Origin of the sequence: Athalassotoga sp. (assembly GCF_049965695.1) — a bacterium.
Lineage (GTDB): Bacteria > Thermotogota > Thermotogae > Mesoaciditogales > Mesoaciditogaceae > Athalassotoga.
The window spans coordinates 1-57,671 of sequence record NZ_JBMFWB010000001.1; the positions used below are offsets into that span (position 1 = coordinate 1).

56 protein-coding genes and 3 tRNA genes (1 of these 59 running past the window's edge) are annotated in these 57,671 nt (G+C 39.9%); 38 read left to right on the plus strand and 21 right to left on the minus strand.

The features are described 5' to 3' along the window. Positions 1-228: 228 nt before the first annotated feature. Both ACP5NR_RS00005 and ACP5NR_RS00010 read right to left on the minus strand, forming a co-directional pair. Positions 229-864 carry a hypothetical protein gene (locus ACP5NR_RS00005; protein WP_428005744.1) on the minus strand — a complete coding sequence of 212 codons (636 nt, stop codon included), beginning with the start codon at positions 862-864 and terminating at the stop codon, positions 229-231. Between the two features lie 9 nt (positions 865-873). Then, complete coding sequence (locus tag ACP5NR_RS00010) at positions 874-1,851, minus strand: hypothetical protein (RefSeq protein WP_428004799.1); 978 nt, start codon at positions 1,849-1,851, stop codon at positions 874-876. A 501-nt stretch (positions 1,852-2,352) separates the two neighbouring features. Between ACP5NR_RS00010 and ACP5NR_RS00015 the strand changes: the two genes are divergently transcribed. The 6 genes from ACP5NR_RS00015 (at position 2,353) to ACP5NR_RS00040 (ending at position 11,389) form a co-directional block, all read left to right on the plus strand. Next, positions 2,353-3,360, plus strand: coding sequence for a bifunctional 3-deoxy-7-phosphoheptulonate synthase/chorismate mutase (locus ACP5NR_RS00015; protein WP_428004798.1), 1,008 nt, complete (start codon positions 2,353-2,355; stop codon positions 3,358-3,360). Then, positions 3,357-4,613, plus strand: coding sequence for a 3-phosphoshikimate 1-carboxyvinyltransferase (gene aroA / locus ACP5NR_RS00020; RefSeq protein WP_428004797.1), 1,257 nt, complete (start codon positions 3,357-3,359; stop codon positions 4,611-4,613). The genes ACP5NR_RS00015 and aroA overlap by 4 nt, the downstream gene beginning before the upstream one ends. Next, a complete protein-coding gene (aroC, locus tag ACP5NR_RS00025) occupies positions 4,610-5,707 on the plus strand; it encodes a chorismate synthase (protein WP_428004796.1) in 1,098 nt (365 codons plus the stop codon). Before aroA ends, aroC begins: the two co-directional genes overlap by 4 nt. Beyond that, positions 5,697-7,133, plus strand: coding sequence for a shikimate kinase (locus tag ACP5NR_RS00030; protein WP_428004795.1), 1,437 nt, complete (start codon positions 5,697-5,699; stop codon positions 7,131-7,133). Before aroC ends, ACP5NR_RS00030 begins: the two co-directional genes overlap by 11 nt. A 69-nt stretch (positions 7,134-7,202) precedes the next feature. Beyond that, on the plus strand, positions 7,203-10,310 hold the full coding sequence (locus tag ACP5NR_RS00035) for a leucine-rich repeat domain-containing protein (protein WP_428004794.1): 3,108 nt from the start codon (positions 7,203-7,205) through the stop codon (positions 10,308-10,310). Between the two features lie 2 nt (positions 10,311-10,312). Beyond that, positions 10,313-11,389, plus strand: coding sequence for an acyltransferase (locus tag ACP5NR_RS00040; protein WP_428004793.1), 1,077 nt, complete (start codon positions 10,313-10,315; stop codon positions 11,387-11,389). Here ACP5NR_RS00040 and ACP5NR_RS00045 read toward each other — a convergent pair. Then, entirely contained in the window at positions 11,371-11,706 is a 336-nt protein-coding gene (locus ACP5NR_RS00045; protein WP_428004792.1) for a hypothetical protein, read from the minus strand. The two genes, ACP5NR_RS00040 and ACP5NR_RS00045, sit on opposite strands and share 19 nt — an antisense overlap. After that, a complete protein-coding gene (locus ACP5NR_RS00050) occupies positions 11,703-12,746 on the minus strand; it encodes a lysylphosphatidylglycerol synthase transmembrane domain-containing protein (RefSeq protein WP_428005745.1) in 1,044 nt (347 codons plus the stop codon). Before ACP5NR_RS00050 ends, ACP5NR_RS00045 begins: the two co-directional genes overlap by 4 nt. Positions 12,747-12,826: 80 nt before the next feature. On the opposite strand from ACP5NR_RS00050, the gene sat reads away from it, so the two are divergent. The 5 genes from sat to ACP5NR_RS00075 all read left to right on the plus strand — a co-directional run bounded on the left by sat (position 12,827) and on the right by ACP5NR_RS00075 (position 18,198). After that, positions 12,827-13,981 (plus strand): sulfate adenylyltransferase, encoded by a 1,155-nt coding sequence (sat, locus tag ACP5NR_RS00055; RefSeq protein WP_428004790.1) that lies wholly within the window; start codon positions 12,827-12,829, stop codon positions 13,979-13,981. Next, a complete protein-coding gene (locus ACP5NR_RS00060; protein WP_428004789.1) occupies positions 13,965-14,897 on the plus strand; it encodes a sulfotransferase family protein in 933 nt (310 codons plus the stop codon). Before sat ends, ACP5NR_RS00060 begins: the two co-directional genes overlap by 17 nt. Beyond that, positions 14,885-15,427, plus strand: coding sequence for an adenylyl-sulfate kinase (cysC, locus tag ACP5NR_RS00065; protein WP_428004788.1), 543 nt, complete (start codon positions 14,885-14,887; stop codon positions 15,425-15,427). The genes ACP5NR_RS00060 and cysC overlap by 13 nt, the downstream gene beginning before the upstream one ends. 160 nt (positions 15,428-15,587) lie before the next feature. Continuing rightward, positions 15,588-16,853: a Glu/Leu/Phe/Val family dehydrogenase gene (locus ACP5NR_RS00070; RefSeq protein ID WP_428004787.1), complete on the plus strand. Its 1,266-nt coding sequence runs from the start codon at positions 15,588-15,590 to the stop codon at positions 16,851-16,853. An 85-nt stretch (positions 16,854-16,938) separates the two neighbouring features. Continuing rightward, the gene (locus tag ACP5NR_RS00075) at positions 16,939-18,198 is read left to right on the plus strand and encodes an MFS transporter (RefSeq protein WP_428004786.1); all 1,260 of its coding nucleotides are present in this window, start codon (positions 16,939-16,941) and stop codon (positions 18,196-18,198) included. Positions 18,199-18,239: 41 nt separating this feature from the next. Here the strand turns inward: ACP5NR_RS00075 and ACP5NR_RS00080 are convergent, their stop codons facing one another. Further along, positions 18,240-18,749 carry a rubrerythrin family protein gene (locus tag ACP5NR_RS00080; RefSeq protein ID WP_428004785.1) on the minus strand — a complete coding sequence of 170 codons (510 nt, stop codon included), beginning with the start codon at positions 18,747-18,749 and terminating at the stop codon, positions 18,240-18,242. A 125-nt stretch (positions 18,750-18,874) separates the two neighbouring features. Between ACP5NR_RS00080 and ACP5NR_RS00085 the strand changes: the two genes are divergently transcribed. The 10 genes from ACP5NR_RS00085 to ACP5NR_RS00130 all read left to right on the plus strand — a co-directional run bounded on the left by ACP5NR_RS00085 (position 18,875) and on the right by ACP5NR_RS00130 (position 26,350). Next, positions 18,875-20,125 carry a PhoH family protein gene (locus tag ACP5NR_RS00085; protein ID WP_428004784.1) on the plus strand — a complete coding sequence of 417 codons (1,251 nt, stop codon included), beginning with the start codon at positions 18,875-18,877 and terminating at the stop codon, positions 20,123-20,125. 12 nt (positions 20,126-20,137) lie between these two features. Then, positions 20,138-21,154, plus strand: coding sequence for an NADPH dehydrogenase NamA (gene namA, locus ACP5NR_RS00090; RefSeq protein WP_428004783.1), 1,017 nt, complete (start codon positions 20,138-20,140; stop codon positions 21,152-21,154). Between the two features lie 46 nt (positions 21,155-21,200). Beyond that, entirely contained in the window at positions 21,201-21,446 is a 246-nt protein-coding gene (locus ACP5NR_RS00095) for an FmdB family zinc ribbon protein (RefSeq protein WP_428004782.1), read from the plus strand. A gap of 38 nt (positions 21,447-21,484) precedes the next feature. Next, a tRNA-Pro gene (locus tag ACP5NR_RS00100) sits at positions 21,485-21,561 on the plus strand. Positions 21,562-21,656: 95 nt separating this feature from the next. Then, positions 21,657-22,250, plus strand: coding sequence for a translation elongation factor Ts (gene tsf, locus ACP5NR_RS00105; RefSeq protein WP_428004781.1), 594 nt, complete (start codon positions 21,657-21,659; stop codon positions 22,248-22,250). 43 nt (positions 22,251-22,293) lie between these two features. After that, positions 22,294-23,004 carry a UMP kinase gene (gene pyrH / locus ACP5NR_RS00110; protein WP_428004780.1) on the plus strand — a complete coding sequence of 237 codons (711 nt, stop codon included), beginning with the start codon at positions 22,294-22,296 and terminating at the stop codon, positions 23,002-23,004. Positions 23,005-23,173: 169 nt separating this feature from the next. After that, on the plus strand, positions 23,174-23,734 hold the full coding sequence (frr, locus tag ACP5NR_RS00115) for a ribosome recycling factor (RefSeq protein ID WP_428004779.1): 561 nt from the start codon (positions 23,174-23,176) through the stop codon (positions 23,732-23,734). Further along, on the plus strand, positions 23,731-24,390 hold the full coding sequence (uppS, locus tag ACP5NR_RS00120) for a polyprenyl diphosphate synthase (RefSeq protein WP_428005746.1): 660 nt from the start codon (positions 23,731-23,733) through the stop codon (positions 24,388-24,390). Before frr ends, uppS begins: the two co-directional genes overlap by 4 nt. Beyond that, positions 24,387-25,226 (plus strand): phosphatidate cytidylyltransferase, encoded by an 840-nt coding sequence (locus ACP5NR_RS00125; RefSeq protein ID WP_428005747.1) that lies wholly within the window; start codon positions 24,387-24,389, stop codon positions 25,224-25,226. The genes uppS and ACP5NR_RS00125 overlap by 4 nt, the downstream gene beginning before the upstream one ends. After that, entirely contained in the window at positions 25,223-26,350 is a 1,128-nt protein-coding gene (locus tag ACP5NR_RS00130; RefSeq protein WP_428004776.1) for an MFS transporter, read from the plus strand. The genes ACP5NR_RS00125 and ACP5NR_RS00130 overlap by 4 nt, the downstream gene beginning before the upstream one ends. Positions 26,351-26,541: 191 nt before the next feature. Here ACP5NR_RS00130 and ACP5NR_RS00135 read toward each other — a convergent pair whose 3' ends face one another. From ACP5NR_RS00135 to ACP5NR_RS00150, 4 genes are all read right to left on the minus strand, one after another. After that, positions 26,542-27,570 carry a hypothetical protein gene (locus ACP5NR_RS00135; protein WP_428005748.1) on the minus strand — a complete coding sequence of 343 codons (1,029 nt, stop codon included), beginning with the start codon at positions 27,568-27,570 and terminating at the stop codon, positions 26,542-26,544. Continuing rightward, positions 27,542-27,985, minus strand: a complete 444-nt coding sequence (locus ACP5NR_RS00140) for a hypothetical protein (protein ID WP_428005749.1) — start codon at positions 27,983-27,985, stop codon at positions 27,542-27,544. Before ACP5NR_RS00140 ends, ACP5NR_RS00135 begins: the two co-directional genes overlap by 29 nt. Next, positions 27,982-29,031: a DUF933 domain-containing protein gene (locus ACP5NR_RS00145; RefSeq protein ID WP_428005750.1), complete on the minus strand. Its 1,050-nt coding sequence runs from the start codon at positions 29,029-29,031 to the stop codon at positions 27,982-27,984. The genes ACP5NR_RS00140 and ACP5NR_RS00145 overlap by 4 nt, the downstream gene beginning before the upstream one ends. Before the next feature lie 381 nt (positions 29,032-29,412). After that, the gene (locus tag ACP5NR_RS00150; RefSeq protein ID WP_428005751.1) at positions 29,413-29,661 is read right to left on the minus strand and encodes a S4 domain-containing protein; all 249 of its coding nucleotides are present in this window, start codon (positions 29,659-29,661) and stop codon (positions 29,413-29,415) included. Between the two features lie 310 nt (positions 29,662-29,971). Here ACP5NR_RS00150 and ACP5NR_RS00155 point away from each other — a divergent pair, with 310 nt between their 5' ends. The 16 genes from ACP5NR_RS00155 (at position 29,972) to ACP5NR_RS00230 (ending at position 50,649) form a co-directional block, all read left to right on the plus strand. After that, complete coding sequence (locus tag ACP5NR_RS00155; protein WP_428005752.1) at positions 29,972-31,243, plus strand: HD-GYP domain-containing protein; 1,272 nt, start codon at positions 29,972-29,974, stop codon at positions 31,241-31,243. Then, positions 31,240-31,770: a DUF5317 domain-containing protein gene (locus tag ACP5NR_RS00160; protein ID WP_428005753.1), complete on the plus strand. Its 531-nt coding sequence runs from the start codon at positions 31,240-31,242 to the stop codon at positions 31,768-31,770. The genes ACP5NR_RS00155 and ACP5NR_RS00160 overlap by 4 nt, the downstream gene beginning before the upstream one ends. Next, positions 31,757-32,146: a DUF134 domain-containing protein gene (locus ACP5NR_RS00165; protein WP_428005754.1), complete on the plus strand. Its 390-nt coding sequence runs from the start codon at positions 31,757-31,759 to the stop codon at positions 32,144-32,146. Before ACP5NR_RS00160 ends, ACP5NR_RS00165 begins: the two co-directional genes overlap by 14 nt. Positions 32,147-32,423: 277 nt before the next feature. Continuing rightward, entirely contained in the window at positions 32,424-34,319 is a 1,896-nt protein-coding gene (gene metG, locus ACP5NR_RS00170; protein WP_428005755.1) for a methionine--tRNA ligase, read from the plus strand. Positions 34,320-34,329: 10 nt separating this feature from the next. Next, positions 34,330-36,759, plus strand: coding sequence for a DNA gyrase subunit A (gene gyrA / locus ACP5NR_RS00175; RefSeq protein ID WP_428005756.1), 2,430 nt, complete (start codon positions 34,330-34,332; stop codon positions 36,757-36,759). After that, entirely contained in the window at positions 36,756-37,535 is a 780-nt protein-coding gene (truA, locus tag ACP5NR_RS00180) for a tRNA pseudouridine(38-40) synthase TruA (protein ID WP_428005757.1), read from the plus strand. The genes gyrA and truA overlap by 4 nt, the downstream gene beginning before the upstream one ends. Further along, entirely contained in the window at positions 37,516-38,286 is a 771-nt protein-coding gene (locus tag ACP5NR_RS00185) for a TlyA family RNA methyltransferase (RefSeq protein ID WP_428005211.1), read from the plus strand. The genes truA and ACP5NR_RS00185 overlap by 20 nt, the downstream gene beginning before the upstream one ends. 1 nt (position 38,287) lies before the next feature. Further along, positions 38,288-40,756: a preprotein translocase subunit SecA gene (gene secA / locus ACP5NR_RS00190; protein ID WP_428005210.1), complete on the plus strand. Its 2,469-nt coding sequence runs from the start codon at positions 38,288-38,290 to the stop codon at positions 40,754-40,756. Positions 40,757-40,765: 9 nt separating this feature from the next. Further along, the gene (gene prfB, locus ACP5NR_RS00195) at positions 40,766-41,878 is read left to right on the plus strand and encodes a peptide chain release factor 2 (RefSeq protein ID WP_428005209.1); all 1,113 of its coding nucleotides are present in this window, start codon (positions 40,766-40,768) and stop codon (positions 41,876-41,878) included. Beyond that, complete coding sequence (locus ACP5NR_RS00200; protein ID WP_428005208.1) at positions 41,868-42,749, plus strand: hypothetical protein; 882 nt, start codon at positions 41,868-41,870, stop codon at positions 42,747-42,749. The genes prfB and ACP5NR_RS00200 overlap by 11 nt, the downstream gene beginning before the upstream one ends. Beyond that, entirely contained in the window at positions 42,715-43,629 is a 915-nt protein-coding gene (locus tag ACP5NR_RS00205) for a hypothetical protein (protein ID WP_428005207.1), read from the plus strand. The genes ACP5NR_RS00200 and ACP5NR_RS00205 overlap by 35 nt, the downstream gene beginning before the upstream one ends. An 11-nt stretch (positions 43,630-43,640) precedes the next feature. Beyond that, positions 43,641-44,717: a YfbR-like 5'-deoxynucleotidase gene (locus ACP5NR_RS00210; RefSeq protein ID WP_428005206.1), complete on the plus strand. Its 1,077-nt coding sequence runs from the start codon at positions 43,641-43,643 to the stop codon at positions 44,715-44,717. 260 nt (positions 44,718-44,977) lie between these two features. Beyond that, positions 44,978-46,204 (plus strand): 2,3-bisphosphoglycerate-independent phosphoglycerate mutase, encoded by a 1,227-nt coding sequence (locus tag ACP5NR_RS00215; protein ID WP_428005205.1) that lies wholly within the window; start codon positions 44,978-44,980, stop codon positions 46,202-46,204. 167 nt (positions 46,205-46,371) lie between these two features. Further along, positions 46,372-48,201 (plus strand): PEGA domain-containing protein, encoded by a 1,830-nt coding sequence (locus tag ACP5NR_RS00220; protein WP_428005204.1) that lies wholly within the window; start codon positions 46,372-46,374, stop codon positions 48,199-48,201. 23 nt (positions 48,202-48,224) lie between these two features. After that, a complete protein-coding gene (locus ACP5NR_RS00225; protein WP_428005758.1) occupies positions 48,225-49,577 on the plus strand; it encodes an FAD-dependent oxidoreductase in 1,353 nt (450 codons plus the stop codon). A gap of 1 nt (position 49,578) precedes the next feature. After that, positions 49,579-50,649: a glucose-1-phosphate thymidylyltransferase gene (locus ACP5NR_RS00230; protein WP_428005202.1), complete on the plus strand. Its 1,071-nt coding sequence runs from the start codon at positions 49,579-49,581 to the stop codon at positions 50,647-50,649. Positions 50,650-50,677: 28 nt separating this feature from the next. On the opposite strand, the gene rpoD is transcribed toward ACP5NR_RS00230, so the two are convergent. The 10 genes from rpoD to ACP5NR_RS00280 all read right to left on the minus strand — a co-directional run bounded on the left by rpoD (position 50,678) and on the right by ACP5NR_RS00280 (position 56,489). Further along, a complete protein-coding gene (gene rpoD, locus ACP5NR_RS00235; RefSeq protein WP_428005201.1) occupies positions 50,678-51,847 on the minus strand; it encodes an RNA polymerase sigma factor RpoD in 1,170 nt (389 codons plus the stop codon). Next, a complete protein-coding gene (gene dnaG, locus ACP5NR_RS00240; RefSeq protein ID WP_428005200.1) occupies positions 51,840-53,537 on the minus strand; it encodes a DNA primase in 1,698 nt (565 codons plus the stop codon). Before dnaG ends, rpoD begins: the two co-directional genes overlap by 8 nt. An 8-nt stretch (positions 53,538-53,545) precedes the next feature. Continuing rightward, positions 53,546-53,950: a 30S ribosomal protein S9 gene (gene rpsI, locus ACP5NR_RS00245; protein ID WP_428005199.1), complete on the minus strand. Its 405-nt coding sequence runs from the start codon at positions 53,948-53,950 to the stop codon at positions 53,546-53,548. 17 nt (positions 53,951-53,967) lie between these two features. After that, on the minus strand, positions 53,968-54,408 hold the full coding sequence (rplM, locus tag ACP5NR_RS00250) for a 50S ribosomal protein L13 (RefSeq protein ID WP_428005198.1): 441 nt from the start codon (positions 54,406-54,408) through the stop codon (positions 53,968-53,970). Further along, a complete protein-coding gene (locus tag ACP5NR_RS00255) occupies positions 54,383-54,964 on the minus strand; it encodes an ECF transporter S component (protein ID WP_428005197.1) in 582 nt (193 codons plus the stop codon). The genes rplM and ACP5NR_RS00255 overlap by 26 nt, the downstream gene beginning before the upstream one ends. Beyond that, entirely contained in the window at positions 54,964-55,236 is a 273-nt protein-coding gene (rpmA, locus tag ACP5NR_RS00260; RefSeq protein ID WP_428005196.1) for a 50S ribosomal protein L27, read from the minus strand. The genes ACP5NR_RS00255 and rpmA overlap by 1 nt, the downstream gene beginning before the upstream one ends. Positions 55,237-55,238: 2 nt before the next feature. Beyond that, on the minus strand, positions 55,239-55,553 hold the full coding sequence (locus ACP5NR_RS00265) for a ribosomal-processing cysteine protease Prp (protein ID WP_428005195.1): 315 nt from the start codon (positions 55,551-55,553) through the stop codon (positions 55,239-55,241). Then, positions 55,550-55,864, minus strand: coding sequence for a 50S ribosomal protein L21 (gene rplU / locus ACP5NR_RS00270; RefSeq protein ID WP_428005194.1), 315 nt, complete (start codon positions 55,862-55,864; stop codon positions 55,550-55,552). The genes ACP5NR_RS00265 and rplU overlap by 4 nt, the downstream gene beginning before the upstream one ends. A gap of 366 nt (positions 55,865-56,230) precedes the next feature. Continuing rightward, a tRNA-Ser gene (locus ACP5NR_RS00275) sits at positions 56,231-56,319 on the minus strand. Between the two features lie 94 nt (positions 56,320-56,413). Continuing rightward, positions 56,414-56,489: transfer RNA gene (locus ACP5NR_RS00280), tRNA-Met, on the minus strand. A gap of 63 nt (positions 56,490-56,552) precedes the next feature. Between ACP5NR_RS00280 and ACP5NR_RS00285 the strand changes: the two genes are divergently transcribed. Beyond that, positions 56,553-56,738, plus strand: coding sequence for a hypothetical protein (locus tag ACP5NR_RS00285; protein WP_428005294.1), 186 nt, complete (start codon positions 56,553-56,555; stop codon positions 56,736-56,738). Between the two features lie 14 nt (positions 56,739-56,752). On the opposite strand, the gene ACP5NR_RS00290 is transcribed toward ACP5NR_RS00285, so the two are convergent. Further along, the gene (locus ACP5NR_RS00290) at positions 56,753-57,130 is read right to left on the minus strand and encodes a hypothetical protein (RefSeq protein ID WP_428005295.1); all 378 of its coding nucleotides are present in this window, start codon (positions 57,128-57,130) and stop codon (positions 56,753-56,755) included. Beyond that, positions 57,127-57,671 carry the 3' portion of a 16S rRNA (uracil(1498)-N(3))-methyltransferase gene (locus tag ACP5NR_RS00295; protein WP_428005296.1) on the minus strand. 133 nt of this gene lie beyond the right edge of the window, so only the last 545 of its 678 coding nucleotides appear in the window; its start codon lies beyond the right edge, outside the window; it ends in the stop codon at positions 57,127-57,129. The genes ACP5NR_RS00290 and ACP5NR_RS00295 overlap by 4 nt, the downstream gene beginning before the upstream one ends.

Here is a 57,671-nt window from a genome sequence, read left to right on the forward strand (position 1 = left end):
CATCTGCTATTGGCTATTAACCATGTGCCGCTTTTTAGTCTCTAATGTCTGATCCCCTAATCTCTGCTCTTACCATCTGCCATGCGCTGCTTTTTTCTGCTTACTGCTTACTCGTTACTCTTCACGATTTTCCCCTACGTTATTCGCTTATTCCTATCTGTACCGTGTACATTCTTTGATAATTGTATCCGGCGTAATTTCCGTAATTAAGTACGTAAGTGTATAAAGTCAAGCAAAAATTGATGTTGCGTTAAATAAAGATTCGTTATTGATGTTGTATATCTGAGGAAGTACATAACCGTACCTGTATGTTCCGCCGGCATTCAATTTCAAATCTCCGATGTTGAATGAAAGTGCTGCCGTTCCGAAAGCATATCCTCCCGCCGATGCATTCAGACTAAGTGACAGTGGTGCCAAGACCGATTGTCCCCATGCTTGACCAAAAGCACCACCTGCTATCGCGAAGTTTCCAAAGCCATATCCTATCAGTGCATCTGATCCGATTAGCAAAGAATTGCCGTTTTGAAGGTAATTTGAATAATTCTGGATTAAATACTCCACAAGAGACGCAGAATTTGTCGATTGCATCAAAGATTGAATCTGTCCCCAGTTAGATATCGTCTTTAAAATCGCATTTGAAAATCCTTCACTCATTCCGACATTTACATCCGGAAGTGCAAAGAAGAAACCTTTGATGTTTGCAATTCCTGCGGGATTGTAAAAGATGGCATTTTGATTGTTTGCAATTCCCGTAAAGGTTTCTCCCATCTCAAACGTTTGAGTTGATCTGTAAAAACTTACATCGAATGCAAAGATTGAAACTGAGAAAAGCACAATAAGAATTGCCATCACAATCTTTTTCATATCCATCACTCACAAACTTATGTGATTTTGAATATCTCCAAGATATTGTATCTGAGATATCGTCTGAGCATTTATAACGTACATGGCCATTTCAAGTTCAGTAATATAATTGCTTAATATATTACCAGATGGGAGTCCTGCATAAAGATTAGAAAGTGCTGTCGATAGGTCTGCGATGACTTCATTTGATTTTTGAATGTTGTTGTAAGTTTGAAGTTGAACGTTGTACATGATGCCGTTGTAATCTTCGGATGTCAATTGACTTTTGAATGTATTTGTCTGGTAATTCCACAAGTAAGTAAAGATCTGATCTTGCGGATCGAGCATTCCATTTCCGTTTGAATCGAAAAGAATTATTGGAATTTGCAAAGCGGCATATATTCCTTTGGATACAAGCCATGTTGAATTGGACGGATCAAGGCGGTTTAAAGTACTCGACAAGGCTTCAAGAAGTTGTATAAGTTGAAGATTGTGAGAAGACGACACAAGTAATTTTATCGCCGAAAATACAAGTGCATAATCAGCAGTCGATACCGAAGAAACAGAAACGTTCTGACTTTGCTGGTACAGCGAAATAAAACTGTTAGCAAGATTCACAGCGTTCAATCCCGTCATTCCGCTTATCGAATTAAACATTGCCTCTGCCGCATTTTTGAGCGCAACACTCGTCGATGTTGTTGTGTTCAAAAAATATGTTACGCTTGCAAGCGTAGTTCTTGCGGAAGTAGATGTATCGGACAGTGCCACAGCGTTGTAAAGGTTTGTCGATGGAATGGTGTTATTGCCGTTGCTTGTCGCACTTAAAACCTGCGCGGAATAGGAGAGTGCATCTTTAAAATTTCCGTTATTCGATTCATCGACCGCAAGTTGAGAAAGTGCCTCTGCATTTGTTGGCGTGTTTAATCCTTTAAATACATTCATTGCACAAGAACTCAAAATCAAAGATACCAACACAATGACACCCAGTAAAAAAATATACTTTTTCATACAACCACCTTGCCTTTCATCCTTAATTATACCAAACAAAATTCAAATTCCTAATCATCGCTCCGGCAGGTACCCTTAATGGTGGGTAGCGTGTGGCTCGTAGCATGTGGAAAAGAAAGAGATTAGGGATTAGACATTAGAGATGGTTCGTAACGCGTGACGCGTAATCAGTAACGAGTAAGCAGCCAAAGGCAAAAGGCGATTCCAGTTCTTCGACTGGGACGGCGGCGGAGAGCATGATGCCTCAAGGTGGCCTCCGCAGCAACGCGAGGACCAGACACCGAAGGGCGAATGCGAGAGCCGACATGTTGACTTGAATGATTTTTGTGGTAAAATATCTTTAAATGTGGTGATGAATGATGAGAAGATTCTTTTCTGAAAATTACTATTATTACGGCCGCGCCCGATTTGTCGTGTGCGATCCGTGATTTTTGGTGCATATAACAAATCGGGGACTCAAAAAAGAGTCCCCGATTTTTCATAAAAAAGGAGGCGAGTTCCATGATAGTCGTTATGAAGCAAAGATCATCCGAGGATGATTTGAAAAGGGTTGTCGATCTGGCGAAGAGTTTCGATTTTGAGACGAACATATCAAAGGGAGCGGAAAAAACGATCGTTGGAATAATAGGTGACAATGTCTACGAAAGAAGAGAAGCCTTCGAGGCTTTAAACTGCGTTGAAGAGGTTATACCAGTTCTAAAACCCTTTAAACTTGTTTCAAAAGAATTTCATCCGGAGAAAACGGTGATCGAAATTGGAACGGAAAAGATAGGAGAAAAATTTCAGTTCATCGCCGGCCCTTGTTCCGTTGAATCCAAAGATCAAATGGAAAGAGAAGCAGAATTTCTGTCTAATCTCGGGATCAAATTTTTAAGAGGCGGGGCTTTTAAACCAAGAACTTCTCCTTACGCTTTTCAAGGTCTCGGTATCGATGGCCTTAAAATACTAAAAGAGGTGGGAGAAAAATACGACATGCGTATCGTCAGCGAAATGATGGCTCCTGAAGATATTTCCATTTTCGAAGAATACGTCGATGTCATACAGGTTGGAACACGGAACATGCAAAATTACAGATTGCTTGAACAACTTGGTCACTCCACAAAACCCGTGATGTTAAAAAGAGGCTTTATGTCAACAGTTGAAGAATGGCTTTTGGCTGGAGAATATCTTTATTATCACGGTAACTCGCAGATAATACTTTGTGAAAGGGGAATAAGAACTTTTGAGAAGTACACAAGAAATACGCTTGACATATCGGCCGTGCCGCTTGTAAAGATTCTTTCACATCTTCCCATCATCGTAGATTTGAGTCATGCGACCGGCAGACGTGATCTTATTCCACCACTTGCAAAGGCAGTTGTGGCAGTCGGGGCTGATGGCGTTATGATCGAAGTGCATGAAAATCCGGAAAAAGCTTTATCGGATGGACAGCAAAGCCTTAACTTTGAAGAATTCGCATCGACTTACGACACATCGATGGACCTCGTAAAGATGATGGAGGAAATATGAAAATAGAAAATGCCAAAATTGTAAGAGGAGAGATAACGGTGCCTCCAGACAAATCCATAACGCACAGGATGATCTTTTTTGCCTCGCTCTCTGCTGGGAAATGCGAGATTGAAAACCCTCTCCTCGCTGACGATACGATGAAAACAATCGATCTCGTTAAAAGCACGGGGGTAAATGTATCTGTTGAAGGAAATCGGCTGAATGTCGAGATGAAAAACGTACGGGAACCCGCTTCTCCTATATTTTGCGGAAATTCAGGTACAACGACGAGAATAGGCCTTGGTTTCCTTTCAAGGCTGCCAATTTTTTCCGTGCTTTATGGGGATGAATCTCTTTCAAAAAGGCCAATGGATAGAGTGACAGAACCTCTTTCAAAACTCGGAGCGATTTTCGATGGGCGAAATTATGCTTCAAACCTTCCAATCTCGGTAAGAGGTGGGAAGATAGGCCATGCCGATTACATATCCAAGGTTTCAAGCGCACAGGTAAAGACGGCTTTTATAGTTGCTGCCCTTAACGGTGATGGTATTTCAACGTACAGAGAACCCTTTGAAAGTCGCGATCACACAGAAAATTTTTTGAAATCTCTCAATGCGATAGAAAAAACAGGAAACACGATAAAGATAAAACCATCGAAGATACCGCCTTTCAAATCAACTGTCGTCGGAGATTTTTCGTCTGCCGCTTTCTTCGTAACGCTTGGCGTTTGTCATCCAAACGCACGCGTAAAAATAAAAGGAGTCGGGCTCAACAAAACAAGAACGGGCTTCTTGAGCGTTTTGAAAAAAATGGGCGCACAGATCGATGTTTCAAACGTCACCCAGGATTTCGAACCTTACGGAGATCTTACGGTTGAAAGTTCTGTCCTTGAAGGCATCGAAATATCTCCCGAAGAAATTCCTCTGCTTATTGACGAAATTCCTCTCATCGGACTTGCCGGCGCTTTTGCGAAGGGAAAAACGATTGTCAGAGGTGCCGCCGAACTTAGAACAAAAGAATCTGACAGGATAAATGCAGTAGTTTCAATGCTCTCGAGTATGGGAGTCAACATCGAGGAATACCCTGACGGTTTCAAGATTGAAGGGGGCCAAAAACTGAGATCCTGCACCATCGATCCATCAGGAGATCATAGAATCGCCATGATGGCAGCAATAGCCGGTGTATGCGCCAACGGCGTTGAGATAAAAAATCCGGAGATTGTTTCCATAAGTTATCCATCTTTTTTTGAAGATTTGAAAAGGGTGATTTCATGAAAATCATCACATCCGGCGAATCTCATGGTCAGAATTTTTACGGTATAGTTGAAGGTTTCCCCTCTCACTTTAAACCCGATCTTGAAAGAATTAACAAAAGGTTAAAAACAAGGCAGTCAGTTTACGGACGTGGCGATAGAATGAAGATAGAAGATGACAAAGTCAACATAACGACAGGGCTATGGAACGGTGAAACAACCGGTGCACCGCTGACTTTTGTGATAGCAAATAAGTCTACAACTCCTCCGAACGAAAAAACGACTGTACCAAGACCGGGTCATGCCGATTTGGGCGGAATTCTAAAATTCGATCTTGACGATGTCAGAACAGTTACGGAAAGATCGAGTGCCAGAAGAACTGTTATGGATGTTGCAATCGGTGAATTTTCAAGAGAAGTGCTTGAAGATCTTGGAATAAGCATTTACGGTTTCACAAAAGCCATCGGGCCTGTTGAAATCAATTCAATGGCACACGAAGAACCGGAAGTCAACGATCATCCTTTGCTCTGTCCCGATTCAAATGCCGAATCAAAAATGATGGAAGAAATAAAAAAAGGATACGATCAAGGCTACACTCTCGGCGGTAAGGTAACTCTCGTCGCCAACGGACTGCCTGCAGGAATCGGAACTTTCACGGAGCGCGGAAAGAGATTGACATCTATAATAGCCAGTGGCCTTTTCGATATACCTTCGATTCGAGGCGTGCTATTCGGAGGCGCTGAAGAAATTTGGAAGATGAAAGGATACGATACGGTCGATCAAATTCACAGCGGTTTTGTCAGAGAAACAAACCATGCGGGGGGTATAGAGGGAGGAATGACAAATGGTGAACAGATGATCGTTAATCTTATTGCAAAGCCTATTTCCACGCAAAAGCGAGGCGTCAAAAGCGTTGATGTTTTTACAGGAATTGAAGTTGAAACGAATTACGTTAGATCCGACACCTGCGTCGTGGCAGCCATAGTTGTAGTTGCCACTGCTATGCTTTCAACGATCATACTTTCCGAATTGAACGAAGAATTCGGTGGTTTCACATTTCAAGAGTTCAAAGATAGATTAGACGTTTACAGGAGGCGTGTTAAACTTGGAAGATAAAATAGCGCTTATCGGTATGATGGGATGCGGAAAAAGTGTGGTTGGAAAGAAAATCGCTCAAATTTTAGGTTTTGAATACGTTGATCTGGATGAAAAATTTGAAAAAAGTTACGGATCAATCGAAAGATATTTTGAAAAATACGGTGAAGACAAATTCAGAACTTTGGAAAGCGACCTGCTTGAAAGATATTCAAAGACAGATCGAATCGTACTTTCCACAGGAGGCGGTATAATCGAAAGACCAAAAAACAGAGAAATACTCAAAACGATGCACACTTTCTATTTAGAAGCCGATCCGGAAGCGCTCTGGAATAGGGTTAAAAATTCCTCAAGGCCACTCGTAAAAATCGGTAAAAATGCCTTTCTTTCAAGATTCGAAAAAAGAAAACCACTTTACGAAATCTACGAAACGATCCATACCGGATCTCTTGAAATAGATCATGTAACTGCCATAATAGTCAGGAAATTCACGAAAAGCCGGCAAATCGATGAATTAGACTCTTACCAGAAAGTCATGATCTTTCATAACGTGGAAATTGAAAGATCCGACCTTTGCCTTGTATCTAAAACGGTAAAGAAAATATGGAACACAGAGGGAACCGAAGTTGATGATGGAGAAGAGTTTAAAAGTATAGCATCGGCACAAAAAATGTGGGAACTTTTTCTTGAGAAAGGTTTGTCAAGAAGTTCCAAAATTACCGCAATTGGCGGCGGAACTGTCACGGACGCAATCGGGTTTGTTGCCACCACTTACATGAGAGGAATGAATTTTGAACTTTATCCCACCACTTTGTTGGGAATGGTTGATGCCGCGATAGGTGGAAAGTTTGCGATAAATTTCAATGGCGTTAAAAATCTTGTCGGAACGTTTGGAAAACCGGATGTGTTCATAGACACGGTTTACGCTTTAAGTCTTGACGATGAAAGATTTAAAGAGGGAATAGTCGAATCTGCCAAAATCGGCGCTGTTTACGATGAAAAATTATTTCAATACATGGAAGACAATCTGGGCAAGATAATTGCCAAAAATCTCGATGTGGTAGATGAAGTTATCAAAACAGCCGTCAAAGACAAACTGGACGTGATTTTAAAAGATCCGCATGATCAAAATCTCAGGCATATCCTCAATTTTGGCCATACGATAGGTCATGCGATAGAAAGCGCATCGAACAATTCAATATCTCACGGTCATGCCGTTGCAATTGGGATGATCGTTGAATCTGAAAAATTTTCACCTCAGGTACACGAAAGGATAAAAAATTTGATCACATCTTTGGGCTTTAACCCTGAAAAAGATGAGGATTTAACGAGATGGATTCTTTCGGACAAGAAAAAGGTAGGAAATGCGGTGGTGATTCCGGTGATCGAGAAAATAGGTAATTCTCATCTTGAAAAAATAGGGATCGAAATTTTATCAGATCATTGATCTGAGATTTGACTATTCTGCTTAAAAATGGTAGAATAATTTGAATTCAACGACCGGGGAGGAATAAAATTGAAAAGGGTAACTTTATGGAGTATGGTGTTACTCGCGGTGCTTGTACTTGCTGTTATTTTGGCAAGTTGTTCTCTTTTTTTGGCACCTGCACCGAAAAATCTTAGTGCAACTGCATTGAGTCCAAATTCAATACAGTTGGTATGGAATGGTACGGCAAAATCATTTGTAGTTTACAGAAGTTCATCTTCAAATGGGACTTTTGCCGAATTGACAACAGTTCAAGCGACAAATTATGTAGATACAGGTTTAAAGCCTTCCACAACGTATTTTTACGAAGTAAAGGCGAAGAACCAATATGGGCTCTCTTCTCCATCAAACGTTGCTTCTGCAACTACCATGATGGCTGCACCGCAGAGTCCTGTTTTGAGCGTAACGTCTTTATCAACAAATACCATTTCTCTCTCCTGGTCAGAAAGTTCTCCGAATGTCAGTAAGTTCATAATTTACAGGGCTTTAGGAAGCAGTGCATTTGCACAATTAGCAACTTTGCCCGGAAATGTGCTAAATTACACAGATAGAAATTTAACACCTGAAACAACATATTCTTACAAAATGTTAGCATCAAATCAGGGAGGAAATTCATCTTTTTCAAATGTTGTTGTGCGTATGACAAACGGAATTCCTCCAAAGGCTCCAAGTGCTTTGAATGTAACTGCTTTTTCGACGAATACGATAAGTCTTTCCTGGGTTAATCCAACTAACGAAAGCGGTATCGAACTTTACCAGTCGACGGGAACCACTTTCAAATCAACGCCTACTTCAAAATTGTCACCGATGGCAACAACCTATGTTGCGACAGGTCTCATACCTTCAACGGTCTATTCCTTTAAATTGAGGGCTTTTAACAAATGGGGATATTCTGATTTTTCAAGCATAGTTTCCCAGATGACCAAGGCTTTCGGATCGTACTTCCCGTTAAGATCTGGTCAGGTTGATCGTGTTGAAATATCCGCGGGAGTGCCACTTGTTGATACTTTAGGAATCAATCCGGCACAAAAGGCTTTTGAAGATTTCTTCAATTCCATGTGGATGAATTTTTCTTCCTCCAAGACAACACCATCGTCTTCTTTTACTGTAAATGAAGATGTGATTTACGAGGCAACTCAAACAAGCAAAAATGCAACGATGATAAATTACGAAATAAAGATTCCTCAAGCGTACAAAGGAGAACCTCAAAAGATGGAAACACTCTCCTTTAGCGTTACAAAAGCAGGTTCTACGGTTTTCTACAAAGGTGTTCCGGTTATAGACAATGCCAACACTGGCAATGCCTCAGGCACGACATTTTTGAAATCACCTGAAGGTACAGCCTTTGAAAGAACATCTTCTTATCAATCTCTTTCAATCGGAAACAAAACTTACAGCGATGTCTTAGAGGTTGATCTTATACTCAACAATCTCAAAAGAGAATTTTACTTTGCGAGAAATGTTGGAGTCATAAAACTTGAAAACTATCTTTTAAATCAGCAAAAGATGTGGGAATTCATCTCCGGTTTAACCGTTGTTCAACCAAACATCGGTAAGTTCGAATACAATCCACTTCCGGCTATTCCTGTGGCTCCACAAATCACAGATCTTTCAACTTCAACCCAAATAACGATGACATGGTCTTCAACGCAGACAAATGTTAACTACGAACTTTACCTCGAAAAAATGGGTGACTGGATAAAGAAAATAGGATCTTCGACTGAAACTCATTTTAATTTTGAAAAATTGCCTACCGGCATTTACACATGGGTGATCGTCACGAAAAACGCGAGCGGCCTTTCTACCGCATCGAAAGGTGCAACCTTTACCGTTGACATGGGATCAAAAGTGACCTTTACAAATCGTAAACTTGAAGCCATTATAAGATCAATGCTGAATTTACCGGCCGGACCTATATACGCGTCTGAACTTTCTAAGATAACATCTATCCAAAATAACTGGCCATCTTCCGATATGATGCTTTCAAATTTGGATGGCATACAATATCTTACCAATCTCGCGACACTCGATCTGGTTGGAAATAACATAACCGATCTTTCACCTCTGAAAGGATTACATCTCAAATCCGTTAACCTAAGTTACAATCATATAAGCGATTTGACTCCTTTAGCAACGATGACAAGTCTTAAAATGCTTAATTTAAGTCATAACGACATAGTTGATATAAGTCCGCTTGCGAATCTTGTAAACCTTACGGTACTTGATCTCAGTTCAAACAAAATAACAAATATAGCCGCAATATCTAATCTTAAAAATTTGCAGTTCCTTGATTTGAGTTCAAATGCTATAAAGGACGTTACGCCCCTTGAAGGCATAGGACAATCTTTGCTAAGTCTCGATATAAGTTATAACCCGATTCCAGTTTCCCAACTTACCTTCATAAAAAATTGGACACAACTTCATAACCTTGGAATGAGTGGATTTAATTTTGACAATTCCGAGATAACATTCCTTTCGAAATTCACGAATCTCACTTCACTCGATCTTGGATTTAACAGAATAAGCAATATAACTCCCCTTGCGAGTTTAACAGGTTTACGTGAGTTGTTCCTTTACTCGAACATGATAAAAGATATATCTCCACTTGCAAATTTAAAGAATTTGGAATGGCTTAACGCAGGGGCAAATCTAATAAGCGATCTTTCACCGCTTTCAAATCTTATGAAACTGAGATTCCTTGATCTTGAACTTAACCAGATATCGGATATATCTCCGCTTACAAATCTTTCAAATTTAGAGATATTGAATTTGAATTTCAACAACATAACGCTCAAATACACGCCGTCCTTTGACAAAATGCTTCATCTTCTCTGGCTTATGCTTGATTCGAACAGCATATCTGATTTCAACATAGTCTCGACAGTACCGGATCTTTGGATATTGGATATTTCTTCGAACAACATATCGGATCTGTCTCCGATATCCAACATGAAAAATTTGCTCAGAATAGATCTTTCATCGAATAAAATTTCAGACATGAATGCCATCGTCAACGACATGTATTTGAAAATTGGTTCTATCGTCGATATCAAAGACAACGAAATGAATTTTGCCCAATCGACGATCACGAATGAAATAAATACACTTCAAAACAGAGGGATCAACGTTATTTATTGAAAATGGCCGATGATAAACTAACAGGCCAAACGGGCGAGTTCGACGTTCTACGAGGTTTTGCGATATGGATAGTTGTGTTTGCACACAACGCATTTTACCAGATACAATCTTTCAATTCTCCAAACCTTGAACTCGCCTTTACTTTTTTGAATTTTTTCATCGTTGCCATGCCGATTTTTTTCTTTATAACGGGATATTTTTCTGTAAGGGTCGCAAGAAGAAACCCAAAGCGATTTATTTTATCAAGGTTAAGACTTATAGGAATTCCTTATCTTGTATGGTCAACCTTTTACATCCTTATGCAATACTTTCTTGGCGGATTTATCAACTTCGATAAAAGTTTTTCTTTGAAAGACATTCTTGGATATTATCTGCTCGGAAATGCCGTTGAAGAATATTATTTCATATTCGCGATCATGATTTTTTACCTTATAACTCCTTTTTTGATCAAAACTCTCTTAAAATTCAAATTTATTCTCCCATCTCTTTTCATTTTGATGATGTTTTTTTCCGCGCTTTACTACGTCCCGAATTACTTCGGAATACACTGGATAAGCACCTTCTGGGCATACAGAAATCCTTTCACCTGGCTCTTCTTTTACGTATGGGGAATGTCAACATTTGATAAAGTCAACAACAATCATCCTTACTGGAGAAATGCTCTCCCCTCAAAAACAATTGTACTTTGCATCGTGCTTTACATTCTAAGTTTTATCGAATTCTATTTCATGCCTTACAAATACGAAGATGGGATTTCGCTCATGGCCCCGCTCGGTCTTGCTTTTTCCGCTGCTTTCATGCCAATACTCTTAAAATTCGCTTACTTCATCTCTAAAAAATTACCCGTGACATCCAAAATATTCGGTGATTTCGGAAGATACACACTCGGCATATATCTTATGAATGGATTCATAGAAGGTCTATTACTTGGACTTGGGTTTATCTTTTATCCGCCATTTAAAAACGAGAGCAGTTTGGCTGTAAACCTTTTGCTCTTTGCGATCGCACTTTCACTTTCCTTTTTCTTGGTTAAAATTGTCTGGAAATTAAGCAAAAAAGTTTACGCTTTGGTTTTCTGATCTTTTTTGGGTTTTGTGACGAAAATTGGGGCAAGAGATATGAAGAACCCTCCAAAAAGTTCCATGCCTTTTATCTGGGAGCATTCACGAAAATACAGGTAAGTGTTAAGCATCGCAAGGATACCAAGTACAAACAAGATGTAGGGAATAATTTTTTTGAATTTTAAAGATAAGACAAAAACAAACGATGCGCTGACGAATATCAAAAGCCCATACCAGTTAAAGGGAATAAACGGAGATCTCGGCAACAAAAGCAATGAAATGAATCCAAGCAAAATACCTCCCAAAACGGAAGAAACGTAAAAAAATTTCATCATTTTCTTGTACTCACCATCCCGTGAAAAAATATGATCAAAAATATAATGCCACTTAAAGCAAGTGGAACAAAATAACTCAAAATTCTCCACTCAAGCGTTACCGTGGCGAGAAATTTTGGCGGAACTATCGTTGAAAAAAAGAGGTAAAATCCACCTTCTGCCAATCCAGACGATCCGGGAGTAGGAGAAAAAAAGATTATCGTCGTTGCAATCGCTTGAAGCGATATAACTTCCAACATACCTTTCGGTATATTCTCAAAAATGCCAAAGGATTGAACCGCGGCAAAAGCCAAAAACAGGTGACCCAAGGCTGAAAGTAGGGCAAGGAAAAAAACAGGTATGATGAATTTCCAGTTCGTTGATATCATCTTCATGCTTTGAACGTAATTTTTGAACTCTTTCTCTGCTTTTTGTCTTAAATCTGGAATTTTAGGGCTTAATTTTTTGCTGAATCTCAAAAGGCCTATCGCCCATTTTGTTATGGTCAAAAGAGAAGACCTAACTTTAGAACTCACATTTATCAAAATGAGAATCAAAATCCCGCCTATTGAAAGTCCAAAGCCAAGAAAAGAAAGCACAAACGTGATTTCATTCCTTTCAACAACCTGAAGTGCGATTAAAAAACCCATAGCCGCAGCAACAACCATCGCACTTTGTTTTATTATATATCTCAATTCCGTTATAGAAACAGAACTTCCAAAATTTATTCCATTTCTTTTAAGGTATGCTATCTGAAAAACGCTACCTCCCGTTGACGCCGGCGAAAGTTTGTTGAAAAATATCCCTATGATCGACATGTTAAAGGATTTCAAAAAAGAAAAAGGCACACGTATCAGTTTTCTGATTAAAATATAAGTTATAAAGGTATCCGTTATCCATGAAAATAAAAGGCTTAATATGCCTAAAAATCCCCATGGGTTGGCCACGAAAAAGTTTATAACTTTTCCCCATTCAATTCCACCACTGAAGTTGCTCAGAAAATAAAAAGTTATGGCCGATACTATTCCAAGCAGTAAAAGGTATATGACAATACGCTTCAAATTTTTCCCCGCCATGATACAATATATTCGTACTTGTATTTTAGAACAAAAATTCTTTTTTTCAAAGGCGGAGGAATTAAATGATAGAACCACATGGAGGAAAACTCGTCAATCTTGTCGTTAGCGATAACGATGCCAAAGAGGTTTTGCAAAATTCGGAAAAATTAAAAAAGATACCAATTCCCGATTATAAACTCAGAGACATCGAGAATATCGCAACAGGTCTTTTCAGTCCATTAACTGGGTTCATGAAAGAAAAAGATTATCTTCGCGTTATAGATAAAATGCGCTTATCAAATGGGTTGATATGGACTATACCGATCACGCTTCCAATTGACGAATCAACCTTTAAAACCCTTAAAAACGGTGAAATGATCCTCTTAACCGATTTTAACGGCAACATATATGCTTCCATTAAAGTTGAAGACAAATTTGTACGTGACAAACAAAAAGAATCTTTTGCCGTTTTCGGAACAGACGATCTCAAACACCCGGGAGTCGCAAGATTGAAGGAAGAAAGCACTTTTCTTGTAGGAGGTCAAATAAACCTTTTTAAAAGGCTCGATTACGGAAATCTTGAAAGATACAGATTCGATCCGGTTGAAACGCGTAAACTTTTCGGTGAAATGGGCTGGAAAAGCATCGTAGCCTTTCAAACGAGAAATCCCATTCACAGATCTCATGAATATTTACAAAAAGTCGCGCTTGAGATATGCGACGGATTATTTTTAAATCCGCTTGTGGGTGAGACCAAATCGGATGATCTGCCATCAGAGGTAAGAATGAAAACTTACGAAGTCATGATAGATAAATATTTTCCAAAGTCAAGAGCCGTGCTTGGCATCTTCACCGCAAATATGAATTACGCCGGTCCGCGCGAGGCCGTTTTTCACGCCATATGTAGGAAAAATTACGGATGCACGCATTTCATAGTGGGTCGGGATCACGCAGGCGTTGGAAATTATTACGGAACTTATGATGCCCAAAAAATTTTCGATCTTTTTGATCCAAAAGAAATCGGAATAACTCCTTTGAAATTCGAAAATGCTTTTTACTGTACCAAATGCGAATCCATGGCAACATCAAAAACATGCCCTCATCCTGAGGAATTTCATATTTACCTGAGTGGTACAAAGATTCGAGAGACACTTTCCAAGGGAGAAATGCTTCCAAAAGAATTCACAAGACCCGAAATTTCAAAAATTCTAATGGATTACTATGAAAAAGACAAATGATCTAAGGCTTCCAAATTTTTTGATAGTTGGTGCGGCAAAAAGCGGAACAACGTCTTTGAGTTATTATCTCAAGCAACACAGGCAGATATACATTTCGCCTGTCAAAGAACCTAAATTTTTCACGGCCCAGTTTTTGAAATTTCCTCTTAAAGGCATAGGTGATGACGTAGTCGAAAAGCACATCGTAAAAACCTTTGAGGATTACAAAAAACTTTTCAAATGGGTAACGCCGGAAAGAAAAGCGATAGGCGAGGCGAGCGTTGATAACCTCTATTACCATGAAAATGCTATAAAACAGATAAAAAAATATTTGGGAGATCCCAAAATAATAATCATATTGAGAAACCCCATCTCAAGGGCTTTTTCCGCTTACACCCATCTTGTACGAGATGACAGGGAAAAACTTTCATTTGAAGAAGGACTTCAGGCAGAGTCAGAAAGAATGAATGACAACTGGGAATTCATGTGGTTTTACAAAGACGTAGGTCTTTATCATGCACAGGTAAAAGATTATCTTGAAAATTTTTCAAATGTAAAGATATACTTAACGGATGATTTGGAAGAAAAACCACTTGAGATCGTAAAAGACATTTTCAAATTTCTTGAAGTAGACGATGATTTTGTTCCGGACGTCAGCGTAAAATACAACGTTTCTGGCGTTCCAAGACGGAAAATATACGCAAAAATTTCAAAAAATTTGAACACACTCGGTAGTTTCCTTGAAAAAAGGGTTAATTATCTTTTTCCGAAAAAAGGTATAAAGATAATAGGTTTTTTTGAAAAAGTGCGCGCAAAAGAAGTGAAAAAGCCAAAGATGAAACGCGCAACGTACGATGCGCTTGCAGATTTTTATCGTGAAGATATATTAAAAACTCAAAACATCATAGGGAGGGATCTTTCAAATTGGCTCAAGTAAAATCAGGATTTGTCTTATGGTTTACGGGTCTGTCCGGATCTGGTAAAACGACACTTTCTTTGGAAGTCGAAAAGCGTCTTAAGAACATTGGAATACCATATGTTCAAAGACTTGACGGTGATATTGTAAGGAAGGAACTCACTAAAGATCTGGGATTTTCGAAAGCAGACAGAGACGAAAACATAAGACGCGTCGGATTTGTGGCAAAACTTTTAAGCGATAATGGAATTCCAACACTTTGTGCTTTTATATCGCCTTACAAAGATGTAAGAAACGAGGTACGTCAAAAATGTTCGAATTTCATAGAGATATTCGTATATTGTCCGCTAAAAACTTTGATAGAAAGAGATCCAAAGGGACTTTACAAAAAAGCACTTGATGGTGAGATAAAAGGCTTTACTGGCATAGATGATCCTTACGAACCACCAGAAAATCCAGAAATAACGATCGATACTTCCGTTGAATCGGTAGATGATGAGGTGGGGAAAATAATTTCTTACATAACGAAAAAAGGTTTTATTGAGATGTAGTTTGCTTTAAAATTAACAAAATGATCTTAAATCTGTCTTTTTGATTAAATCTTAATTAAGATCGCGAATGTTATTTGCACTAAATTATTTCATATTTTCACGTCAAAAGAGATAAAATTGATTGATGCAAAATTGCATCTAATTTGAGGAGGTCATTCAGATGGAAAATGGGAATGGCGGAAGTCTTTTTAGTGATGCCCTGAAACAATTTGATAGGGCAGCGGATTTGATGAAATTAGACGATGGAATGCGACAGGTTCTAAAGAGTCACAAAAGGGAATTAACCGTTAACTTTCCAGTCAAGATGGACAACGGTTCAATACGAGTTTTCACTGGATACCGTTTTCAGCACAACATAGCCCGCGGGCCGGCAAAGGGTGGCATAAGGTACCATCAAAATGTTAACGCAGATGAGATAAAAACCCTTTCTTTCCTTATGACATGGAAATGTGCGATATCTGGTATTCCTTACGGCGGTGCTAAGGGAGGAGTGAAAGTAAATCCCAACGAACTTTCAGAAGGAGAACTTGAAAGACTTTCAAGAAGATTTTTCTCTGAGATAGCACCTTTCATAGGAACAGAAACAGATATACCGGCGCCTGATGTCAACACAAATGCCAAAATAATGGCATGGTACATGGATACTTATTCGATGAATATAGGAAGATCAGAACTCGGTATAGTAACAGGTAAACCTCTTGAGATTGGCGGATCTCTTGGAAGAAACGAAGCAACCGGTCGGGGAGTTGCAATTGTAACCGACGAAGCATGCAAATATTTTCTTACCGGTTCAGGTATAAGGGGTAGAACAGTGGCGATTCAGGGATTTGGAAATGTTGGTTCTTACACCGCTTTGATCATGGGCACCGAATACAACGCAAAGGTTGTCGCAATAAGCGATATAACCGGCGCATATTACAATCCTGAAGGTATAAATGTTCAAGAAGCCTTTGATTATGTAACATCACACAAGGATCTGAGTGGGTTCAACGGCGGGACGAAAATTTCAAATGATGAACTGATCGCTTTAAATGTGGATGTGCTTATTCCTGCTGCCCTTGAAAGAGCCATAACCGATAAAAACGCTGACAAAGTCCGTGCAAAAATAATCGTCGAAGCAGCCAATAATCCCACAAGTCCAGAAGCAGATGAAATACTTAGGAAAAAAGGAATAAAAGTTATACCGGACTTTTTAACAAACTCCGGTGGCGTTGTTGTTTCGTACTTCGAATGGGTTCAAGGACTTTATTCGTACTTCTGGGATCTTGAAGATGTCAGAAAAGCCCTTACGAAGATCATGAAAAATGCATTCGGCGATATCGTTAAAACGATGGAACAATACAAGACAGACATGAGAACCGGCGCGTATATACTGGCAATAAGCAAAGTTGCGACGGCAACAAAATTGCGCGGCATATACCCATAAATCAACATCATAAAATATAAAAAGGGCAATCGAAAGATTGCCCTTTTTTGGTATAATTTGGGCAAAGGAGATTTAGAATTTACAAATGTTGACATCATCACAGAAACGGCATGCAAGATTTATATCGATAATAGAAGGTTCAATGGCAACGGTATGGGGCACTTTCACAGGAGGATTTGGCGGTAATTCCTATCTTATCGGATTTTTCTTATGGCTCGGCGCTTCCCCATTTGTCATGTCCATATATTCAGCCCTTATACCACTTTCAAGCGTTGTTCAACCAATTTCTTTGCTACTCGCAAGAAAATTCACGAGCAAAAAGCGCTTTATCTTTACTTTCACCACCATTTCAAGGCCCATATTTTTCATTTTGGCGCTTACTTATCTACTGCCATCTAACTTTAAGATATGGGTGGCACTTGTTATTTTCTTCTTCATAGAAGTCCTCACTTCTGTAGTCGGATCTCCGTGGCAAGCATGGATGAGTGAATTGGTCGATCCTGAAATACGTGGCAAGTACTTCGGAATGCGCAACTTCATAACAGGACTTGTTGCCATTCCTTCACTGCTTATTGCCGGTTATCTGCTTGACGCCCTCGGAAAAGGATTTTGGGCTTTTCTTGTGTTGTTTTCGATAGGATCCGTTTTTGGAATTTTAGACTGTTATTCAACGAAACTTCAAGACGAAGACCAAAGTTCAAGAGTTCCTATGATAAACATGTCTGCCATATTTGAAGTCTTAAAAATCAAGGGCCTTTACCGTAAATACATGATCGCGATTTCTCTTTGGATTTTGACGATGAATTTGATGGGACCTTACGCAACTGTTATGATGATAAACGTATTCAAATACGATTATGCAACCCTTGGCATTTTAACGATGGTTTCCACCGTGGCAGCAGCATTTTTTCAACCTTTATGGGGAAGACTCGGAGACAAGTACGGAAATCTAAAGATGTTGAAATTAAATCTTTTCATTCAAACGCTTTTAACGCTTGGATGGATCTTTGCCGTTCCTTACATGTATTACATGATTCCATTTCAAATTGGAATAGGAATAATAGCAACTGCAGGAACAGGTTTGACATCTTTTAATTTTTTATTGGAAATTGTGCCTAATTTTGGAAAAACAGAGGCTTTTTCCGTTTACGCCAGCATGACTAATCTCGCTTCCTTCGTTGGAAATTTACTTTCTGGCTTTCTATTCGTGCTTTTCGCGTCGATCCACTTCAACCTTAATTTTTGGGTTATAGATGCTTACAGGCTTGTCTTCATAGTTTCAATACTTTCTTCCCTATGGACTCTTAGGATTGTCCTTAAAATTAAAACCAATATCAAATCGTAAAACTGCACGCTGCTTGTAACAAGCAACGTGCAGTTAAAATTTTAAACCTTGAATTCTACAAAAGCACTTTTCGGTGCACCGCATATGGGGCATTTCTCAGGTGGCACACCTTCAACTGTATGTCCACATACAGGACAGATGTAAATTTTATCTGCCGTGTAATCTTTTCCTTCTTTGGCTAACTTTTGAGCATTTTTATACATCTCTCTGTGAATTTTTTCGGCTTCCAGAGCAAAATGAGTTGTTCTTTCCGCTTCTTTTTCTCCCTGAAATTTAGCCGTGTTGTTGTAAACCGGATACATTTCTTCAACTTCGAAATTTTCTCCGTCTATGCATTGCTGGATGTTAAATGCCGGATCTCCGATCATCTTAAGGGCATTGTAATGATTTTTTGCATGGACATATTCGGCGTAAGAAATGGCTTTAAAAAGATTTGCAAGTCTTTTTAAACCCTTTTTTTCAGCCTCTTCAGCAAATATCTGGTACCTCATGTGAGCCTGCGACTCACCGGCAAAAGCAGCCTTTAAAAAATCTGTTGTCATCTGTTTCATTTTATTACCTCCTTCTCGAAAATGGTATTCGATATCAAAATAAATTATATCATAAAATCAAAAAAGCAAATAACGAGCATTTGTAACGGCACTAAGTGTTATAATTGTTAACGGAGGTTGATAACATGATAAAAAATTACGTGCTTGACACGAACGTTTTGATTCATGATCCGAATGCCATACATGCTTTTGAGGATAACAACCTTATAATCCCTTTGCCAGTCATAGAAGAGATAGATAAACTCAAAGGTAGGCCGGGCGAAATAGGAATGAGCGCAAGACAGGTGGCCCGGGAACTCGATTCGTTCAGAAAAGAGGGAAAACTCTTCAGAGGCGTGAAGATAGATGGTGGCGGAATTTTAAAAGTTGAAGTTATAGAAGATTTCAAAGAAATGCCACGCTTTCTCTCCGATAAAGTCATGGATGACTGGATACTCTTTTACACGATGCAAATAAGCAAAAGAGACGCCAGTGTAAGGACAATCTTGGTTAGCAAAGACATAAACATGAGAATAAAAGCAGATGCCATAGGACTTGAAGCACAGGACTATTTGAAGGACAAAACAGAAGAAATGGATCTCTTGAAGGGATACACACAAATAGATCAAAATTCTTCTTACGATTTCGATCCCAAAAGTTTAAATTTAAGACCAAATGAATTTGTCATTTTCAAAGATTCTAAAATTTTTAGATTTAAAAACGGGAAGATCATCCCTGCAAAGGTTGACTTCAACACCAACGTTTGGGGAATAAAACCTCTTAACATCGAACAGATCATGGCTTTAGATCTCCTGCTTGATCCCGATCTGTCATTCGTAACACTTTTGGGCATAGCGGGCACAGGCAAAACTTTGCTCTCAATAGCATCGGCGCTTTACATGATAACAGATCTTAAAATATTCAAAAAATTGACCGTTACGAGACCTGTCATCCCTATGGGTAAAGATATAGGTTTCCTTCCCGGAAGCACCGAAGAAAAAATGAAGCCATGGCTCGAGCCAATAAGAGATAATCTTGAGTTCCTTTTTGATAATGCAGGGAAATCAACGTCTAAAATAGACTCTCTTAACTTTTTGCAGGTTGAGGCGTTGAGTTACACAAGAGGCAGAACGATTCCACATCAATTCATAATAGTAGATGAAGCCCAAAATTTAACACCGCACGAAGTCAAAACCATAGTTACACGTGCAGGCATCGGAACTAAAATTGTACTTACAGGCGATATATCTCAAATAGACAGTCCTTACCTTGACGCATTTTCCAACGGCCTTTCGTACGCAACCGCACGTTTTTCAAATTATCCGATGGCCGGACATCTAACGCTTTCGATAGGTGTCAGGTCTGAACTTTCAACTTTAGCTTCTAAAATACTTTGAGGAGATGATCCTGTGATCTTTGAGCCGTTTAAAATTGGAAATTTAGAATTAAAGAACAGAATCGTAATGCCACCTATGTGTCAGTATTCTTCGGACAATGCAGGCAGTGTAAAGTCATGGCACATTTCTCATTACGTTGCAAGGGCCATAGGCGGAGTTGGACTTATAATTGTTGAGGCAACTGCCGTTGATCCAGACGGAAGAATCTCTCCCAACGATTTGGGAATTTGGGATGATTCACACGTAGAAGGTTTAAAAACGCTTGTAGAGAGAGTTCATGAAAATGGTGCGAAGGTCGCAATTCAACTCGCCCACGCCGGCAGAAAATCAAAAGCAACCGATGATCCCGTTGCTCCTTCTGCCATAAGATACAGCGAACACTACGGTCATCCTCATGAACTCACACAGGGCGAAATAAACCAGATCGTTGAAAAATTTCAAAATGCCTCAAGGCGTGCCAAGGAATCAGGATTCGATGGTATCGAAATACACGCCGCTCACGGTTATCTCCTAAATGAGTTCTTATCCCCGCTTACGAATAAAAGAACAGATAGATACGGCGGATCCATAGAAAAGAGAGCCAGAATTTTGATCGAAATCGTTTCTGCCGTGCGGGAAGTGTGGGACAAACCTTTATGGATAAGGGTATCGGCATCAGATTACGCAAAAGGCGGAAATGATGTGGATGACACGATCGATATACTTAACTTTTTGAAAGATAAAATAGACGGTGTCAACGTTAGTGGCGGTGGGCTGGTTCATGATCAATCTGTTAAAGTTTATCCGGGGTACATGATAGACAATGCCGGCAGAGTCAAAATTGGTACAAACCTTGCAGTTATAGGTGGCGGGTTGATAAACTCTTTGGAACTTTCAGAATACTCGCTTAATTCCGAAAAATGCGATCTTGTCTTTGTTGGAAGGCAACTTTTAAGGGATCCTTACTGGCCATTAAAAATCGCTCATGAGGCAGGAATCGATATGGAATGGCCTTTTCAATACGAAAGAGCGAAAGATGTTACAAAGTGAAAAATGTAATCTTAAAGATAAATTAAAAAACAAGTGTTAAAATATCATGAGATATGATGATAAAGATACGGAGGCGATCGAATTGCCACTTTACAGATACGTGTGTCCAAATTGTGGACATGAAGAAGTTTTACTTAAAAAATTTTCCGAAGCAGATGGAGTGAAATGTGAAGTTTGCGGTAGCAAGATGGTCAGACAGATGAGTAATCTCGGGGTGATCGTCTTCAAGGGAAATGGATATTACACAACGGATTTCAGAAAGAAGAGTACAGTCGAATCATCGTCGAAATGATTGAAAACCAAGTACTTTTTGTGGTATCCTATAAGTAACGGGGCGTGGCGCAGATGGCTAGCGCATCTGCATGGGGCGCAGGAGGTCGCTGGTTCAAGTCCAGTCGCCCCGACCAGTAGAAACCCATCCTTGCGGATGGGTTTGATTTTGTAACGTACGTTCATATATGGTAAAATCTTTTTCGGGAAGATTCGAAAGGAGAGGAAAGCAGTGGAGATTTCCGCAATAAAAGTTAAAGAACTTCGTGATATGACAGGGGCTGGAATGATGGATTGCAAAAATGCCCTCGTTGAAAGTGAAGGAGACATCGAAAAGGCAAAAGAGATTTTGAGAAAGAAAGGTCTTTCAAAGGCAGACAAGAAGATCGGTCGTGAGGCAAACAACGGATGGATCATCGATTACATTCACTTCAACGGTAGAGTGGGTGTGATGCTCGAGTTGAATTGCGAAACGGATTTCGTCGCTAAAACAGATGAGTTCAAAGCGCTTGGAAAAGATATTTGCAAGCACATAGCCATGCAAAATCCAAAATACGTCAGCAGAGACACCATCGATTCGTCGGTGATAGAAAAAGAAAAAGAGATCTACAGGGCACAATACGAGGGTAGCGGGAAAACAGGTCAGGCTCTTGAGAAGATAGTGGAGAACAAACTTGAAAAGTTTTATCAGGAAAACTGCCTTTTAGAGCAAAAATATTTTCTTGACGAATCAAAGACAATTACCGATATGATAAAAGAAGCAATTGCAAAACTTGGGGAAAATATTTCAGTTGGAAGGTTTGTAAGATTTGAAATAGGTCAATAAAAGGTGAGCGCATTGCTCACCTTTTTTATGTGAGGTGTCTGAGATGTACAAAAGAGTGCTTTTGAAGTTAAGTGGAGAAGTACTTTCGGGAGAAGGAAAAAAGGGTCTTGACTCGAGCATGGGAGATGTTATAGTCGACGAGATCTCCAAAGTGCTTGAAATGCAGATAAAAATCGGCATCGTCATAGGAGCGGGGAATCTTTTCAGGGGCGAAGAACTGTCTTACGTTGGATCCATAAACGCAGATCAGATAGGAATGTTAGGTACCGTAATAAACTCATTGTACCTCTTCTCGGCTTTGAAAAAGCATGGCATAGATTCGGTCGTGCTTTCAAAAATAACGAATCTTCCATCCATTGAAAATCTTACATATGATGCGGTTGAAAGGGCTTTCAGAGAAAATAAAGTTGTCATATTCGCTGGAGGTACGTCAAATCCGCTTTTCACGACGGATACCGCAGCGGCTTTAAGGGCAGCGGAAATGAACGCGGAAGTGCTTATAAAAGGTACAAAGGTCGATGGCGTTTATTCAAGAGATCCCAAAAAATACAAAGATGCAAAAAAATTCGAAAAAATCACTTTTGAAGAGGCAATACGGTTAAATCTCACCGTGATGGACACCTCTGCGTTTGCCCTTTGTAAATCTCATTCAATTCCCATAATAGTGATGAATTTTTTCGAAAAAGGAAATTTCTTGAAATTGCTCAACGGCGAAAATATAGGTACGATTATCTTTGATGGAAATACGCATTGAAAACAAATTATGCTCAACACATTTCAAAAACTGAATGTCTATTTCATAGCGGAGAGCATCCTGCCCTCCGCCTTATCCACTCGTTACCATTTTTTGGCTATATGTTTTTAAGAGGCTTAATTTTGGTATAATTCTAAAGAAATCAAATTTTTGAAAGGAGAGTATCGATATGACACTTAATCCTTTGATCAATCAAGCCAAGGAAAAAATGGAAAAATCAATTGCTTCGATCAAGACGGAACTGACACACATAAGAACTGGAAGGGCTTCTCCATCACTTTTAGATGAGATCAGAATGGATTATTACGGAACACCCACGCCCATTTCACAAGTTGCGTCGATAAACGTCTCCGAAGCAAGGACACTCACCGTTAAACCATGGGATAGAACACTTTTATCCATGATAGAAAAAGCCATTTTAGCATCAAATCTTGGAATAACGCCAATCAACGACGGTACAGTCATAAGACTTAATTTTCCGTCTCCAACCACAGAGCAAAGAAAAAATCTCGTTAAAAAGTCAAAAGAGATAATTGAAAACGGGAAAATAGCCGTTAGAAACATAAGAAGAGAGATAATGAAGGTCGTAAAAGAAGAAAAAGAAGGCGGAAAGATCACCGAAGACGATGAAAAATCTCTTGAAGAAGAACTTCAAAAGATAACAGATGAATACGTTAAAAAACTCGATGGCATTTTTGCCGAGAAAGAAAAGGAGATAATGGAATTTTGAAGCCGGTTCATGTGGCCGTCATAATGGATGGAAACGGAAGATGGGCTCTCAACAAAAATCTGCCAAGGTACGATGGCCATTGGAAAGGCGCTGAAGTTGCCGAGGATATCATAGAGTGGTGCAACGATAGGGAAATAAAATATTTAACTCTTTTCTCTTTTTCAACTGAAAACTGGAAAAGGCCTCAGGCTGAAATCAACATGATATTTCACATACTTGCCAAATATTTAAGCGATAGACTTAACAAAGTGATCGAGAAAAATGCCCGTCTTCATTTCATAGGAGATCTCGATGCGTTGAATCCTGAAACACGTCTTATATGTTTGAACTCGGAACAAAGTACATCCAAATGCACGGGCATGGTTATAAATCTTGCCGTCAATTACAGTGGAAGAAGCGAAATTTTGAAGGCTGCTCAGGAATGGAACGGTAAGGATGAATTCGAGTCCCACCTCTATACCGCTGGGCAACCCGATCCTGATTTTCTTATAAGGACAGGCGGAGAAAAAAGAATAAGCAATTTCATGCTTTGGCAAATGGCTTACACAGAACTTTACTTCACCGACGTTTTATGGCCGGATTTTTCTGAAAGTGATTTAGATCTTGCACTTGAAGATTTTTCCAAAAGGGAAAGAAGATTCGGGGGGATAGGATGAAAAGAGAGACAAAGATACGCCTTATAACCTCCGCAGTTGCAATACCACTGGGGATTTTGTGCTTTTTCAATTTCTGGAGTACGGTTGGTCTTTCTGCAACGGCGGTTGGTCTCGCTGGATACAATTACATTCAAATAACGCTCAGCGGATCGAGAAAATTTCACAGGTATTTTTACATAATAGCCATACCGGCACTTAACGTAGTTTTTGGCTTTCTTGTTCATATGCCTGCGATGATAGTCTTATCTTACTCTCTCGTCATGAGTGTAGGATTTTTTCTTGCCATTGCTTTTAACGATCCAAATGAAACGATAGAAAAAAACATCGTTTATGGTTCTTTGGGATTATGGTATTTGTCTTTCAATCTTGCCTTTTTCATTCTCATATACGCTCAGTTCGATGCCGTGTACTCTTTAAGTGCTCTCGGTTCAGCCTTTGTTTTTGACTCTGCCGCTTACTTTGTAGGATCGAGATGGGGAAAGCATAAATTCATAAAGAGGATAAGTGCCGGGAAATCAATTGAAGGAGTTATAGGAGGCTTTGTCTTTCTTATAATCTTCTTTTTAATTTACGATTCCGTTCTTTATCCTTTTTTTGGCTGGCGTCATTTCAGTTGGATAGCAATAATAATTCTTTCAGCGGTTTTTTCCTTTTTCGACACCGTTGGAGATATAACGCAATCGGTTTTTAAGAGAAATCGCCAGATAAAAAACGCCGGAAACATTCTTCCCGGTCATGGCGGATTTTGGGACAGGATAGATGGCCTTTTGATTTCCGTTCCGATGTACTACATTACCTTCGTCATTTTGAGTTATTTTCATTTACTTAAAGCATGATAAAAAAATACTCTTACTTTGCCTTCTTCACATTTGGATTCTTCGCCATGATCCTTCCAAGTGCGCTTCCAATTGCCATGAAAGAGTTCAGAATGGATTACTCTCAAAGCGGCTACATCATGATAATAGGTACAGCGGGTTACATAGCAGGTTCTTTGATATGTGCTTTATTCGCACATAAAATAGGATTGAAAATGATTGCCGTACTGGGTGCTTTTTTCTCTGCCGTTGGATTGTTTTATTTCTTTTTCGTCAGAGATTTTATCAATCTTTCTTTCGCAAATTTCATCGCAAACATAGGAATGGGATTCATAGAAATAGGAATAGGATCCTTAATAGGTTCATTGAAAGAAGAAAATGTTTCTGGCACTCTAAACAGGGTTAACGCACTTTTTGCATTTGGCGCTTTCATGAGCCCTTTCATCGTCTCCTTTATCGTCAATTACAAGATGAACTGGCAGATCGCTTATCTCATAGGCACCTTTTTTGCGATCCTGTCGCTTGCGATATCTTTGAAAATCAAAGAAGTTAAAAGTGAAAAATCAACCGATGAATTGAAAATCAACGCTTTTAATCCTTTTTTCATCCTCATATACATCATGATAGGCATATACGTTGGATATGAAGCAACGTATTCATCATGGGTCACAACATTCTTAACCAATTTCAGACACATCGATGTGGCTTTAGCCGCTCTTTCTTCCTCCGCTTTTTGGATAGGCATGTTTTTGGGAAGGCTTTTTGCAAGTTACATAAGGGTGAAGGCGACGGTATGGCTTATTTTCATAGTTGCCTCTTCTCTGATTTCCGTTATCTTCTCGGTGGTCTTCGCAAATTATTACATCGCGATGATCTTTGTACTTTTGAGCGGATTGTTTTTTGCAAGCACCTACCCAACTATTCAATTGATGCTGATAGAAAAGGCCGGGGGAAATATAGGGAATTTGATGGGTGTATTTGTCTTCTTCGTTGGCATCGGCGCAACACTTGCACAATGGATGGTAAGCGCCGCTTCAAATTTGTGGGGCATACTCGTGGGATTCAGTTTAATACCCTTTATGATATTTGCAGAATTGGCACTTTCGATACATATGAAGACAAAAGTTGTGAAAAGTGACGGGTAACGCGTAATCGGTAAAACAGCTCGTAGCGGGTAGCACGTAGAAAGGCAAACTGGCGGCGGAGAGCAGGATACCGCGAGGTGGCCTCCGCAGCAACGCGAGGACCAGACATCGAGATGGTGCCTGCCGGAGCCGACGCACAAAAACAGCGCATGGCAAATAACGTATAAAAAAAAGATTAGACAACGAAATTTTTACTGTCCGATTCTCACGATCAAAATTGATTGCATTCCTTTGAAAATGAGATATCGATCTGTTAAGCCAACTTTTACATATTTCTCGTTTATTCTCGAAAAAAATTGTTGAAATTTTCTTGGTGCGATAGGAATTCTCACCGCTCTGCCCCATTGAATGGGATATGTGTATTCATACGCCGATACCTGAGAAAGCACAACGAATTTCATCGTCTCAGAGAGATCAAGATATCCTCTTCCACCATTCCTTCTTTGAAATCTTGACGAAAGCGTGGCGCCTTCCTTTAAAGCCTTTACAGGAATTTCAAAATCCACACCGTCAAAGTTCATGATCTCTTCTATTCTTCCTGTATCTTCAAGTGAATTAGAACAGATATTCAAAGTACCATCCGAAAATTTCATTTCAATCGTTTTTGAATATCCAAACTTTATCTTATCTTCTCTTATGGAATCAAGTGTTTTGACGAGATGCCTGACACTTTCATATGGAATTTCGATTGCAAAGTCGGTACCGTGAAAGTTCATGAAAGCTAAGCCTGTGTGACCATAATCTTCGCATGCCGAAAAAAATCTGCCGTTTTGAGACCCGACGAAGATCATTTGTCCTTCCCTCGATATTATGCTTCCAATATCAAGCGTCCTTTTCAATTGCATGGTATCAACGATCTGATCTGTTTCGACTTCATCTTTTTTTCTGGGGTTTTGGACAAAAGGATGGAGAATGGATATGATCTCAGTACCTTTTGAAATCTGAAAAGTCGATCCGAATTCCATGACCACATCTTCGTTTTTTTCTCTCAAAAGTAATTTAAGATCATCTAAAAGTACCGCGTAGAATCCATCAAAAGATGCTATCTCCCCGAGTACAAGATCAACCGACAGGCATCCATCCGTTCCGTAAGCCATAAGATTTCCGGCACTTGCGTAAAAATAAACCCTTCTTGTTGACGGTTCGATGGTTCCGGTTACTCTGTCGAAGATCCTTACAAATCTTGCAAACTTATGATGATCTATCTTTATCTTTGACATATTTTCGATCCCTTAAACCTATCGGAATGACCACAAGACCTATGAGAATAGACAAAGGAATTGAACCAAAACGCTCGTACATCAAAAGGGCAACGGTTGCTCCAACAAAAAGCCATGAAAGTATCGAAAAAAAGATTTTGAAAAACATATCCGATAGCACAAAGAAAACAGCGGCAGAACTTAAAATGTAGACGAATTGCGGCACCAACGGAACGGTATCTTTTGACCACAAAAGAATCGTTACAAGATAAAGGAATATCAACGTTATCTGTGAGATTTTGAAATGTCTCTTTTTGTGAAGCACAAAGGTTACAATTGCAGCGCCCGCGAAAAATGCATAAGCAGACCATTCGACATGAAGGACGAAGGCTATGAAATAAAAAAACGCACCGGTCAGAATTCCAAAGAAGATCACACGCTAAACCTCACGTTCACTATATCACCATCTTCAACTATCGAGTCTTTTCCTTCTAACTTCATAAGGCCATTCGCTTTTATCTCTTTCATCGAACCAAGACGCTTGAGATCTTCGAATTTGACAACTTCAGCCCTTATAAATCCTCTTTCCAGATCCGTGTGTATTTTCCCTGCTGCCTCTTTAAAGGTCAAACCGCGCTTTATAGTCCACGCTTTAGTTTCGTCTTCTCCAGCCGTGAAAAAGGAAATGAGGCCGAGGCTTGAGTAAAGTACCTTTGAAAGTCTTTGAATACCGCTTTCTGTGAGACCGAGATCTTTTAAGAATTCAACTCTTTCAGATTCTTCAAGATCGTTTATCTCCATTTCCATTTTTCCACATACTTCCATCATTGAAAAGCCATTTTCTTCCGCTACCTTTTTTACGCCCTCTTTGCCTTTGTAATCGTGAGATCTAAAAGCATTCTCGTCCAGATTCACGACGATCACAGACTCAAGTAACGTAAAAAATGAAAAAGAGTTCAGGATTTTTTTCTCATCATCGCTTAAATCCGCAAGTTTGACGAACTTTCCATCGTTTAAAATGATCAGGCACTTTTCAAGCGCTTTAAGTTGAGTTTCTTCAACCGTTGATAACTTACGCTTTGCGTTTTTCAATTTTTCAACGTTGGACTCGGCGATTTCAAGGTCTCTGACAAGCAATTCATCTCGAAGATATTGGACTTCTTTAGAAGCGTCATCGAAATACTTTGGAACGGATTCATCTTCAAAAGCACGAATTATCCACAAAATAGCGTCGACATTTTGAATTTTCATGAGGATCTGGTTTTTGTCTTTCCTCGAGAGTTCCGGCGATAGCCCAGGCAAATCGACAAGTTCTATCGTCGCGTAAGTCGTTTTTTTGGGGTTAAACATCTTCGAAAGAAAATCGACCCTTTCGTCACGAACTTTTGCAACGCCAATTTCATCGTTCACATCTGTTCCAACTAACAATTTGAAAACAGTTGTCTTTCCGGAAAATGGTGCACCGTATATTCCAACTTTCAATTGAATTCACTCACCTTTCTTCTTTTAAATGTAAACGGTAAAGAGTGACGCATAACGCGTAATCAGTAAAACAACGAACTCCGGCTTCACGCTTCCCACCTCCGTCTGTCATTCCAGTCGAAGAACTGTACTAAACCAGTTTTAAATTTCGAATCATCGCTGTGGCAGGTGTCCCACTCGATGTCTGTCCTCGCTCCGCTGCGAAGGCCATCTCGAGGGCATCCTGCCCTTCGCTTAAATTAAATGAACATTCGACTTTTAAAGTTATTTAAGTATGGAATCGCCTTTTGCCTTTGGCTGCTTACTCGTTACTGATCACGTGTCACTGTTTTTTCTACGCGCTACCGGCTACGAGCCACATGCTGTTTTACTGACTACCGATTACGCGTCACTGCTTTTGCTGTATATTTCAAAATAATTTCCTTTTTCATTTTTTTGAGGTATATCGATAATTTTTATCGTAAATGTTTCATCTCTCATATGAATCGTCAGAATATCTCCTATTTTAACCTCGTAAGATGGCTTGAGAACCCTTCCGTCCTTAGAGACTCCACCGAGATCTATCAAATCCTGAGAAACAGTTCTTCTTTTTACTATACCGGAAACCTTTAAAAACTTGTCAAGTCTCATCTTTACCCCCAAATATCATCATTTGCAATTATAACATATCGCCGGTGGATATATTTTTGCAAAATGTGGTATGATCGTCTTAGCGAGTATCAAAGAGAAGTTTCTCAGATCAAAAATCTCCATAGCGGAGGCTTAACCCTTTATAATCTTTAAAACCATGTAAAATCCAAAAAATCAATTTTGAAAGGGGGTAAGTCTCATGAAAGGAAAAATATTCAGACTCGCTATCGTTGCCGGCGGACTTCTTAGTTTAGTCCTTGCCGCCGTCGGAAGTTCAAGGTGGATGTAAATTTCCTGAAGAGGTGAAATCGTGTCTTTATCGTTGAAGTTTTACATAGCAATTATCACGATTATTTCAGGGGCGCTTATTTGCGCCCTCCTCTTCTTTCACGAGACTGTCGATCCATGGTGGATCCTTATAATATGGGCATTAAGCGGGTGGGTCGCGGATTCCTATCCAGTTGAGGTCAGAAAGATAAATGGAAACAGATGGATGATAGGATTAAGCATGACCTTTAATCTTTCCGCCGCCGTGATTTTTTCTCCGATAAGTGCGATGTTTATATCAATGTTCGCCGGACTACCTCCTTTAGAAAATGCTAACGCTAAATGGTATAAATCCATTTTCAACGTTGCGCAAATTTCGATAGCAACCTTTGCCGCCGCTTATGTATACAGATTATTTCCGGTTAATTCGGAAATCGTGAAGATTTTTGCCATACTAATAGCAATAGGCGTTTATGCCATAATAAACAACACGTTTGTAGCAGGTGCCGTGAGTTTGGCGACAAAAAAGCGATTCGGCGGCATTTTAAAGGATGTCTTGATAGATTTCTTTGGATTGAGTATCTTCATTTCTCTGGCAATTTCATATCTGGCGATATATCTATACCCTTACGTTCATTTTTACGTCATCTTCATCATATTGGGGCCTTTGCTTGCGATAAGATTTGTCATAAACCTTTACAGAAAATTTCTCAACACAAAGTTGGAAGCCATGTACGCGCTCACAAAGGCGCTCGAGGAAAAAGACCCTTACACGGCAGGCCACGGTGAGCGTGTTAGTTTGTACTGCGAGGTTATAGCCGAGAAGATAGGCATATACGGAAAGCGTCTCGATGATTTGAAGATTGCCGCCCAGTTGCATGATATAGGTAAGATCGGCGTCAGAGATATCGTCCTGAACAAACCCGCAAGACTAACAGACACCGAATATGACGAGATAAAGCGACATCCCGTTGATGGGGCAAGGATAATTTCTGAAATACCATCTCTTGAAAGAATTGTGCCATGGGTAAGGTATCACCACGAAAGATGGAATGGCACAGGTTATCCGGACGGTAAAAAAGGAAAGGACATACCTTTGGAGGCGAGGATAATAGGTATCTGCGATGTTTACGATGCGCTTACGACGAAAAGGTCTTATCGAGACGAATTCACGCACGATGAGGCTGTAAAAATGATCGTATCAGGAAGCGGGAAGGACTTCGATCCCGAACTTGTCACGGCTTTGATAGAATCCAAAGACAGGTTTAACGAGATAAGGGTTGCAAAAGCACCTTTGTACATGAGTGAAAAATGATATACATCTACGTTGTTGTTTTAGGTATCATCGCTGCTTTGATCTTCAAAAGAAATGTATGGAATCCTCTCAACGCAGAATTCAAATGGTTTTATCTTGTGTTTGTGCCCTTTATCCTTGAGTTGATCGCTGTTTTTGGAAATTTCGGAGATATCGCCAATTATCTTACATCGATTGCTTACATACTTTTGATAATCTTTTGCGTTGTAAACTGGCGCATAAAAGGTTTTCCTTTCATAACGATAGGAGCGGCATCAAACACAACGGTGATTCTTTTGAACGGCGGAAGAATGCCACTTTCAAAAACAACACTCGTGCTTGCCGGCCTTCCGGCAGATACGATGGATCCGAAACATGTTTTGATGACTTCATCGACGATTTTACCTTTTATGGGAGATGTGATTCCAATAAATTTTCTGGGTCTACATTACGCTTGCAGCATCGGAGATCTTTTTGTTTACACGGGACTTTTTCTTTTGATATATCTTAACACCAAAAAAAGAGGTGCTGAAATTGGCAAGACCTAAAAAATACAGAATGGTTGAATATGTTTTGAAATCCTCTGAATTTTCTCCCGATCAACCAACGGGAGAGGTTGAAATTTCGATGGATGAACTTGAGGCTATGCGCCTTGCCGACATCGAGGGAATGTATCAGGCTGATGCCGCTGAACTCATGGGTATATCAAGGCAGACCTTTGGCAGAATCGTAGATTCAGTGCACGCAAAGGTCGCAGATGCTATAATAAATTCTAAAAAAATAAAGACAGGCAACATGGGAAGATGCAGAGTTGTGAAGTTGATGAAATGCGATAGTTGCGGAAAAACATTCAGAACTCCCGTTGATTATACCGGTCACGAATGTCCTTATTGCCACAAAGAGCATATTCACGAAATAGAATGAAAAAACGGCAGGTGGCTCGTAGCGGGTAGCGCGTAGAAAAAATAGTGACACGTGATCAGTAACGAGTAAGCAGCCAAAGGCAAAAGGCGATTCCAGTTCTTCGACTGGAATGACGGACAGAGGCGGAAAGCAGGATGCCTTTCTTATGTGCTACGAGCCACACGCTACCTGCCATTAGAGGCACCTTCTAAATAAACTTTCGGCTTGTGAATTAAGTATAGTATAATATTATATGAGTTAAGCAAAAAATGCCGACTTGAATTAAGAGGTGAAAGATTTGTCAAAAACTTTTTACGTAACAACGCCGATATATTACGTGAATTCCGATCCGCACATCGGATCTGCTTACACGACGATCGTTGCTGATGTTGTTGCGCGTTACAAACGCATGATGGGTTATGATACTTTTTTTCTTACCGGTACAGACGAGCACGGTCAAAAAATACTTAGGGCTGCCAAAGAAAAGGGATTGGATCCACAGAATTTCGTCGATGATCTGGCAACCAAATTCGTCAAATTGTGGAAAGAACTTGACATATCAAACGATCTTTTCATAAGAACGACAGATGATTATCACGTCAAAACCGTTCAATCGCTTTTCCAAAAAATTTACGACAACAAAGACATATACCTTGGAAAATACGAAGGATGGTATTGCGTTCACGATGAAACTTTCTGGACTGAAAAGGATATAGGTCCTGATAAATTATGTCCCGTTTGCCACAGACCTTTAGAGCACGTTGAGGAAGAAAATTACTTTTTTAAACTTTCGAAATATACCAAGCCTCTGCTTGAATATTTCAAAGCACATCCTGATTTCGTTGAACCTGATTTCAGAAGAAACGAGATGATCAGAATTCTTGAAGGAGGTCTTGATGACATAAGCGTATCGAGAACCTCTTTCAACTGGGGTATACCTTTGCCGTTTGATTCAAAGCATGTCATTTACGTATGGTTCGATGCTTTGATAAATTACATTTCCGCAATAGGATATGGAAGAGACGATAAGATGTTCAACAAATACTGGCCTGCCGATGTGCATTTCGTTGGGAAAGAGATAAATCGTTTCCATTCTTTGATATGGCCGGCCATGCTCATGAGCGCAGGATTGCCTTTGCCCAAAAAGATCTTTGCCCATGGATGGCTTACCGTCAACGGAGAGAAAATTTCAAAATCAAAGGGTAACGCTGTCGATCCGAGGATACTTGTCAACGCTTACGGATTGGATGCCGTAAAATATTATCTTCTGAGAGATATATCTTTTGGCAATGATGGGGACTTTTCCGAAGATAATCTCATCGTCAGGATAAACGCAGATCTTGCCAACGATCTTGGAAACCTTGTTCACAGGACACTTTCAATGGTAAACCAGAACTTTTCCGAACTGCCTTCTCCAAAAGTTCAAAGTGCAGTTGATGAAGATTTAAAAACTTTACTTTTAAAAACCATAGATGATTATTTTAAATACATGGAAAAATTCAAATTCACCGAATCTTTAACGCAGATATGGGATTTGATTAAATTTTCAAACAAATATGTGGATCTTACGGAGCCATGGTTACTTGCAAAAGATCCATCCAAGCATGAAAGGCTCGGGACGGTACTTTACAACCTTGTCGATGTTATCAGAAATGTATCTATAATGCTTTCCCCGATAATGGTAAAAACGGCACAAAATCTTTCAAACAAGATAAATCAAAAGATAGACGTCAATCTTTTAGGATGGCACAAAACCATTTCTGGGGTGAAAATAGAAGTTGGAGATCCTCTATTTCCGAGGATAGACACGACGATATGGAAAAAGGTGATAAAAATGGTGGAAACAAATGAACAGGTCTCTGACAAGAAGCCGGAGATAACGATAGAAGATTTCGCAAAACTTGATCTAAGAGTTGCTAAAATAAAACAGGCCGAAAGGGTTCCAAAATCCGATAAACTCGTCAAATTGTTGCTTGACATAGCGGGCGAAGAAAGACAAATAGTCGCCGGAATAGGCGCTGTTTATACGCCTGAATCTTTGATCGGCAGAGAGATCATCGTCATTTACAACCTCAAGCCTGCCAAGTTAATGGGAGTAGATTCAAACGGAATGCTTTTGGCCGCCAAAGACGGCGGAAAATTGAGAATTCTTACGGTTGACGGTTTTGTCGAAACCGGCGCCAAAATCTCTTGAGGTGTTTATGATGGAGGAGATAAAAAGATCTATTTCGGAAGAACTCGTTGAATCTTACATGAATTACTCGATGAGTGTCATAATCGGAAGGGCAATTCCGGATGTAAGAGATGGGCTTAAACCCGTTCAACGCAGAATACTCTTTTCGATGAAAGAACTCAACCTCAAAAATAGCGGGCCGACGAAAAAGAGCGCGAGGATTGTCGGAGAGGTCATGGGTAAATATCATCCGCACGGAGATATGGCGATATACGATGCGATCGTTAGACTTGCCCAGGATTTCACGATGAGATATCCACTTGTTCAAGGACAGGGTAACTTTGGGTCGATAGACAGAGATCCGGCGGCGGCTTCGAGGTACACGGAGGCAAAGTTATCGAAATTGGCCGAAGAGATGTTAGAAGATATAGACGAAAATACGGTCGATATGGTTCCGAATTTCGATGAAACGCTCAACGAACCTGTTGTGTTGCCGTCCAAAATACCGCAGTTGTTACTCAACGGTGCATCAGGTATAGCCGTGGGTATGGCGACATCCATTCCTCCGCACAATATAGGTGAACTTGCCGATCTTATAGTGAAGTTCATAGACGATCCGCAGATGGACGATGAAAAGGTTGCCGGACTTTTAAAAGGGCCGGATTTCCCAACCGGCGGCATCATCATGGACTCAGAATCTATAAAAAATATATATCTGACCGGCCGTGGAAGTCTTATCGTAAGATCGAGAACGAGCATAGAAGAAATCAAAAACAGAAACAGAATAGTCGTTACCGAAATACCTTACGGTGTTTCAAAGGCAACCTTAATAGAGGAGATAGCCGATTACGCTAAAAATGCCAAAGAAACCTTAATTTCGGATATTCGAGATGAATCAGACAAAGACGGTCTTAGAATCGTGATCGAAGTTTCAAGAAATGCCGATCCCAATATAGTCCTGAACAGGCTTTTAAAGCATACATCCCTTGAGACGCATTTTGCAGTTCACATGCTTGTCATAGACCATGGCAAGCCCAAACTCATGAATTTAAAGCAAATCATAAAAGCCTTTGTGGATCACAGGTATGAAGTCGTAAAAAGAAGAAGCCAATTCGAATTTGAAAGATTTTCGAAAAGGGCGCATGTCGTCGAAGGATTGATAAAAGCATCGATGGCAATAGGTACGGTTGTCGATATAGTTAAAAATGCCAAAGATCTGGGAGATGCCATCGATGGTCTTATGAAAGTTCTGGGAGTTTCAAAAGAACAGGCCGATGCCATAATGGACATGAAACTTCAGAGGTTGACGACTCTTGAGCACCAAAAGTTAGATGAAGAATACAGAACGCTCACGCAGGATATGTCAAAGTTAAGAGAACTTTTGGGTGCGGACGAAAAGATCATGGAAGAGATAAAAAAAGAGACACTATACATAAAAGAGAAGTATGGCGATAAAAGAAGAAGCGAGATAGCCCAAAACACCGAAAGCATAAACATAGAAGATCTTATAACGGATGACGATATGGTTGTAACTATAACACGGAACGGATATGTTTCTTCGACAAAACTCGAAAATTACAAGATGCAGAACAGAGGCGGAAAAGGCAACATCTCGATGCGCACGAGAGAAGATGATTACATCGAGCATGCCTTTGTGACAACGCGCCTGAGTTATACAGGGTTCATAACAAATCTTGGAAAGTTCTACTTCATGAAAAATTACAACTTTCAGGAAAGCGAAAAAGGCACAAAGGGTAAACTTATATTGAATTATTTCAACCTTTCGCCAAACGAAAAGGTGAAATCGATTATCTCGATAGGTCACAACCTTGACTCTTCAAAAGACCTTTGGATAGCCACTAAAAAAGGGAAGATAAAAAGAATGTCCCTTGGCAATTTCTCATTCAGATTCAACGGTGTCAATGCACTTAAACTCGAGGATGAAGATGAAGTCGTCGATACGGCCCTGACAGATACAAAAGATAAAAACATCATAGTGCTTTCAACGATGAAGGGTTTTGTGTCTTCCTTCAAAGACGAAGATGTAAGACAAATGGGAAAAAATGCCATGGGAATAAAAGGCATAAAACTTCAATCTGGTGATGAAGTTGTTTCCATGATAGTGGTTAAAGAAAGTGAAATTGAAGACATTCAACTGCTTACCATAAGCGAAAAAGGCCTTGGTAAGAGAAGTCGTTTTTCCGATTACGCCGTGCACAGACGTGGAGCGCGTGGGCTTAGAAATCTTAAACTTACCGGAAAGAACGGATTTGTCGTCGGAACCGTGAAAGTTGTGGAATCGGACGAAATAATAGCCGTTACGGCGAGCGGAAAAGCGATAAGATTTAAAGTCTCGGATCTTTCCATAACAAGTAGAAATACACAGGGATTCAGATGCATCGATGTAGACGAAGATGACAAAGTCGTTACCTTTGCGCCGCTGAGAGGGATCGATTCTTGAAAGTCGTTTGTGCCATAGCATACGATGGAACGAATTTTCATGGTTCTCAATTTCACCCTGTCGTAAGAACAGTTCAGGGAGAATTTAACATAGCGCTTGAAAAAATTCTAAAACAGCCTTTGAGAACGGATCTCGCTGGCAGAACAGATGCCGGAGTACACGCAAATTACCAGGTTTGTTCGTTTGATCTTACAAACAAAAGGATGAACGAAAAGAATTTCAAGGAAGCGTTTAATTCTTTACTGCCCGATGATATGCGCGTTATGAAAGTGTGGTTTGAAGATGATTCCTTCAATCCGAGAAGCAATGCGACAAAAAGGATTTACCACTACTTCATATACAACGCTAAAGAAAGAAATGTGTTTTTAAGGGACCGTGTATGGTGGTTCCCGTACCATTTGGATGTCGAGAAAATGAGAGAAGGAGCCAGATACTTTGAAGGTACACACGATTTTACCTCGTTTGCGTCTATAGACAAAGATGACGATCGAACTCCGGTAAGAACTATCTACAGGGTAAGAGTGCTGACATATTCAAAATACATGCTTGTAAGGTTTGAAGGTAAATCTTTCTTGCGCAGGATGGTGAGGAATATGGTTGGTACACTTGTCAAAGTCGGAACAGGCGATTGGAATCCGGAAAAAATCCAGGAATTGTTGGAAATAAAGGATAGAACGAAGGCCGGCGCAACAGCCCCCTCTCAGGGTCTTTACCTTTATCGCGTTTTCTTTGAACAAAAACAGAATAGGGTTGTCTATGAAGAAGAGAGTAGATGAAGTGCTCGTTTCACGTGGCCTTTTCTCTTCTCGCAGCAGGGCAAGAGACGAAGTACTTTTTGGAAGGATAAAGGTAAATGGTAAAATGGTATCGAAGGCAGGAAAATTGATAGAAGAAACTTCAAATATAGAGGTAGACGGCAAGACTTATGTTTCGCGCGGCGCTTACAAACTTTTGAAAGGTCTCGATGAATTTAAAATAGATCTGAAAGGCAAAGTGTGTTGCGATCTCGGATCTTCAACAGGTGGTTTTACGCAGGTTATGATCGAAAGAGGGGCGATACGCGTGTACGCCATCGATGTCGGGTCGGGAGAATTGAAAATAAAAGATCCAAGAATTGTGCTTATGGAAAAGACCAACGCGAGGTTTTTGAAAAGACGTGATTTTGAAATTCCGATAGATTTCGTATCGTGCGATCTTTCTTTTATATCTTTAAAACACATATTGCCGGTCATAAAGGAAATTTTGGGTGAGGACGGAATTTCCGTCTGTCTTGTGAAACCTCAATTTGAAACCGGTGCGAGAGTAAAAAACGGAATCGTAAGATCAAAGCACACTCACGTTGAGATTTTGGAAGAGGTGTTGAATTTCGCTCAAAGTGAAGGATTCAAAGTTGGGGGGTTGACCTTTTCGCCCATAAAGGGAGGAAGTGGAAACATAGAGTTTTTGATGGAATTGAACAAAAATTTTGCCGGTTCTTTTGACGTTGAGCGCGTCGTGGATTCGGCATGGATTGAACTGGAGGGATGAGATGTCTATTGTTGATAAAATATTCGATCCTAACAAAAGGTTTTTGAAGAGAGCCGAAAGGATCGTTGAAGAGATAAATAAATTTGAAGAAAAGATGAAATCCCTTGTGGATTCGGATTTTCCCGCTAAAACGGCCGAATTAAAAGATAGACTCGAAAAGGGAGAAACTTTGGATGACCTTTTGCCTGAAGCCTTTGCGCTTGCAAGAGAAGCATCCAAACGTGCACTTGGAATGAGGCCTTTCGATGTCCAGTTGATGGGGGCACTGGCACTTCATGAAGGCATGGTGGCTGAAATGAAGACCGGTGAAGGAAAGACCTTGGTTGCCGTTATGGCCGTCTATCTTAACTCTTTGGAAGGTAAAGGCGTGCACGTTGTAACCGTCAACGATTATCTTGCGAAAAGAGATGCCAATTGGATGGGACCCGCTTACGCACTTTTAGGCTTGAAAGTTGGGTTTCTGCAATCGGAAATGAATCAGGATGAAAGGAGAGCCGCTTACAACTGCGATATAACTTACGGGACTAACACGGAAATGGGATTTGACTATCTCAGAGACAATCTTGCCTATCTGCCGGAGCAAAGAGTTCAAAGAGGTCACAATTACGCCATTGTCGATGAAGTCGACAGCATCTTAATAGATGAGGCAAGAACTCCTTTGATAATCTCGGGACCGGCGGAAAACTCTTCGAGACTTTACAAACAATTCGCATCGCTTGCAAAAAAACTTAAAAGAGAAGAAGATTTCAAAATTGACGAAAAACAAAAGACGATCTCTTTGACCGAGGAAGGAATAAAGAAAACTGAATCGATGCTCGGCGTTGACAATCTTTACGATCCGGCAAACGTAGAATACAACTTTCACATGCTTAACGCTTTGAGAGCCTTACATCTATACAAAAAAGATGTTGATTACATCGTCAGAGGAAATGAGGTCGTCATAGTCGATGAATTCACCGGAAGAATTTTGGAAGGAAGAAGATACAACGAAGGACTTCATCAGGCCATCGAGGCAAAAGAAAATGTTCAGGTAAAAGAAGAGTCGATCACTTACGCGACTATAACACTTCAAAATTACTTTCTCATGTACAACAAAATTGCTGGTATGACCGGAACCGCTTACACCGAACGAGAAGAATTCGATCAGATATACAGGATGAAAGTTGTCATGATACCGACAAACAAACCCATGATAAGAAAAGACATGAACGATCTCATATACAGAACCGAAGTTGAAAAATATAACGCCATCGTTGAAGAAGTGGCGAGAAGGCATGAAAAAGGTCAACCTGTCCTTATAGGCACGACGTCGATAGAAAAGAACGAAAAACTCAGCGCTTTGCTGAAACGCAAAGGTATACCTCATGAAATTTTAAACGCCAAGAATCATGAAAAAGAGGCCGAAATAATAGCCAAAGCCGGAGAAAAAAATGCCGTCACCGTTGCAACAAACATGGCAGGTCGAGGCGTTGACATAAAACTTGGCGAAGGAGTTGTACAACTGGGCGGTCTTTTCGTGCTTGGCACCGAAAGGCATGAAGCAAGACGTATAGACAACCAGTTAAGAGGCAGATCAGGCCGCCAGGGAGATCCGGGAGAATCAAGATTTTACCTTTCGACTGAAGATAATTTGCTTAGAATTTTCGGCGGTGACAGGATGAAATCTCTCATGAACACCCTGAAAATTGCCGAAGGAGAGCCTATCGAACATTCGATGCTTTCCACTTTGATAGAACAGGCTCAAAAAAAGGTTGAAGGTATTCATTTTTCGATAAGAAAACATCTACTTGAACTCGATTCCGTGCTCGATAGACAAAGAAATGCCGTTTATTCACATAGAAATTGGCTTCTCGACGGTACAGATGTCGAAACACATCTCATGGAGATCTTCGAAGATGTCGTTGACAGAAGGATAGAAAATTACCTGCCCGGAAAAGATATAGATGCCTGGAATTGGGATACCCTTTCGAATGAATTGAAGATGATCTTTCCTTTCTTTTCTTTGGATGGAAAGTCAAAAGAAGATCAGGAAGAATTCAAATCCCAGATCATGAAAGAGATAAAAGAAAATTACGATATGAAGGTTTCCGAAGTAGGCGAAGATCATTTTCCGCAAATTCTCAAATACGTGATGTTGAAAGTCATAGATGAAAGATGGCGATTGCACCTTCAAGAGGTAGACCTTTTGAAAGAATCGGTCAACCTTAGGGCTTACGGTCAAAAAGATCCAGTCATTGAATTTAAGAGAGAAAGTTACGAACGATTTGAAGAAATGGTCGATGGAATGTACGATGATATATCGACGATAGTCTTCAGAATAGTCATGGTCGATGAACAAAAAGAGAAGGAACGTGCGAAAAAATCTTTCTCGGTTCTCCAAACCCAACATTCAGATTTCACACTGGCAAACGGAAAGGAACAGGAAAAAGTCGATCAGGCAAAAAAGAAAAGAATGCGCGTTAAAAGATGAGGTGATTCGGTGATAAATTACGATCTAAAAGTTAAGATAGACGACGTGGAAAAAAGATTCACAGAACTTTCCAAAGTATTCGATGATAAAAAGATTAAAGCGGAGATAGAATCTCTTGAGGGCAAAACCTCTACGGATGATTTTTGGAATGATCCGAGGAAAGCCCAGGACATATTAAAACAATTGAAAGAATACAAGGAAAAATATGAAATGTTCGAAAAAATGAAGTCAAAAATGGAAGACATGACGGTTGGCCTTGAACTTGCCGATGAAGATGAGGATTTTGTCCAACATCTCGAAGAGATCGTCGATAGCGCAAAAGATGCCGTTGAAAAATTTGAACTCGTGATGATGCTCAATGGAAAGTTTGACGATTTGAATTGTTACCTTTCGATTCACCCCGGAGCCGGCGGAACGGAATCTCACGATTGGGCACAGATGCTTTTAAGAATGTACACAAGATGGGCAGAACGTAAAGGATTCGAAATAGAAGAGATAGACCTTCAGCCGGGAGAAGAGGCCGGCATAAACAGCGCGACTATAATGATAAAAGGAGATTACGCTTACGGATTTTTGAAATATGAAAGGGGTGTTCACAGACTTGTCAGAATATCCCCATTCGATGCTGCAAAAAGAAGACATACATCTTTCGCCTCCATCAACGTTTTGCCAGAACTCAAAGAAGATGTTGAGGTTGAAATAAAAGACGAAGATTTAAGAATAGACACGTACAGAGCCTCGGGAGCCGGCGGACAGCACGTCAACAGAACCGATTCTGCCGTGAGAATAACTCATATTCCGAGCGGAATAGTGGTTGCATGTCAAAACGAAAGATCTCAATTTCAAAACAAAGATACCGCCATGAGGATTTTAAAGGCAAGATTGTACCAACTCGAACTCGAAAAAAGGCAGGCTGAATTGCAGAAGATTCAGGGTACTTTGAAAGAGATAAGTTGGGGAAGTCAAATAAGGTCTTACGTCTTTCAACCTTACACGATGGTCAAAGATCATCGCACCGATCATGAATCAGGAAATATTCAAGCGGTGATGGATGGAGAAATCGATGACTTTATTTACTCGGAACTCGTCTTCTTTGCTAAAATGGGTGTTGTTGATATTTGAACTTTTTGCATCGACGGGTTTTTCATCCGTTTACATCTTAAATCAATCTGGAAACAAGGAAATAACGAATCAGGTGAATGGATGGGACAACGAATTTTTGCCTTCACTTGAAAAAATGTGGGGGCTCTATCCTCAAAAACCAATTTACATGATCATAACCAATGAAAATCTTGGTCTCGAGATGGGAAATGCCACAGATTATCCAACCTTCTTTCAGGTAACGGTTACCATGCGATACCCTCTGTCCGAAACCAAAGGTACTGTGGCGCACGAGTTAATGCACGTTTTTCAATTCTCATGGATGGATAGATATGGCAAGCAGATGCCTTTATGGGTGATGGAAGGGTTGGCAACATGGTATGGCGGAAAAATGGGATTCTATCCTGCATCTTTGAATTACAATCCTTTTCTTTTTCAATCCGTAAATCCACTTGACTACGAAAACTATCCTTCTAACACGACAAATTTGCAGGAGTACTATGCCGAAGTTTACGCTCTTTTCCTTGAAATGAACAAAAAGATAAACTTCGAAAGCGCGCTTCCTCAAATACTCGAAAGCGTGAGATTGAATTCCGACTGGAAAATGGCTTTTTCCGAATCTCTCGGAGAAAATTTTGATCTTTTTTATTCGAACTGGCGGAATTCAACTTTTTATTATCTTGTTTTTGATTTTATAGCCTTCTGGGGGATATGGATTTTTGTCCCGATCTTTTTGCTTTACATCTTTTTAAAAAATTTCTTTCATACAAACAGAGAAGAAAATGATGATGAGATAAAACGCCTCGAAGACATTTACGGAAAAGCGTATTGGTCTAACGATGAAAAGGGAGAAACAGATGAAAAAAGTGATGGTGATAGCCGGACAAAATGACCAAACTTACGGCCAAAGATTAACTTACAGAAAAGTAAGAGACATCCTGACTGGAAAAAACATTGAATGTGCGTACCCAAAATTTTCTTTTCAGATGATGGCCATTATGCCATTTTACGATGGACTGATAGTTTCCGGCAGATTGGAAAACTTCTTTGAAAGTATCGCCATAATAGATTTAGCATTGGAATTCAGAAAACCGGTATTTTTTTTTGGTGTGAATCTTGAAGGAATGAAAAGAAATTTGTTATACCACGTTTCGACAGAACTTATGAGTCCTTTTCTGACGGGTTTTGTAACCGACGAGGTTGCCGCAAAATGGGCATCCTTGTGGTCACCTTCGAAAATAGAAGCAGGCGTTGATATCGCAAATGTGTATCTTTTAGAAAAGGCCGAGTACGAGAAAGGTAAATTCGCCGTTTTTGCACCTTCGCAAAACGGAATTTTGAAATACTCTCCGGATCAAGAATGGTTTTTACACACGGATTCGAGGGTAATCGTCGAAGATCCGAGAGATTCAAAAATTGCCGTGAAATTTGCCCAAAAAATCAAATCAGACGATGTGGCGTTGATCTTCAAAATTGAAGATATCATGGACGCAGTCAAAAATGCAAAATTTGTTTTATCTGAAAAGTTTTACGCAAGTCTCACGGCCATCACTTTTGAAACGCCGTTTTTGCATGTTGACAGAAAAGCAATTAGATATTTCGGAAAAGAGTTATCCGATTATGTTTGCAATCGGGAAGATACAGATCTTGCCCTTGCTTTTTCGAAAATCAACGAATTTGATCTTTCCAAAGTTCAAAATTTCAATTCGACGACAAAAGAAAGGTACAAAAAAATGCATTTGGCCCTTGATGAATTCATAAATGCTTTGTAAGGAGGTCTATGATGATTCAAGATCTCATCGATCTTGTGAAGATCATGTTTTCAATGAGAAGATGGAACAACAAACCAACCTTTGATTCCATAAGCGAGGCTTCAAATAGCGGTTTTGTGCTTCACGTTGCCCATCTGCTTGCCATGATTGAAATCGAATCTGGCAACAAAGTTGACATGGTAAAGTTGATAAGCCGCATTTTACTTAAAGATATGCCGAAATGCATAATTTCTGACATTTCTCTCTCAACTAAAAGCATGATTCAATCCTTATCTCCTGCTGCATGGAACAAATTGTACGAAAGTTCGGTCGAAGAGGTTATAAAATACGTACCGGATCGATTTAAAGAAAAATTCGAAGATGCGATGGTCAACTCAAGAGATGAATCAATTGAAGGAAGGATAGTAAATGCCGCGGATCTTTACGCCGCTTACAAAGAAGCAGAGATAAATTTGAGATTCTTTCCGGAATACTTCAAAGAACCATTCGAATCGATAGAAAACAACATGAAAAACGTTGAAATGACGTCATTCAAAACGGTTTTATCAAGCAACGAATTACGCACTTATCTTTCGCTGATAAGAACCCTCATTTACGCCATAAGATGGAATCAGCATCCAAGGACTGTTTCCACCACCGTGTCAGGTCACACATTTTTTGTCACTTTTGTCGCTTACCTCATGGCCGAAGAAACTCATAACGCGGATGTACTCAATGCAATTGAAAGGGCCATCTTTCATGATGTACCCGAGGCTTTAACCGGAGACATCATTTCTCCGACAAAAAGACGCGTCGAAGGATTTGAATCGGCGGTTGAAGAAGTTGAATCGAAGATGGTCCACAAGGTACTCCTTCCGCTTTTGCCAAATAAAATAGCAAAACATTACGATCCTTTGATGCTTAAGCCTTTTGAGGGCGGAATCGAAGGAAAAATAGCAAAAGCCTCGGATTTAATGGGAAGTTTGGTTGAATGTCAGATGGAAATTGAAAATGGAATGCAAACAGGTTTTTTCAGCCGTGGATACGAATCTTTGAAAAATCAATTAAAAGCGATGGATTTGAAAATTGTCGATGAAATGATAAATTAAGATATATTTAATTCACTTTAAAAGCCGAATGGTCATTTACTGTAAACGGAGAGCAGGATGCCTCCGAGATGGCCTCCGCAGCAGCGCGAGGACCAGACATCGAGCGAGGCACCTGTCGGAGCGATGATTCGGAATTTAAAACTGATTCAGTATATGTTATAATTTATACATGATCAACTTTAAATGTTGAAGGTTTTGGCATTCGCCAAACTCAGAATTTGCATTTCATTTTATAAGAATAAAGTGTATGGAGGCCCAAAATGGATGACATTCAGGATTTTGTCGGTAAGTTGGTTGTGAAGAATGACACAAAAATAATTTTGCTTGTCATGGATGGCCTTGGCGGTGCACCAAACCTCGGTGGTATGACGGAACTCGAGGCTGCAAATACACCAAATCTTGATATGCTTGCAAAGGCATCGGATCTGGGATTAAGTGTACCGGTGCTTCCAGGAATAACTCCAGGCAGTGGCCCGGGTCATCTCGGAATTTTTGGATACGATCCGATAAAATATCAGATAGGTAGAGGTATATTAGAGGCGCTTGGAATAGGAATAGAGGTATCTGAGAAAGATGTTGTTGCACGCGGAAATTTCGCCACCTTCGATGGTGAAACCGTTGTGGATAGAAGAGCCGGCAGACCGGCAACCGAAGAAAACGTCAAGGCATGTCAACTTATAAATTCAAAAATAAAAGAGATAGACGGAGTTAAAGTTCAAGTTTTTCCGGGTATCGAGCATAGGTTTGTTTTAAAATTAACGGGAGATGGACTTGCAGACAATCTGACAGATGCCGATCCGCAAAAAGATGGAGAAAAAATGCTGTACACAACGGCAGTCAATGAAGAGTCACGAAAAACAGCCGAGATCATCAACAAGTTCATAAGACAGGTGGCAACAATTCTTAAAAATAACGGAAAAATAACTGGATGCCTTTTAAGAGGTTTTTCAAAACATCCCGTTATGCCGAAATTCCCTCAAATTTACAAGATGAGAAGCGCAGCCATAGCGACTTATCCTATGTACAGAGGACTTGCAAAATTAGTTGGAATGGATGTTTTAGAAGTTCCGCACGTGGACGATGAAGCGGGAAGTTTACAATCAGAGATAAAAGTTTTAAAAGACAATTACGACAAATACGACTTCTTTTATTTTCACGTCAAGCATACGGATTCTTACGGCGAAGATTCAAATTTTCTCGCAAAAGTCGATGTCATAGAGATAGTTGACAGGGCAATTCCGCAGATTATGTCCCTAAAGCCAGACGTGCTTGCGGTTACCGGAGATCATTCTACACCTGCTTTAATTGGCGGACACAGTTGGCATCCGGTGCCACTTTTGATTCACTCAAAATATTCAAGATACGGCCTTGCGGATAAATTCAGCGAAAAAACTTGTGCCACGGGAAGCATCGGAACAATTGAAGCCAAAAACATAATGACGTTGTTGATGGCCAATGCCATGAGACTTGAAAAGTACGGAGCGTGATCGGAGCAAAAACAGTGACACGTAATCGGTAATCAGTAAAAACAGCATGTGGCGGGTAGCCGGTAGCGCGTAGAAAAAATAGTGACACGTGATCAGTAACGAGTAAGCAGCCAAAGGCAAAAGGCGATTCACATTTTGGTAATGCATAAAACTGTGAGGTGAGATAGATGAAAAAGGTTTTTTTGGTTGTTTCGATTCTTGCCGTTATGATTTGGGGAACCATGATTGCAGAACAACAAAAAATTCCTCCGGAAGTTGAATCACTTGCAGCCGCAAAACTGATAACCATAGAACCTAACAACATCATAACGGTTGCCATGAACAAGCCAAATGGAAGTGAGTACAAAAATGGTGAAAAAATATCTTTTACGGTTAAAATCGCAAAGCCTGGTTATTTATACATAATAGACATGCCACAGTACGGGATGGTAACGCAGATATTTCCAAATTACTACCAGCAAAAGAATTTTTTCAATCCGGGAACTTATAAAATACCTTCCATTTCAAGTTACAATTTCACGGTTTCGAGCACAAGATCGGGCATAGAATTTGTGCAATTCATATTATCATCCAAACCCATAGATGTTTTACAACAGTTTAAAGTTTCAAAAGATAATCCATTTCAGAATCTAAGCACTTCTCAAAAGGAGGATTTTACAAAGTTCAAAGAAAATCTTGTCAAATCAATCGTTGTGATACCAGACACCGAAAGGTGGACGGCATGGACATATTTCTACTTCAACGCAGGTGTCAAAACAACTTTGAATGTCCAGACCGTCCCATCCGGAGCCTATGTTACTGTTGACAACGATTATTCGGCGACCACGCCGGCCGTCTTCGAAATTTCCGCCGGCTACCATGATGTGACGATTTCTAAAAGCGGATATCAAACATGGAAGGGAAATGTGTTTGTTGGAATCGGAGAGAATAAATCGTTGAGCATACCACTCGTTCCGCAGCAAAATCTCACGGGAGTACTTTCGATAAACGTTACCCCGTCAAATGCTGCCGTCTACGTTGATAACCAATTTGTGGGAAACGGAGATCAGACTTTAACGGTAAGTGCTGGATATCATGCCGTTTCGGTCAGTTTGAGCGGATATGAAAGTTATTACAACGATGCTGTTTTAGTAAACGCAAATCAGACGAATTATCTTAACGTCAATCTCGTACCTTTAACGGGAAATCTTTACGTTTATTCTCAGCCTTACATCCAAATTTACATTGACGGAACTTACGCCGGCGGTACAGGATATGCAGGATACACTTATATAACCGGAATTCCCGTGGGATACCATGTGCTTACATTTTCAAAAGAATGGTACATTTCCCAAAAGATGAATTACAATCTGAACCCCGGTGATAATTACCTTTCCGTGAACCTGTCACAGGCCGGAATGCTCAAAGTTGATTCGAACGTTTATCCTCTTAAAATCAAAATAGACGGCCAGGATTACGGTCAGATCGACAGAGCCGATAAAGGCATTTTCGTACCTACCGGATCGCACAACGTCGAATTTTCAAGTCCACAATATTTACCTTATGGAACGAATCTTAATTTTGCGTTTCAAAAGGTTACCGAAATTCCTGTTTCGCTTGAATTAAAACCATTAGAGATATCTTTGAATGCTTCACCGAATCCTTTCAGCCCGAATGGAGATTGGTTTGAAGACACGACGAATTTCTACGTAACCTTAAGCAGATCGGGGTACGTTCAAATAAGCGTTTATGCCTCTAACGATACCGTCGTTTGGTACAGAAATTACAACGCACTTTACGGGAGATCAAGTGTAACATGGGATGGAAATGATCTGAACGGTACCACTATGCCAAATGGAGTTTACAAAGTTGTGGCAACTGTTCAAAGTTACGGTCAAACCATGTCAGCCCAGACGAATGTCGTGATAGATCGAAGCCATTATACTTATTTGAAAGAGATAATTTTGATCGGAGGGATATTAATTTTGGTAGGACTTGTTTTCTTGATCTTACAATAAATTTTCAAAAGGAGATGTTTTGAATGAAGTACGATGTAGTTGTAGTTGGTGGTGGAGCAGCAGGTCTTGGATTGGTTGCGACAGCGCTTGCAACTTACCCAGGTAAACAGATACTGATGATCAAAAAAGAACAGGAAACACTGGTTCCATGCGGAATTCCTTACACAATAACCACTTTGAGTTCCGTAGAAAGTGATATCATGTCAACAAAGCCCGTTGAAACCGCAGGTGCGCAGATACTCATCGATAAAGTGAACAAGATCGATCCAAAAGCGAAAAAAGTTTTCACTGAATCTGGAAAAGACTTTGAATATGATAAACTTGTCATCGCGACGGGATCTATGCCAATTGTTCCAAGACTGCCCGGAGTTGATCTTAAAAATGTCATGACAGTTCCAAAAGATGTCAACGAGATCAAAAAATTAAAGAGTTCTCTTACCAACGTCAAGAAAGTAGTCATAGTCGGGGCCGGATTCATAGGAATGGAAGTCAGCGATGAAATTCGTAAGGGCGGAAAAGATGTTACAATCATCGAAGCACTTGACAGAGTCCTGCCGGTTGCATTTGATCCTGAATTTTCAGAAGAAGCAAGAAAGATAATGGACAAAGAAGGTATAAAGGTTAAAACCTCGAGTAAAGTCAAAGAAATCGTCGGAAAAGATAAAGTTGAGGGCGTTTTGCTCGAATCCGGAGAAAAAATAGATGCCGATCTCGTTATCCTTTCAATAGGATATAGGGCAGAAACGACGCTTGCAAAAGATGCGGGACTTTCAATAGGCATAACAGGTGGAATATGGACGGATGAATACATGAGGACAAGCGTTAACGATATCTTTGCGATAGGAGATTGTGCCGAGCATAAAGATTTCTTTACAAGGCGCGCCAACAGGTTAATGCTTGCATCAGTTGCCGCTTTTGACGCAAGAGTTGCAGGTGCAAATTTATTCGACATAAAATTGATCCGACAGGTTAAAGGAGATCTGAGTCTCTTTTCAACATCGGTTGGAGGAACGATCTTTGCCGCTGCCGGTATAGATGAAGTGGACGCAAAAGTCAGTGGCTTTGACGTTGAAATAGGAATTTCAAATTCCGTTGACAGACATCCTGGTACGATTCCCGATGCGAGTAAGGTCAAGACGAAATTGATCTTCTCGAAAAGCAGCGGAGTTTTGATAGGATGCCAGATGATGGGAGGCAAATCAGTCGGCGAAATGATAAACGTTGTAGGAACGGCCATTCAAAGCGGCATGTCGATAGTCGATCTTGTTGCTTTGCAAATAGGAACACATCCGCTTGTGACGGCATCACCTGTCGTTTACCCGATCATCAGCGCGGCACTTGATGCTTACGCGAAGTTGAATTGTGCCAAATCATAAAATGAAAGCCATCATACTTTGTGCCGGAAAGGGAACGAGATTAAGACCTTTGACCTTTACAAGCGCCAAACAGTTAATCCCCGTTGCAAACAAACCTGTCATCCTTTACAGCATAGAGAAGATAAAAGAGATTGGGATATCGGATATAGGAATGATAGTTAACACGGAAAATGTCTCAGCCTTTCAAGAGGCGCTTGGCGACGGTTCGCAATTTGGGGTAAAATTATCCTACATCATTCAAACAGATCCCAAAGGACTTGCCGATGCGGTCAGTGTGGCAAAAGATTTTCTCGATGGAGAAACTTTTTTGATGTATTTGGGTGATAATCTGATTCAAGAAGATCTCGTGAGTTTTACAAGGGATTTCGAACAAAAAAAACTGAACGCATCAATTTTGCTTACGCCTGTCGATGATCCGTCAAGATTCGGGGTCGCAGTCGTGAATGGCGATGCTGTTTTGAAAGTTGTTGAAAAGCCCCAGAATCCGCCTTCCAATCTCGCCATAACAGGCGTTTATCTCTTTGATTCATCGATTTTTGAAGGAATTGCAAACATAAAACCTTCATGGAGAGGTGAACTTGAGATAACAGATGCAATCCAGTATCTGATAGAGAAAAGTTACAAGGTGCGTGGCCATGTGATATACGGATGGTGGAAAGATACCGGAAGGCCCGAAGATCTTCTCGAGGCAAACAGAAGAATTCTTGAAAATGTAAGACATTCAAGGAAAAATGGATCCATAAATGGCGGTTCGAAGATAGAAGGTCATGTCATAATAGAAGAAGGCGTTGAGATAATCAATTCGATAATACGAGGACCTGCCTCAATAGATAAAAATTCGACAATAATGAATTCTTACATAGGCCCTTACACTTCGATAGGTCAAAACGTTACCATCGAAAACGCCGAGATAGAAAATTCAATTTTGCTTGAAAATTCAGTTGTAAGAGATGTTGACGTCAGAATAGACTCAAGCATAATAGGAAAAAATGCGACAGTGTCAAGTATCGAGAAAAAGCCAAAGGTTCACAATCTTGTCATAGGAGATTACAGTTCGATAAAACTCGGATAAAAAGAAGGTGGAGTTAAAACTCCACCTTTTACTTTTCCTGACCATTTTGATTGAAATCTTGATCTTCTTCCATTCCCATGAAAACTTTTAAATGTTTGCTTCTGCTTGGATGTCTCAATTTTCTCAAAGCCTTTACCTCTATCTGTCTTATCCTTTCACGGGTAACGTTGAAGTATTGCCCAACTTCTTCAAGTGTTTTTGCTTTTCCATCTATCAATCCATATCTCATTTTCAAAACCATTGCTTCTCTGGGGCTCAAAGTGTTAAGCACCTTATCGATCTGTTCGTGCAATATCATCTGCGCCGCTGCATCTTCGGGAGAGAGTACGTTTGGATCTTCGACAAAGTCGCCAACAGTCGATTCATCATCGTTCCCAACGGTTGATTCAAGTGAAATCGTTTCTCTTGCGGCCTTAAGAATTTCATTTATCTTTTCTTTTGGCTTTCCCATTTCTCTTGCCAGATCGTCTATGCTCGGATAGGTGCCGTATTCTTGCATGTAATTTCTTATGACTTTGTTCATCTTGTTTATCGTCTCAACCATGTGGACAGGTACCCTTATCGTTCTTGCCTGATCTGCTATCGCGCGCGTTATCGCCTGTCTTATCCACCATGTTGCGTAAGTTGAAAATTTATATCCTTTTTTCCAGTCAAATTTATCGACAGCCCTCAAAAGGCCTATGTTTCCCTCCTGAATCAGATCAAGAAAAGAAAGACCCCTGCCCATGTACTTTTTTGCTATACTCACGACCAACCTCAAATTTGCAACGGATAGTTTTTGTTTTGCCTTTTCATCACCGGTAGCGGCTTTTCTGGCAAGTTTTCTTTCTTCACTTGGAGACAAAAGTGGGATTCTGCCAATTTCCTTGAGGTAAAGTTTCACAGGATCTTTCAAATTAGCGTTATCGTATATTGACGGTTGTTGTCCGTCGAGATAAAAGAGGTATTTCTTTACCTCAGAACTTTCCGTATCAACGTAAGTGTCTGTCTCTTCGGCAGTTTCATCGCCTTCATCGTGTATTTCGATGTTTTCTTTTTCAAGCATTTCATATATCTTTTCAAGAAGACTCGAATCAAAATCTTCATCTGTCGGTATGGCATTGTCTATGTCTGCGTATGTTACGTATCCATCTTTTTTTCCTTTTACGATCAGCGCATCTATTTTTTTCTTCGTCAGAGCAGTACTGTTTTCAGCCATTTAACTCACCTCGCTTCCCTTTTAAAACGGCGTAAAGAGAAAGCATCTTCCTCTGGAGATTCCTTTGCTTTTCAGGATCTTTCGTTGATTTCATCTCCTCTTCCAATTTTGAAATATCAGATCTTATTTTCCTTTCGTTTATCTTTTTAATCACGACTTTCAAAGCCTCGTCAAAATCGTTTATGTTCACATCTTTTGTCACTATCTTAAAAAATCTTTGCCCTTCACTCATGGTTAACAATTCAAGCAGTTCTTGGGGATAAATGTGCCCTTCACTCACAAGATTGAATATCTTCCGCGGAAATTCCGAAAGATAATCCGGACTGACGCTTTTCAAAATCTTATTCCGTATATCTTCATTTGCGAAAAGCAAATAAACGATCCAATCCTCAAAATTCATTCGCGATATTTTGACATCTTTTTCAGGTTTATTGTTCGATTTTTCTTCTGATTCTATTTTTAACTCGTATAGCAATTCATTTTCTTCGATCATCAAATTCTTGGAAACTATCCTTACAAGATTGGATCGAAGAATCGGTGAATCTATCCATTTGGTTGCATCGGCAAATCTTTTGATTGCTTTTGATGCGTCTGAGGTATCTTTAAGAATCATTCTGACGTAAAAATCCCAGTAATTGGTGGCATTCAACAAAAAGTCTTTAAATGCTTTTTTGTCGTGCATTCTGAAATACTCGTCCGGATCTTTTGCATCCGTAAATGTTAAAACTTTGACGTTGAGATCGTACTTTGAAAGCGTAAGTGAAAGTTTTTCCATCGCATTCAATCCTGCTTTGTCACTGTCAAGTACAAGAAGCAAGTTGTTTGTCAAAGATTTTATGTTTTCCAAATGTATCTGGGTAAGTGCAACGCCCAAAACGGCACAGGCATTTTCAAATCCGTTTTTGTGAAAGGCTATGGCATCCATGTAACCTTCACAAATTATCGCAAAATCATTTTCCTTGATCTGTGCCTTTGCCTTATCGAAAAGATAAAGTATCTTCGATTTCGAGAAATATTTGTTTTCCGACGAATTGATGTATTTTGGTTCCCCTTCTCCCACCACTCTGCCACCTAAAGCCACAATTCTTCCGGAATTGTTCTTTATGGGGAAAATGATCCTGTCTCTGAAAAATTCGTAAATAGATCCGTTCGTACCCCTTGATACCAAACCGTACTTAAGCAAATTTGCAACGTCAAAACCAGCCTTGCTTGCAACAAAATTGACGATATTTGAATTTTTAGGTGCATAACCTATTTCGAATTTTTTTAAAGTTTCGATATCCAATTTTCTATCTTTTATAAGGTAGGACAACGCTGCTTTACCATTTGGTGAAAAAAGCATTTCCGCATAAGATTTTACCAATTTTTCCATGAAGTTGCTGTATTTCGAAAACTCACCGTCCGAAGAGATCAAAGGAGAATCGATATTGCAAATATCCGCAACTTTCTGGACGGCTTCTGAAAACGAGACGTTTTCTATTTTTTTTACAAATTCTATAACATCACCGCTTGCACCGCACCCAAAGCAGTGAAAAAAGCCTTTAACTGGATTAACGTAAAAAGAAGGTGTTTTTTCTTCGTGAAAAGGACAAAGCCCTTTGTAACTTGAACCTGCTTTCTCAAGAGCAACATAGTGCGACACAACTTTTACTATGTCGCACTGCGCTTTGAAATCTTCTAAACTTTTCACTTGTTCGATCAGCGTTTCGAGTATTGAGGACTCTTTCTTGCTTTCCTTTTTCCGTATTTTTTGCTTTCAACCATTCTTGGATCTCTTGTAAGCAGATTATTGGCACGAAGAGGCAATCTCAAACTTTCGTTGAAATTCAACAGCGCTCTTGCTATCCCAAGTTGCAACGCACCTGACTGCCCTTCAAGGCCACCGCCGTTTACCCTGCAAAAGATATCAAACTGGTTCAGAGTGTTTGTGACCACAAAAGGTAAATTTGTCTGAATTTCCAGCACACCACTCTTGAGATATTCTTTAAAAGATTGATAATCCTTTTCATTTATCTTTATTTTCCCGCTACCGGGTTTCAGATAAACCCTTGCAACCGCCGTTTTTCTTCTTCCGGTTCCATAAAAATCGGTATTTTCTGACATCTAATTCACTCTTCCTTTCAAAGATCAACTGACAAAGGCTGTGGCCTTTGAGCGATGTGTGGATGTTCAGAACCACGATACACTTTCAATTTTTTCAGCATATGCCTTCCAAGAACATTTTTTGGCATCATACCTTTTACCGTCAACTCAATCAATCTCTCCGGATGATTTGAAATCATCTCTTTTGCCTTTATCTCCTTCATGTTTCCGGGATAACCGGAATGCCTTCTGTAAATCTTGTCTTCTAACTTTTTGCCTGTTAGAAGCACTTTTTCGGCATTTATGACAACGACAAAATCTCCGGTATCAACATGAGGAGTGTAAGTTGGTTTGTTTTTTCCCATCAAGACTTTGGCTATGTCAACAGCCAAACGACCGACGGGTTTATCTGTGGCATCAACAACATACCATTTTTTATTCATTTCGCCTGACTTAGCGAGGTAAGTTTTTTGACTCATATTTCTCCTCCACAATTCTTTTCTTTTCCCAATTTTCAATTTTGAAAAACGTCGAGATCTTTTTGTAAACCACAAAAACAACCACACTATCCGCGATGGTTTTAAAAAGATTGAACAGGACTATGATCCAAAGGTAATTTTGAAGTATGAAAGCGTAAGAAACATGCAAATAAGGTGGATAAACTACCAGGTTCAGCAGAGCCATTCCGGCAGTGGTAAGTATGCTTGCCATTATCAAAGACATGATTGCTCTCATTTTCGTTTTCCGTCTGACGTAAATCACTGAGGCTGTTCCAACGAAAATGATACCTGCCGCGAGATTCATGATCAAGCCAACCACATCAGTACCTCTTATCGCAAAATAAAGCAGGTCTTTGATTATTTCGGCCAGAATACCAGCCCATGGACCTATCATTAGTCCAACGATCAAAGTGGCAATTTCACTGCCATCATACTTAAAGCCAACAAGTTGTGGAATCGGGATTTCCAAAAGCATCAAAACAGTTGCAAGAGCGGAAAAAATCCCAATTACAGATATTTGTTTGGCCTTACTCATCAATTGATCTCCTGAACATTTGCATATTTTCTTCCATTACGAACTTTAAAATGAACCTTTCCGTTTTTAAGCGCGAAAAGCGTGAAATCCTTTCCCAAACCGACATTTTCACCCGGCCATATCTTTGTTCCACGCTGTCTGACGATTATATTTCCGCCTTTAACGATCTGGCCATCTCCAACTTTTGTTCCAAGATATTTAGGGTTGCTATCTCTTCCATTTTTTCCCACACCGGTACTTTTAGTGGCAAAAAGTTGAATTTCTATTTTCATTTTTAAACCTCCACTTCAGAGATCGATACATTTCGGGGATATTGTTTTGAAATCTGGACAAGTGTTTGATACAAAGTTTTCATCATAAACTGGGCGCATTCGTTGCTATCCTTCAAATCGCATCTTATCAAACCATCTTTTATTTCGTAGTTGAGATTAACTTTCATCACTTCATTCAAACCTATCAACGTCGATTGAGACACAGCACTTATCGCAGCACAAACAACATCTTTACCTTTAACATCAAAACCCACATGACCTGTTATTTTGAATCCGTAAAAAACACCTTTACCGATTAAAAATTCACAGCGTGTCATGCTTCAATCTTATCAACTTTAAGCATAGAATACCACTGTCTATGATTCTTGACACGGCGGTATCCTCTTCTCCTTCTGAACTTGACGGTTATGACTTTCTTGTACCTGCCGTTTTCCAAAAGAGTTGCCTTTACCTTTGCGCCTTCAAGATAAGGAGATCCGACTTTCAAATCTTTATCATCTTTCACAGCAAGAATTTTATCAATTACTATTTGTTCTCCCTCTTTGGCCCCTTTGACAAGTTCCGTTTTAAAAGATTCACCCTCTGAGAGTTTGTACTGCTTACCCCCAATTTCGAGTATGGCATACATCTTAACACCTCCTTTTTCTCAAAAAATCCACTGATCCAAGGTGTGGCCTTTGCCATCTTGATACCCGGACCATGTGTCTCAAAAGATTTTACCACAAATTTTGTTTATTTCAAAAAACAATGAGGAGCAAAATATACCAAGTCAGTTTCAAATTCCGAATCACCGCTCCGGCAGATGCCTCGCTCGATGTCTGGTCCTCGCGCTGCTGCGGAGGCCATCTCGGAGGCATCCTGCCCTTCGCTCACAGTAAATGACTATTCGGCTTTTAAAATGAGTTTGGTATAGTAACGCGTGATCAACAAAAAATAATTCCGGCTCGCAAAGTTATCGATGCGCCTGCCGGATCAGAAAATTAACAACCACAACTGGCGGAGAGAGTGGGATTTGAACCCACGGAGCCTATTAAGCTCATACGCTCTCCAGGCGTACGCCTTTGACCACTCGGCCATCTCTCCCACAATTAAATCCCTGTTTTTCTCAGGGATTTGCTTACTTGACAATAATGTTAAAAAGTGATATAGTTTTATATGTGTAACATTTTTTTTACTTTGGTGGGCTCAGGTGGATTCGAACCATCGACCGCCCGGTTATGGGCCGGGAGCTCTACCTGCTGAGCTATGAGCCCGCGAACATTAGTCATTATAAAACATTTGCTCATGAAAGTCAAGCGAATAAAGGGGTGAAACGGATGAGTTTTGAAAGAGGCGAAGGCCGTGTTGATCCCATAAAAATTTTACTTTTGAAATACCCAAGACTTTTAATAATCAAAGCAGCATTTGAAATTTTCAGTCAACACAAAAAAATAGATCTTTTTGAACTTGAGATCAACATAAAAAGAGAATTTGAAAGATCTAACTGTCAAAAGAGAGCCTGAACGGCTCTCTTTTTTCAAACCTGTTTTGTACGTTTGGGTGAAAGTTTAAAAGTACCTGTTCTGTCATCATCGTTGACAAGTTTTAAATATCTGTTAGCCGCATCTTTAGCCATTCTTTCAATTATGGCCGGTAAATCGCTTTCTTTCATGAGGTAAGCGACACGAGGATCTTTTTTCATTTTTTCTGACATTTCGTATTTCTGTTTATCAAGTGGAATGAGTTTCAAATCGTTGACTTCATAATTTCCAAGTTCTTCAGTTATTTTTGAAAGCAAAGTTAATATGCTCTTGGAAAATATTTCTTGCACTTCAGAAGGCTTTTTTGATTCGTTTAACCTGTCTCTGTAAGATTTTGAAATTTCTTTTTCAAGGTATGTGTAACTGTACATCACAATAGCACCCCCTTTAAAATTCTTATTCCACCTAAAGCAACTATCACTGCGGTTTCAACTCTCAAAGTTCTATCTGTGAGTTTTACCCTTTCAAAACCCATGAAATCGTATTTCTCCTTTTCCCTCTCTGTAAATCCGCCTTCCGGACCGAAAAGTAAAACAAAATCATCAGCATCTTTTATATCTTTGAACCTTTTATCGGCATCAAGATCGAAGCGCACTTTGCAAGCATTTTCAGGGATTTCAAACTCACTGAGATCTATCACTTTCGGCACATAAAGATTGCCACTCTGCTTGACGGCATCTCTTACAACCATTGATATCTTCTTTAATTTTGACTCCGATTCTTTCCTCGTGGTTCTGTCCATGTTTGAAAGTACAATGGTTGAGGTTTCCAGTTCCGTCATCTTTTCAGCGATAAAACGCATTCTTTCCCATTTAATCGGAGAAAGTATAACGTGAATTCTTGTTTTTTGTGGTGATCTAATCTCTACGATATCTTCAACACTTGCCAGACCTTTTTCGAGAACTTTTCCACGAA

Bases quoted from the DNA above. Each gene is read 5' to 3' on its own strand.
- ACP5NR_RS00005 (WP_428005744.1), bottom strand. From the start codon at position 864: ATGAAAAAGATTGTGATGGCAATTCTTATTGTGCTTTTCTCAGTTTCA.
- ACP5NR_RS00010 (WP_428004799.1), bottom strand. From the start codon at position 1,851: ATGAAAAAGTATATTTTTTTACTGGGTGTCATTGTGTTGGTATCTTTG.
- ACP5NR_RS00015 (WP_428004798.1), top strand. From the start codon at position 2,353: ATGATAGTCGTTATGAAGCAAAGATCATCCGAGGATGATTTGAAAAGG.
- aroA (WP_428004797.1), top strand. From the start codon at position 3,357: ATGAAAATAGAAAATGCCAAAATTGTAAGAGGAGAGATAACGGTGCCT.
- aroC (WP_428004796.1), top strand. From the start codon at position 4,610: ATGAAAATCATCACATCCGGCGAATCTCATGGTCAGAATTTTTACGGT.
- ACP5NR_RS00040 (WP_428004793.1), top strand. From the start codon at position 10,313: ATGGCCGATGATAAACTAACAGGCCAAACGGGCGAGTTCGACGTTCTA.
- ACP5NR_RS00045 (WP_428004792.1), bottom strand. From the start codon at position 11,706: ATGATGAAATTTTTTTACGTTTCTTCCGTTTTGGGAGGTATTTTGCTT.
- sat (WP_428004790.1), top strand. From the start codon at position 12,827: ATGATAGAACCACATGGAGGAAAACTCGTCAATCTTGTCGTTAGCGAT.
- ACP5NR_RS00060 (WP_428004789.1), top strand. From the start codon at position 13,965: ATGAAAAAGACAAATGATCTAAGGCTTCCAAATTTTTTGATAGTTGGT.
- ACP5NR_RS00070 (WP_428004787.1), top strand. From the start codon at position 15,588: ATGGAAAATGGGAATGGCGGAAGTCTTTTTAGTGATGCCCTGAAACAA.
- ACP5NR_RS00075 (WP_428004786.1), top strand. From the start codon at position 16,939: ATGTTGACATCATCACAGAAACGGCATGCAAGATTTATATCGATAATA.
- ACP5NR_RS00080 (WP_428004785.1), bottom strand. From the start codon at position 18,749: ATGAAACAGATGACAACAGATTTTTTAAAGGCTGCTTTTGCCGGTGAG.
- ACP5NR_RS00085 (WP_428004784.1), top strand. From the start codon at position 18,875: ATGATAAAAAATTACGTGCTTGACACGAACGTTTTGATTCATGATCCG.
- ACP5NR_RS00095 (WP_428004782.1), top strand. From the start codon at position 21,201: ATGAGATATGATGATAAAGATACGGAGGCGATCGAATTGCCACTTTAC.
- pyrH (WP_428004780.1), top strand. From the start codon at position 22,294: ATGTACAAAAGAGTGCTTTTGAAGTTAAGTGGAGAAGTACTTTCGGGA.
- frr (WP_428004779.1), top strand. From the start codon at position 23,174: ATGACACTTAATCCTTTGATCAATCAAGCCAAGGAAAAAATGGAAAAA.
- ACP5NR_RS00125 (WP_428005747.1), top strand. From the start codon at position 24,387: ATGAAAAGAGAGACAAAGATACGCCTTATAACCTCCGCAGTTGCAATA.
- ACP5NR_RS00130 (WP_428004776.1), top strand. From the start codon at position 25,223: ATGATAAAAAAATACTCTTACTTTGCCTTCTTCACATTTGGATTCTTC.
- ACP5NR_RS00135 (WP_428005748.1), bottom strand. From the start codon at position 27,570: ATGTCAAAGATAAAGATAGATCATCATAAGTTTGCAAGATTTGTAAGG.
- ACP5NR_RS00150 (WP_428005751.1), bottom strand. From the start codon at position 29,661: ATGAGACTTGACAAGTTTTTAAAGGTTTCCGGTATAGTAAAAAGAAGA.
- ACP5NR_RS00160 (WP_428005753.1), top strand. From the start codon at position 31,240: ATGATATACATCTACGTTGTTGTTTTAGGTATCATCGCTGCTTTGATC.
- gyrA (WP_428005756.1), top strand. From the start codon at position 34,330: ATGGAGGAGATAAAAAGATCTATTTCGGAAGAACTCGTTGAATCTTAC.
- ACP5NR_RS00185 (WP_428005211.1), top strand. From the start codon at position 37,516: ATGAAGAAGAGAGTAGATGAAGTGCTCGTTTCACGTGGCCTTTTCTCT.
- secA (WP_428005210.1), top strand. From the start codon at position 38,288: ATGTCTATTGTTGATAAAATATTCGATCCTAACAAAAGGTTTTTGAAG.
- ACP5NR_RS00205 (WP_428005207.1), top strand. From the start codon at position 42,715: ATGAAAAAAGTGATGGTGATAGCCGGACAAAATGACCAAACTTACGGC.
- ACP5NR_RS00210 (WP_428005206.1), top strand. From the start codon at position 43,641: ATGATTCAAGATCTCATCGATCTTGTGAAGATCATGTTTTCAATGAGA.
- ACP5NR_RS00215 (WP_428005205.1), top strand. From the start codon at position 44,978: ATGGATGACATTCAGGATTTTGTCGGTAAGTTGGTTGTGAAGAATGAC.
- ACP5NR_RS00220 (WP_428005204.1), top strand. From the start codon at position 46,372: ATGAAAAAGGTTTTTTTGGTTGTTTCGATTCTTGCCGTTATGATTTGG.
- ACP5NR_RS00225 (WP_428005758.1), top strand. From the start codon at position 48,225: ATGAAGTACGATGTAGTTGTAGTTGGTGGTGGAGCAGCAGGTCTTGGA.
- ACP5NR_RS00230 (WP_428005202.1), top strand. From the start codon at position 49,579: ATGAAAGCCATCATACTTTGTGCCGGAAAGGGAACGAGATTAAGACCT.
- rpoD (WP_428005201.1), bottom strand. From the start codon at position 51,847: ATGGCTGAAAACAGTACTGCTCTGACGAAGAAAAAAATAGATGCGCTG.
- rpsI (WP_428005199.1), bottom strand. From the start codon at position 53,950: ATGTCAGAAAATACCGATTTTTATGGAACCGGAAGAAGAAAAACGGCG.
- rplM (WP_428005198.1), bottom strand. From the start codon at position 54,408: ATGAGTCAAAAAACTTACCTCGCTAAGTCAGGCGAAATGAATAAAAAA.
- ACP5NR_RS00255 (WP_428005197.1), bottom strand. From the start codon at position 54,964: ATGAGTAAGGCCAAACAAATATCTGTAATTGGGATTTTTTCCGCTCTT.
- rpmA (WP_428005196.1), bottom strand. From the start codon at position 55,236: ATGAAAATAGAAATTCAACTTTTTGCCACTAAAAGTACCGGTGTGGGA.
- ACP5NR_RS00265 (WP_428005195.1), bottom strand. From the start codon at position 55,553: ATGACACGCTGTGAATTTTTAATCGGTAAAGGTGTTTTTTACGGATTC.
- rplU (WP_428005194.1), bottom strand. From the start codon at position 55,864: ATGTATGCCATACTCGAAATTGGGGGTAAGCAGTACAAACTCTCAGAG.
- ACP5NR_RS00285 (WP_428005294.1), top strand. From the start codon at position 56,553: ATGAGTTTTGAAAGAGGCGAAGGCCGTGTTGATCCCATAAAAATTTTA.